The organism is Paraburkholderia fungorum, from assembly GCF_046026025.1.
Classification (GTDB): Bacteria; Pseudomonadota; Gammaproteobacteria; order Burkholderiales; family Burkholderiaceae; genus Paraburkholderia; species Paraburkholderia fungorum_E.
Genome location: NZ_JAQQFL010000009.1, coordinates 115,344 through 171,812 on the forward strand (window position 1 = coordinate 115,344; position 56,469 = coordinate 171,812).

Annotated in this window: 54 protein-coding genes (2 of these 54 running past the window's edge); 34 read left to right on the forward strand and 20 right to left on the reverse strand. The window is 62.4% G+C overall.

Annotated features, from left to right (window positions below):
- The 3 genes in view from PQR67_RS12630 to PQR67_RS12640 are tightly spaced (at most 8 nt apart) and all read left to right on the forward strand, a layout consistent with a single transcriptional unit that may run on beyond the window.
- Nucleotides 1–753, forward strand: partial view of a glycosyltransferase family 2 protein gene (locus PQR67_RS12630; RefSeq protein ID WP_408459049.1) — the 3' portion only. It extends 288 nt beyond the left edge of the window; 753 of the gene's 1,041 nt are visible here — the last part of the coding sequence; its start codon lies beyond the left edge, outside the window; its stop codon occupies nt 751–753.
- An 8-nt stretch (nt 754–761) separates the two neighbouring features.
- Complete coding sequence (locus PQR67_RS12635) at nt 762–2,306, forward strand: efflux transporter outer membrane subunit (RefSeq protein WP_408459051.1); 1,545 nt, start codon at nt 762–764, stop codon at nt 2,304–2,306.
- Entirely contained in the window at nt 2,307–3,554 is a 1,248-nt protein-coding gene (locus PQR67_RS12640; protein WP_408459053.1) for an HlyD family secretion protein, read from the forward strand.
- A 31-nt stretch (nt 3,555–3,585) separates the two neighbouring features.
- On the opposite strand, the gene PQR67_RS12645 is transcribed toward PQR67_RS12640, so the two are convergent.
- The 3 genes from PQR67_RS12645 to PQR67_RS12655 form a co-directional block, all read right to left on the reverse strand.
- Nucleotides 3,586–4,128 carry a hypothetical protein gene (locus tag PQR67_RS12645; protein ID WP_408459055.1) on the reverse strand — a complete coding sequence of 181 codons (543 nt, stop codon included), beginning with the start codon at nt 4,126–4,128 and terminating at the stop codon, nt 3,586–3,588.
- A 96-nt stretch (nt 4,129–4,224) separates the two neighbouring features.
- Complete coding sequence (locus tag PQR67_RS12650; protein ID WP_408459058.1) at nt 4,225–4,872, reverse strand: response regulator; 648 nt, start codon at nt 4,870–4,872, stop codon at nt 4,225–4,227.
- Between the two features lie 2 nt (nt 4,873–4,874).
- Nucleotides 4,875–6,284 (reverse strand): cache domain-containing protein, encoded by a 1,410-nt coding sequence (locus PQR67_RS12655; protein ID WP_408459059.1) that lies wholly within the window; start codon nt 6,282–6,284, stop codon nt 4,875–4,877.
- Nucleotides 6,285–6,557: 273 nt separating this feature from the next.
- On the opposite strand from PQR67_RS12655, the gene PQR67_RS12660 reads away from it, so the two are divergent.
- The 4 genes from PQR67_RS12660 (at nt 6,558) to PQR67_RS12675 (ending at nt 11,991) form a co-directional block, all read left to right on the forward strand.
- A complete protein-coding gene (locus tag PQR67_RS12660; protein WP_408459062.1) occupies nt 6,558–6,755 on the forward strand; it encodes a DUF3311 domain-containing protein in 198 nt (65 codons plus the stop codon).
- Complete coding sequence (gene mctP / locus PQR67_RS12665; RefSeq protein ID WP_408459065.1) at nt 6,752–8,239, forward strand: monocarboxylate uptake permease MctP; 1,488 nt, start codon at nt 6,752–6,754, stop codon at nt 8,237–8,239. The genes PQR67_RS12660 and mctP overlap by 4 nt, the downstream gene beginning before the upstream one ends.
- Nucleotides 8,240–9,495: 1,256 nt before the next feature.
- Nucleotides 9,496–10,509 carry a hypothetical protein gene (locus tag PQR67_RS12670; protein WP_408459067.1) on the forward strand — a complete coding sequence of 338 codons (1,014 nt, stop codon included), beginning with the start codon at nt 9,496–9,498 and terminating at the stop codon, nt 10,507–10,509.
- A 72-nt stretch (nt 10,510–10,581) separates the two neighbouring features.
- Nucleotides 10,582–11,991 carry a DUF2252 domain-containing protein gene (locus PQR67_RS12675; RefSeq protein ID WP_408459070.1) on the forward strand — a complete coding sequence of 470 codons (1,410 nt, stop codon included), beginning with the start codon at nt 10,582–10,584 and terminating at the stop codon, nt 11,989–11,991.
- Nucleotides 11,992–12,100: 109 nt separating this feature from the next.
- On the opposite strand, the gene PQR67_RS12680 is transcribed toward PQR67_RS12675, so the two are convergent.
- Both PQR67_RS12680 and PQR67_RS12685 read right to left on the reverse strand, forming a co-directional pair.
- Complete coding sequence (locus tag PQR67_RS12680) at nt 12,101–12,958, reverse strand: polysaccharide deacetylase family protein (protein WP_408459073.1); 858 nt, start codon at nt 12,956–12,958, stop codon at nt 12,101–12,103.
- The gene (locus tag PQR67_RS12685; protein ID WP_408459075.1) at nt 12,955–13,185 is read right to left on the reverse strand and encodes a hypothetical protein; all 231 of its coding nucleotides are present in this window, start codon (nt 13,183–13,185) and stop codon (nt 12,955–12,957) included. Before PQR67_RS12685 ends, PQR67_RS12680 begins: the two co-directional genes overlap by 4 nt.
- Before the next feature lie 6 nt (nt 13,186–13,191).
- Between PQR67_RS12685 and PQR67_RS12690 the strand changes: the two genes are divergently transcribed.
- The 10 genes from PQR67_RS12690 (at nt 13,192) to PQR67_RS12735 (ending at nt 22,289) form a co-directional block, all read left to right on the forward strand.
- The gene (locus PQR67_RS12690) at nt 13,192–14,067 is read left to right on the forward strand and encodes a LysR family transcriptional regulator (protein WP_408459078.1); all 876 of its coding nucleotides are present in this window, start codon (nt 13,192–13,194) and stop codon (nt 14,065–14,067) included.
- Between the two features lie 126 nt (nt 14,068–14,193).
- On the forward strand, nt 14,194–15,450 hold the full coding sequence (locus tag PQR67_RS12695; RefSeq protein ID WP_408459332.1) for a D-amino acid dehydrogenase: 1,257 nt from the start codon (nt 14,194–14,196) through the stop codon (nt 15,448–15,450).
- Nucleotides 15,451–15,580: 130 nt separating this feature from the next.
- Nucleotides 15,581–16,492, forward strand: a complete 912-nt coding sequence (locus PQR67_RS12700) for a glutamate/aspartate ABC transporter substrate-binding protein (protein ID WP_408459081.1) — start codon at nt 15,581–15,583, stop codon at nt 16,490–16,492.
- A gap of 63 nt (nt 16,493–16,555) precedes the next feature.
- Nucleotides 16,556–17,320: an SDR family oxidoreductase gene (locus PQR67_RS12705; RefSeq protein WP_408459084.1), complete on the forward strand. Its 765-nt coding sequence runs from the start codon at nt 16,556–16,558 to the stop codon at nt 17,318–17,320.
- Nucleotides 17,321–17,472: 152 nt separating this feature from the next.
- Nucleotides 17,473–17,703 carry an oxidoreductase-like domain-containing protein gene (locus tag PQR67_RS12710; protein WP_408459087.1) on the forward strand — a complete coding sequence of 77 codons (231 nt, stop codon included), beginning with the start codon at nt 17,473–17,475 and terminating at the stop codon, nt 17,701–17,703.
- Nucleotides 17,704–17,753: 50 nt separating this feature from the next.
- On the forward strand, nt 17,754–18,623 hold the full coding sequence (locus PQR67_RS12715; RefSeq protein WP_408459089.1) for an NAD-dependent protein deacetylase: 870 nt from the start codon (nt 17,754–17,756) through the stop codon (nt 18,621–18,623).
- Between the two features lie 128 nt (nt 18,624–18,751).
- Nucleotides 18,752–19,357: a pyridoxamine 5'-phosphate oxidase family protein gene (locus tag PQR67_RS12720; RefSeq protein ID WP_408459091.1), complete on the forward strand. Its 606-nt coding sequence runs from the start codon at nt 18,752–18,754 to the stop codon at nt 19,355–19,357.
- 12 nt (nt 19,358–19,369) lie between these two features.
- Entirely contained in the window at nt 19,370–20,011 is a 642-nt protein-coding gene (locus PQR67_RS12725) for a DUF938 domain-containing protein (RefSeq protein ID WP_408459093.1), read from the forward strand.
- Nucleotides 20,012–20,297: 286 nt separating this feature from the next.
- Nucleotides 20,298–21,707: an NADP-dependent phosphogluconate dehydrogenase gene (gene gnd / locus PQR67_RS12730; protein WP_408459095.1), complete on the forward strand. Its 1,410-nt coding sequence runs from the start codon at nt 20,298–20,300 to the stop codon at nt 21,705–21,707.
- A 264-nt stretch (nt 21,708–21,971) separates the two neighbouring features.
- Entirely contained in the window at nt 21,972–22,289 is a 318-nt protein-coding gene (locus PQR67_RS12735; protein WP_408459097.1) for a DUF4148 domain-containing protein, read from the forward strand.
- A gap of 157 nt (nt 22,290–22,446) precedes the next feature.
- Here PQR67_RS12735 and PQR67_RS12740 read toward each other — a convergent pair whose 3' ends face one another.
- Together PQR67_RS12740 and PQR67_RS12745 are read right to left on the reverse strand one after the other, a co-directional pair.
- Nucleotides 22,447–23,217, reverse strand: coding sequence for a DUF2968 domain-containing protein (locus PQR67_RS12740; RefSeq protein WP_408459099.1), 771 nt, complete (start codon nt 23,215–23,217; stop codon nt 22,447–22,449).
- Between the two features lie 168 nt (nt 23,218–23,385).
- Nucleotides 23,386–23,706, reverse strand: a complete 321-nt coding sequence (locus PQR67_RS12745) for a hypothetical protein (RefSeq protein ID WP_408459102.1) — start codon at nt 23,704–23,706, stop codon at nt 23,386–23,388.
- A gap of 249 nt (nt 23,707–23,955) precedes the next feature.
- Here PQR67_RS12745 and PQR67_RS12750 point away from each other — a divergent pair, with 249 nt between their 5' ends.
- From PQR67_RS12750 to ltaE, 3 genes are all read left to right on the forward strand, one after another.
- On the forward strand, nt 23,956–24,267 hold the full coding sequence (locus PQR67_RS12750; protein ID WP_408459104.1) for a cupin domain-containing protein: 312 nt from the start codon (nt 23,956–23,958) through the stop codon (nt 24,265–24,267).
- Between the two features lie 147 nt (nt 24,268–24,414).
- Nucleotides 24,415–25,194, forward strand: coding sequence for a peptidoglycan DD-metalloendopeptidase family protein (locus PQR67_RS12755; protein ID WP_408459106.1), 780 nt, complete (start codon nt 24,415–24,417; stop codon nt 25,192–25,194).
- A gap of 193 nt (nt 25,195–25,387) precedes the next feature.
- Complete coding sequence (ltaE, locus tag PQR67_RS12760; RefSeq protein ID WP_408459108.1) at nt 25,388–26,395, forward strand: low-specificity L-threonine aldolase; 1,008 nt, start codon at nt 25,388–25,390, stop codon at nt 26,393–26,395.
- A gap of 108 nt (nt 26,396–26,503) precedes the next feature.
- On the opposite strand, the gene PQR67_RS12765 is transcribed toward ltaE, so the two are convergent.
- Nucleotides 26,504–27,871, reverse strand: a complete 1,368-nt coding sequence (locus PQR67_RS12765) for an MFS transporter (protein ID WP_408459335.1) — start codon at nt 27,869–27,871, stop codon at nt 26,504–26,506.
- 737 nt (nt 27,872–28,608) lie between these two features.
- On the opposite strand from PQR67_RS12765, the gene PQR67_RS12770 reads away from it, so the two are divergent.
- A complete protein-coding gene (locus PQR67_RS12770; protein WP_408459111.1) occupies nt 28,609–31,062 on the forward strand; it encodes a glycogen/starch/alpha-glucan phosphorylase in 2,454 nt (817 codons plus the stop codon).
- A 95-nt stretch (nt 31,063–31,157) separates the two neighbouring features.
- On the opposite strand, the gene PQR67_RS12775 is transcribed toward PQR67_RS12770, so the two are convergent.
- The 4 genes from PQR67_RS12775 to PQR67_RS12790 form a co-directional block, all read right to left on the reverse strand.
- Nucleotides 31,158–32,267: a hypothetical protein gene (locus PQR67_RS12775; protein ID WP_408459113.1), complete on the reverse strand. Its 1,110-nt coding sequence runs from the start codon at nt 32,265–32,267 to the stop codon at nt 31,158–31,160.
- Between the two features lie 262 nt (nt 32,268–32,529).
- The gene (locus tag PQR67_RS12780; RefSeq protein ID WP_408459116.1) at nt 32,530–32,883 is read right to left on the reverse strand and encodes a hypothetical protein; all 354 of its coding nucleotides are present in this window, start codon (nt 32,881–32,883) and stop codon (nt 32,530–32,532) included.
- Nucleotides 32,884–33,027: 144 nt separating this feature from the next.
- Nucleotides 33,028–33,417: a DUF6232 family protein gene (locus PQR67_RS12785; protein WP_408459118.1), complete on the reverse strand. Its 390-nt coding sequence runs from the start codon at nt 33,415–33,417 to the stop codon at nt 33,028–33,030.
- 215 nt (nt 33,418–33,632) lie between these two features.
- A complete protein-coding gene (locus PQR67_RS12790) occupies nt 33,633–34,796 on the reverse strand; it encodes a porin (RefSeq protein WP_408459120.1) in 1,164 nt (387 codons plus the stop codon).
- Nucleotides 34,797–35,095: 299 nt separating this feature from the next.
- Between PQR67_RS12790 and PQR67_RS12795 the strand changes: the two genes are divergently transcribed.
- Nucleotides 35,096–35,902 (forward strand): MetQ/NlpA family ABC transporter substrate-binding protein, encoded by an 807-nt coding sequence (locus PQR67_RS12795; protein ID WP_408459122.1) that lies wholly within the window; start codon nt 35,096–35,098, stop codon nt 35,900–35,902.
- Nucleotides 35,903–35,983: 81 nt separating this feature from the next.
- On the opposite strand, the gene PQR67_RS12800 is transcribed toward PQR67_RS12795, so the two are convergent.
- Both PQR67_RS12800 and PQR67_RS12805 read right to left on the reverse strand, forming a co-directional pair.
- Entirely contained in the window at nt 35,984–37,099 is a 1,116-nt protein-coding gene (locus PQR67_RS12800; RefSeq protein WP_408459125.1) for a succinylglutamate desuccinylase/aspartoacylase family protein, read from the reverse strand.
- A gap of 284 nt (nt 37,100–37,383) precedes the next feature.
- Nucleotides 37,384–38,166 (reverse strand): ABC transporter substrate-binding protein, encoded by a 783-nt coding sequence (locus PQR67_RS12805; RefSeq protein ID WP_408459126.1) that lies wholly within the window; start codon nt 38,164–38,166, stop codon nt 37,384–37,386.
- A 747-nt stretch (nt 38,167–38,913) separates the two neighbouring features.
- On the opposite strand from PQR67_RS12805, the gene PQR67_RS12810 reads away from it, so the two are divergent.
- Both PQR67_RS12810 and PQR67_RS12815 read left to right on the forward strand, forming a co-directional pair.
- Nucleotides 38,914–40,062 carry an ABC transporter substrate-binding protein gene (locus tag PQR67_RS12810; protein WP_408459128.1) on the forward strand — a complete coding sequence of 383 codons (1,149 nt, stop codon included), beginning with the start codon at nt 38,914–38,916 and terminating at the stop codon, nt 40,060–40,062.
- The gene (locus tag PQR67_RS12815; RefSeq protein ID WP_408459131.1) at nt 40,062–41,867 is read left to right on the forward strand and encodes a diguanylate cyclase domain-containing protein; all 1,806 of its coding nucleotides are present in this window, start codon (nt 40,062–40,064) and stop codon (nt 41,865–41,867) included. Before PQR67_RS12810 ends, PQR67_RS12815 begins: the two co-directional genes overlap by 1 nt.
- A 33-nt stretch (nt 41,868–41,900) precedes the next feature.
- On the opposite strand, the gene PQR67_RS12820 is transcribed toward PQR67_RS12815, so the two are convergent.
- Nucleotides 41,901–43,391 (reverse strand): mannitol dehydrogenase family protein, encoded by a 1,491-nt coding sequence (locus PQR67_RS12820; RefSeq protein ID WP_408459134.1) that lies wholly within the window; start codon nt 43,389–43,391, stop codon nt 41,901–41,903.
- A gap of 238 nt (nt 43,392–43,629) precedes the next feature.
- Between PQR67_RS12820 and manD the strand changes: the two genes are divergently transcribed.
- From manD to PQR67_RS12865, 9 genes are all read left to right on the forward strand, one after another.
- A complete protein-coding gene (manD, locus tag PQR67_RS12825) occupies nt 43,630–44,838 on the forward strand; it encodes a D-mannonate dehydratase ManD (RefSeq protein ID WP_408459137.1) in 1,209 nt (402 codons plus the stop codon).
- Between the two features lie 46 nt (nt 44,839–44,884).
- The gene (locus tag PQR67_RS12830; RefSeq protein ID WP_408459139.1) at nt 44,885–46,288 is read left to right on the forward strand and encodes an MFS transporter; all 1,404 of its coding nucleotides are present in this window, start codon (nt 44,885–44,887) and stop codon (nt 46,286–46,288) included.
- Between the two features lie 31 nt (nt 46,289–46,319).
- A complete protein-coding gene (locus tag PQR67_RS12835) occupies nt 46,320–47,366 on the forward strand; it encodes an L-idonate 5-dehydrogenase (protein ID WP_408459141.1) in 1,047 nt (348 codons plus the stop codon).
- A gap of 108 nt (nt 47,367–47,474) precedes the next feature.
- Entirely contained in the window at nt 47,475–48,767 is a 1,293-nt protein-coding gene (locus PQR67_RS12840) for an MFS transporter (protein WP_408459143.1), read from the forward strand.
- Nucleotides 48,768–48,848: 81 nt separating this feature from the next.
- Nucleotides 48,849–49,682: a GntR family transcriptional regulator gene (locus tag PQR67_RS12845; RefSeq protein WP_408459146.1), complete on the forward strand. Its 834-nt coding sequence runs from the start codon at nt 48,849–48,851 to the stop codon at nt 49,680–49,682.
- Nucleotides 49,683–49,974: 292 nt separating this feature from the next.
- Nucleotides 49,975–50,283, forward strand: a complete 309-nt coding sequence (locus tag PQR67_RS12850) for a hypothetical protein (protein WP_408459338.1) — start codon at nt 49,975–49,977, stop codon at nt 50,281–50,283.
- Nucleotides 50,284–50,297: 14 nt separating this feature from the next.
- Nucleotides 50,298–50,648: a hypothetical protein gene (locus tag PQR67_RS12855; RefSeq protein ID WP_408459148.1), complete on the forward strand. Its 351-nt coding sequence runs from the start codon at nt 50,298–50,300 to the stop codon at nt 50,646–50,648.
- A 97-nt stretch (nt 50,649–50,745) separates the two neighbouring features.
- Nucleotides 50,746–51,213, forward strand: coding sequence for a lytic transglycosylase domain-containing protein (locus PQR67_RS12860; protein ID WP_408459151.1), 468 nt, complete (start codon nt 50,746–50,748; stop codon nt 51,211–51,213).
- A 168-nt stretch (nt 51,214–51,381) separates the two neighbouring features.
- Nucleotides 51,382–52,392, forward strand: a complete 1,011-nt coding sequence (locus PQR67_RS12865) for a lysylphosphatidylglycerol synthase transmembrane domain-containing protein (RefSeq protein ID WP_408459154.1) — start codon at nt 51,382–51,384, stop codon at nt 52,390–52,392.
- Nucleotides 52,393–52,436: 44 nt separating this feature from the next.
- Here PQR67_RS12865 and PQR67_RS12870 read toward each other — a convergent pair whose 3' ends face one another.
- A complete protein-coding gene (locus tag PQR67_RS12870; protein ID WP_408459157.1) occupies nt 52,437–53,156 on the reverse strand; it encodes a glycosyltransferase family 2 protein in 720 nt (239 codons plus the stop codon).
- 132 nt (nt 53,157–53,288) lie between these two features.
- Between PQR67_RS12870 and PQR67_RS12875 the strand changes: the two genes are divergently transcribed.
- Nucleotides 53,289–53,579, forward strand: coding sequence for a hypothetical protein (locus PQR67_RS12875; RefSeq protein WP_408459159.1), 291 nt, complete (start codon nt 53,289–53,291; stop codon nt 53,577–53,579).
- 9 nt (nt 53,580–53,588) lie between these two features.
- On the opposite strand, the gene PQR67_RS12880 is transcribed toward PQR67_RS12875, so the two are convergent.
- The 4 genes from PQR67_RS12880 to PQR67_RS12895 form a co-directional block, all read right to left on the reverse strand.
- Nucleotides 53,589–54,722, reverse strand: coding sequence for an alpha-D-ribose 1-methylphosphonate 5-triphosphate diphosphatase (locus tag PQR67_RS12880; protein ID WP_408459162.1), 1,134 nt, complete (start codon nt 54,720–54,722; stop codon nt 53,589–53,591).
- 92 nt (nt 54,723–54,814) lie between these two features.
- Nucleotides 54,815–55,579, reverse strand: coding sequence for a phosphonate C-P lyase system protein PhnL (gene phnL / locus PQR67_RS12885; protein WP_408459164.1), 765 nt, complete (start codon nt 55,577–55,579; stop codon nt 54,815–54,817).
- Nucleotides 55,580–55,587: 8 nt separating this feature from the next.
- Complete coding sequence (gene phnK, locus PQR67_RS12890; RefSeq protein WP_120344770.1) at nt 55,588–56,358, reverse strand: phosphonate C-P lyase system protein PhnK; 771 nt, start codon at nt 56,356–56,358, stop codon at nt 55,588–55,590.
- Nucleotides 56,355–56,469, reverse strand: the final stretch of a protein-coding gene (locus tag PQR67_RS12895) for an alpha-D-ribose 1-methylphosphonate 5-phosphate C-P-lyase PhnJ (RefSeq protein ID WP_408459168.1). 809 nt of this gene lie beyond the right edge of the window; the window shows 115 of its 924 coding nt (coding positions 810–924); the start codon falls outside the window, past its right edge; it ends in the stop codon at nt 56,355–56,357. Before PQR67_RS12895 ends, phnK begins: the two co-directional genes overlap by 4 nt.

The window sequence follows — 56,469 nt, forward strand, 5'->3', positions numbered from 1 at the left end:
TTCGCGGTCATGCGCGAGCGGTGCGCGTCAATGAGCGGCCGGGCGTTCCTGGCCGGCCCGCGTATCTTCGATGAAAACGACCAACGCTTCCTGCCCGAGCTCGCGACAAGCGGCCTGACGGTCGAAAGATTGTCGATCCACGCCGACGCGGTGCTGCAGCGCTGCGCCTTTCTGATTTCGTCCGGTTGTGTCGTTTCGCGCGAAGCGTTCGAGCGGCTCGGCCGCTTCGACGAGGCGCTGTTTATCGATCACGTCGACACCGAATACTGCTTGCGCGCGCTGCTGCGCAATGTGCCGGTGTATATCGTGCCGTCGCTCGTCCTGCTGCATCGGATCGGTTCGCGGCGCCGTCACAAATTGGGTTCGCTGGAATTGACGACGATGAATCACCCTGGTTTCCGCCGCTATTACAGCGCGCGAAACGCGATGCAGCTAGCGCTGCAATATGGATTGCGCTTGCCGGTAGCGATTGTGCCCAACCTGTTGACGCTCTGGCAAATGGTGCAGATCGTCCTGCTGGAAAAAGACAAGCTGGCCAAGCTCAAAGCGATCGCCCTGGGTCTGTTCGATGGATTCTTCGGGAGAATGGGGCCGCTTGAGCGAACGCGTCCGCGATTCGCGGCCAGCGTGGCTCAGACCGCAACGACCGCTCATGCGGCAATCGCTGCCAACGTGGCTGACCCGTCGACGCTCGCTGAAATCAACACGCCGGTGGCAGGCGCACGCGCAATGCCGCGTACCTGGCATTCGTGAGGCCGCCCATGCAATTACCCCTGCCGCGCGCCTGGCCGCCTCTGTTGCCGCTACTGCTGATTGCTGCGGCGCTGACGGGTTGCGTCAACGATTCCGGTCTGCACACCAACGTCAAACCGCTCAAGCCATCCGCCGATGCGCTGGTGCAGACTATCGGGCCCAATGCGAACGGCACATGGCCGGCGCCTGATTGGGTCAAGCGCTACCGCGATCCGCAACTGGACGAACTGGTTGGCGAAGCGTTGCAAAACAATCCCGATTTGCAGATCGCCAAGGCGAGGGTAGGTGCCGCACAGGCGCAACTCGAACAGTTTGCTTCGCTCACCGGTCTCACCGGCACCGCGGGCGCGACCGTGAGCAAAGCCCGTTTGCCGCAGCCGAACGACGCGGCCAACGTATCCGTCGGCGGTCAGCAGATTCCGGTGCAGTTGTTCAACGATCCGGTGGTTTCGCCTGCCGCGTTGTTCGCCGGCCTGAGCTACCAGCTCGACTTGTGGGGCAAGAATGCCGCGCTGACCGGCGGCCTGCTGTCCACGCGCGACGCAGCGCGCGTCGATGCGGAGCAGGCGCGGCTCACGTTGACGGTCGCACTCGTCACGCTTTACTGCGAGCTCGACCGCGCGTATGCCATGCAGGACGTTCTGCTGCAGAAGCAGCAGGCCGCCGATAGCGTCGACGCGGTGTTGCGCGAGCGCGGTGCACGCGGTATCGATAATGCGTACGACTCGGCCGACGCCGCACTCAAGCGAAGCCGGCTCGCTTCGCAACAGGCGCTGAACGGCGAGCGCATCCAGTTGACCGAATTGCAGATCGGCGTGCTGAGCGGGCGTGGTGCGGAGCGGGGTTTGTCGCTGCATCGTCCGCAACTGGCCGCGGCGGCCGATGCGCCGATGCCCGCGCAATTGCCGGTGGATCTGCTGGGCCGCCGGCCCGATATCGTGGCCGCGCGTTTGCGGGCCGAAGCCGCACTCGCCAACATCGACGCAACGCGCGCACAGTTCTATCCCGACGTGAACCTGGTGGCGTTTGCCGGGCTGACAGCATTGACGCCCGCCGCGCTTTTCTCGCGCGCGGCGATGACCGGCTCGGTGGGGCCGGCGATTTCCCTGCCGTTTTTCGACCGGACCCGTTTGCGTGCGCAACTCGGCGGAGACTATGCCAATGTCGACGCCGCGATCGGTCTTTACAACAAGACCGTCGATGAGGCGCTCGGCGATGTCGCGCGTCAGCTGACCTCGTTGCGCACGGTCGATACGCTCACTACCGAGCAGACTCGCGCGGTGGACGCGGCTGCGAAAATCGTCGCGATTGCCGAGGAGCGGCATCGTCGCGGTATCGGCATGCAGAAGGACGTGACGCTGGCGGACCTGTCTTTACTTGACGAACGCGCGCAGCAAGTCGATCTGCAGGGTCGCCGCAGAATGCTGCAGGTTGCGCTGGTTGGCGCCCTTGGTGGCGGCTTTGACGTACGCAAGGTGGCCGGCGCGCCGATCGCTCACTATCAGCCGACCTTTCCCTCTCACGCACGCATCACGGACACGCACTTCGATTGAATGCACAACGATAAACAGGCACAGCATGCGGCCGGCTGGACCCAGGGGCAGCCAAACCCGTCAAGCCCGGCAGACGCGGGGAGCATACCGGGCGACGCGCACGATTCGAAACGGGTCGTGCGCCGGCGCCGTTTCGCCGTTTTCTTCGGCGTGGCGGCGCTCGCCGGAGTGGCGTGGCTCACGTATTGGGGCTTGAGCGCACGCTTTTACGAAGAGACCGACGACGCCTACGTGGCGGGCAACATCGTGCAGATCGCGGCGCAGATACCCGGCACGGTCACCGATATTCTGGTGGACAACACGCGTCAGGTCCGCGCGGGCCAGCCGCTCGTCAAACTCGACGACGCCGAAGCGGCCGCCGCCTTCGCGCAGGCCAAAGCGCAACTGACGCTCGCCGTGCGCCAGGTGGCGAACGCGACGATCTCGCGCAAGCTCTATGTTCAATCGATCGACGCGCGCCGCGCTGAACTCGCATTGGCGCAGCGCGCGCTGGCGGCGCGCGATCATGCGTCGGTGGAAGTGGTGTCGCCGGAAGAATTGGCGCGCGCTCGCGAAACCGTCGCCGTCGCGCAAGCGAACCTCGCCTCGGCGCAGGTTCAGCTCGACGCCGCCCGCGCGTTGGGCGGGAAATTTCCGGTTGAAGCCAGCCCGCCGGTTCTGCAAGCCGCCGCCCAATTGCGGCTCGCCTATCGCAACCTGCAGCGCACCACGGTGATTTCTCCCGTTGACGGCACGGTCGGCCAGCGTGCGGTGCAGATCGGCCAGCAGGTTGGCCCGGGTCTCGCACTGATGTCGATCATTCCGCTCGAACGTCTGTGGGTCGAGGCGAACTTCAAGGAAGGCCAGATTCGCAGCATGCGCGTGGGGCAGCCGGTACGCATCGTGTCGGACGTGTATGGCTCGCAAGTGGTGTATCGCGGGCACGTGGAAGGCTTTTCGGCCGGCACGGGCAGTGCCTTTTCGATGCTGCCCTCGCAGAACGCCGCCGGTAACTGGATCAAGGTCGTGCAGCGTGTGCCGATTGTGATTTCGCTCGACGCGGCTGAACTCGCGGCGCATCCGCTGCGGCTTGGGCTCTCGATGCAGGTGTCGGTGGATACGCATGTGCGCAGCGGTCATCTGATCGGCAACGACACGCCGGCGGCGACGCAAAGTACCCGCGTTCACGATAACGTCTCGCGCGACGCCGACGCGCTGATCGCACAAATCATTCGTGACAACAGCGACCGTGGCGGTGCCGCTGACTAGATTCGTGCTCCGCGCTGCAGATAGATTGCGGCTAGTTGCCCGGATCGACCACGGGCTTATCCGGATCCGCCAGGGTTTTATAGGGCAACGACGCCGCGTGGGGATTGCTTGTGGTGTCGTCGATCACGCGATCGACATCCGCGGTTTTCGCGAGTTCCCTGAGGAACGTCTGTTTGTCGAAACCCGGCGTGACGCAGCCCTGTACGTAGATGAAGCGGCGTTGCAGCGTGAACCACAGTGTGGACTGCTCGCGCCAGTGGGTGGCGTAGTTGATATTGGCGAGCCGCCGTTGAACGGCGTCCGCGATTTCCGCGTCGTAGAGGTACGCGTTCGACAGACGGCAGCGGCCTTCCACCCAGCAGCTATTGCCGCGCTCGATCCGGTAGTGACTATCGTCGAGCCATTCCTGCTCGGTTTCCAGCGGGCCTAAGGGCACCGGGCATTCGCTGACCGCCTGGGATACCTGAAAGAACGGATCGTGCCCGCGATTGACGCGTTGCGCTTCGGCATGGGCGTGTGCCGCGCTTACGACGATCAGGAGACTCGCCAGGTGCGGTGGGATCAGGCGTTTCATCGTCATCGGCTCCGGGATGTTGAGCGTAGGGTAGACGGATCGACGGTTTTGATTCTCGGCTACGTAGACGAGATTATGTCGTGGGGACTCGGGATCTCACTGGTTCTTGCGACGATTTTCGACGGCGAACTTGATCAACTCGGCCTGGCCTTCGATATCGAGCTTGCGTTTCAGATTCAGCCGATGCGTCTCTACCGTGCGCACCGACAAATCATTGCGTTGCGCGATCTGCTTGCTCGAGAGACCTTCGGCGAGCGCATCGAGAATATCGCGCTCGCGCGGCGTGAGCCGTTCAACGGGCGACTGCGTCGCCGAGGCCTGAATCAATCGTGCGCCCAGCCCCGCGCTGAAAAACGTCTTGCCTTCCAGCACGGCGCCAATCGCCTGAATGATTTCGGTGGCGGGCGAGTCCTTGAGCACGTAGCCACTCGCTCCTGCGCGCACCGCCTGGGTCACGTACTCGAGGTTGTCGTGCATGGACAGCATCAGCACGCGAATCGCCGGGAAGCGCTCATGAAACATGCCGGCCAGCGCGATGCCGTTGATCCCGCTCATGCCGACATCCATCAACACCAGGTGTGGCTCGTGACTGGCGGCGAGCGCGAGCGCTTCCTGCGCATTGCCCGCTTCGCCGACGATTTCGATGTTGCGCACGGCTTCGAGCCGGGCGCGCAAGCCGTCGCGCACCAGCGGGTGGTCGTCGATGAGAAGCAAACGGGCGATGGCGAGGGACATGTCGTTCATAATCAGATTTTTTGCAAGGCTGGCGATTGATGCGCGGACGCTGCCACGGGCACACGCGCGGTCACGATCGTATGACCCGCCTGCGAGCTGAGCGTCAGCTTGCCGCCCAGTGTATCCAGCCGTTCGCGCATGTTGCGCAGACCCACACCCGCGCGTGGATTGACGAGTGCGCGCGCTACGTCGAAACCACGCCCGTTGTCCGAGATCGTCAGCGTGACGGCGTCGTTCGATACCTCTAGCGATAGCGCCGCGCTGGATGCCTGAGCATGCCGCACGATGTTCGTCAGCGCTTCCTGGGCAATGCGAAACAACACCGTATTCACCGCTTCCGGCAAGGATACGGCATGCGTGTGGGCGATCTGCGTGAAACCGATCTGGATGCCGGACTGCTCGCTCAATTCACGTGTGAGCTGTTCCAGAGCGGCCGCAACGCCGAGATCGTCGAGCATTGACGGACGCAGTGCGTGAGAAATGCGGCGCACTTCTCGCAAGGTATCGCCGATGCGCGCAACGCTCGTGGATAGCGCGGCTTCCGCTGCGGGCACACGCACTTCACTGCGCTCGAACCGCGCCAACGCCGATTCGAGCAGCAGCTTCACCGAGACCATCATCTGGCTGATGCCGTCGTGCAACTCACGCGACAGGCGTGCCCGTTCGTTTTCCTGCGAGTCGACCACCTGTTGAGCGAGCCGCTTCAGTTTCGCATCCGCGCTGCGGTATTCGGTGACGTTGAGCACCAGCGCACACAGTGCGATCACGAAGAGTCCGGCCACGGCGATGCCGTCGATCCACTGCATGGTGCGATCGATGTTGGCCGCCGCGCCCTCGTCGATATGGGCGAGTGTGGCATCGACATCGTCGAGATAGATGCCGGTGCCGATCATCCAGCCCCAGCGTTCGAGCGGCACCACGTAGCCCAGTTTCGACGCGAGCTTGCCTGTCGATGGACGATGCCAGACGTAGCGCACATAACCGCCGCCGCGCGAGGCCGCGGCGAGCAGTTGCTGGATTGTCAGCGCGCCTTGCGGATCGCGCAGCGCCCAGAGGTCACGTCCAACGAGGTCGGGTTCGCGCGGATGCATCAGCGAGCGGCCGTGCATGTCGTAGACGAAGAAGTAGCCGTCCTTGCCGAAGTCCATTTTCCCGAGGATATCGAGCGCGCGGGTGCGCAACGTCGCATCGTCGCGCGCATTATCGCGGCCCGCGTCGTAGAGCGGGGCGATCGCCGTGGTCGCGAGCTCGACGTAGTGCTTGAGCTCGATTTCCTTGCTGGCCATATACGCGGCCTGGGTGGTCGCGTGCTGCGTTTCGGCAAGCGCCGTGGCTTCCCGGCGTACGCCGGTTTCAATGCTGACGATGGCCACCAGAAAGGGCACGATCGCCAGCAGGACAATCTTTGCTTTGAGTTTCATCGTAGACAGGACCGCCAACGGGCTACGTAGTATTACGTAGCCGGCATACGTAGTTGCGCGCTTGTGAGGATGCTCACGAAGGCGAATACTACATCCCCGCAGCGTGCCGCGCCTTCCGGCGTGCGTTGTTGCGGTGCACCTGGCGGTGGCGCTCGAATGCCGTGCAAAAAAAGCAAACTCCGGTTTTGCCGCCTAATATCAGGTAACCGGTTTTCCGCGTACCCGGCCACAAGCCCTGGTGCGCGGTTTCAATAATAGACTTAGGAGATGTTCGTGGAGACCTCCCAACCTTCCGGCCGTTCATGGCTATGGATTGTCTTGCTGATTCCGTATATCGCGTTGCTGTGGTTGCCGTTCTATAACGACACGCGGCCCTCGTTTGCAGGCTTTCCGTTCTTCTACTGGTATCAGTTCTTGTGGGTTCCGTTGACCTCGCTACTGATTTACGTCGTGTACCGGGGTGTCAAATGAGCGATATCAATCCTGTGAACCCGGTTGCGATGACCGTCTTTATCGCGTTCTTTGTTCTTGTCACTGTGATTGGTTTCTTTGCCGCGCGCTGGAAGCGGGGCGATCTGACGCAATTGCACGAGTGGGGCCTTGGCGGCCGCCAGTTCGGCACGGTGATTTCGTGGTTCCTCGTGGGCGGCGACTTCTATACCGCCTATACCGTGATCGCGGTGCCCGCGCTGGTGTATTCGGTGGGTGCGTATGGTTTCTTCGCGCTGCCGTACACGATCATCGTCTATCCGTTCGTGTTCGCGGTGATGCCCAAGCTGTGGAAGATCGCCAAGGCGAAGAACCACATTACCGCTGCGGACTATGTGCAGGGCGAATACGGCGGCAAGTGGTTTCCCGCCGCGGTGGCGATCACGGGTATTGTCGCGACCATGCCGTATATCGCGCTACAACTGGTGGGTATGCAGGTGGTGATCAAGGGGCTTGGCGTGACCGGTGAAATGCCGCTGATCGTCGCCTTCGTGATTCTTGCGCTGTACACGTATGCGAGCGGTTTGCGGGCACCGGCGATGATTGCGTTCGTCAAGGACATCATGATCTATATCGTCGTGATCGCGGCGGTCTGGCTGATTCCGGCGAAGCTCGGTGGCTATGCGCATGTGTTCGACGCGGCGGATACGTATTTCAAGGCCAAGGGTGGCGCGACGGGGATTATTCTGAAGCCGACGCAGTTCACCGCTTATGCGTCGCTTGCTTTGGGCTCGGCACTGGCGGCGTTCATGTATCCGCATACGATGACGGCGGTGTTGTCGTCCTCGTCGGCTAACACGGTGCGCAAGAATGCGATTTTCCTGCCGGCGTATACGTTGTTGCTGGGGTTGATCGCGTTGCTTGGTTATATGGCGATTGCGGCCGGCGTGCATGTAAAGTCGGCGTCCGACATGGTGCCGGCGCTGTTCAATACGCTGTTCCCGTCGTGGTTCGTCGGCTTTGCGGCTGCGGCCATTGCGATTAGCGCGTTGGTGCCGGCCGCGATCATGTCGATTGGCGCGGCCAATCTGTTCACGCGGAATTTGTGGCGTCCTCTGGTTTCGCCGAATATCACGCCTGAGGCGGAGGCAACGACTGCGAAGGTTGCGTCGCTGGTCGTGAAGTTCGGGGCGCTGTTGTTTATTGTGTTTTTGCCTACGCAGTATGCGATTGATCTGCAGTTGCTGGGTGGGGTCTGGATTTTGCAGATTTTCCCGGCGATTGTGTTTTCGCTGTACACGCGGCGGTTGAATACGCCGGGGTTGTTTCTTGGATGGCTTGTCGGGATCGTGTTGGGGACCGGGTTGGCTGTTTCGCAAGGGCTCAAGCCGGTGTTTGCGTTGCATGTTGGGGATGCTGTTTATCCGCTTTATATTGGGTTGATTGCGTTGGTGGTTAATATTTTGGTGAGTTTTTTGGTGTCGGTTTTGTCGCCGCGTAGAGGTGTCGCTGTAGCTGGAAGTTGATGTTGGAGGGGCTGGCGCTTATGGGTTGTTTGCCTGTGGCGTTGGCCTTTTCCTGGTCTGGATTCTTTGGTCTCTCCTTGCTTTGTTAGTGGTCTGTTGGCGTTGCCCTCGTGGTTGATGTGGGTTCTTTGGCCTCTCCTTGATTTGTTAGCGGTCTGTTGGCGTTGCCCTCGTGGTTGATGTGGGTTCTTTGGCCTCTCCTTGATTTGTTAGCGGTCTGTTGGCGTTGCCCTCGTGGTTGATGTGGGTTCTTTGGCCTCTCCTTGATTTGTTCGTGGTCTATTAGCGTTGCCCCTGTGCGGGGCGGCACCTACTTTTCTTTGCCTGCCGCAAAGCAAAGTAGGCAAAAGAAAGCGGCTCAAACCGCTAGTTCTTAAGCGGGTCCCCCGCGCAGTCACGGTAGTGGTGCATCTGGAATCTGTGTTCTCGCACATTCAGCCCTGGTGACAAGGCAGTCATTCTTCCGGCGGCGCTGCGCGCGCCGACGCGCAGTTCGAACCCCATCGGCTGCGTTTTCGCGTTTAGACCTCATCCGGCGTGGTGGCTCGGTCGTTACCTGGTTCGTAGCCTTTGTCGAGTCTGGTGTTTCGTTCGAAGTCCGAATTTCAGACGGTGCAGGCCGCCACGACTTGCTGGTCAGCGATCGTGAAGCCGCAATATTTCTGAAAGTGGGCGTAGGCGTATTCGGGTCCCCGAGGCGAAGCCGATGGCCCTGCCGCTCAAAGCAAAGCCATGGGTTTGCGGATAAACCCTTCCGGCGAGCACGTAGTGCGAGGCGGGAGGTATGACTGCCTGGTCACTCACGTCGAATGTGCGAGAACACAGATTCCAGATGCACCACTACCCCCTCCAAGCCAGGGGACCCGCTTAAGAGTTAGCGGTTTGAGCCGCTTTCTTTTGCCTACTTTGCTTTGCGGCAGGCAAATAAAAGTAGGTGCCCCCCGCACAGGGGGAACGCTAATAGACCACTAACAAAGCAAGGAAAGGCCAAAGTCCGAATGCCACAGCATGGCGTATCAAGGCAAGGCCAAAGTCCGAATGCCACGGCATCACGTATCAAGGCAAGGCCAAAGTCCGAATGCCACGGCATCACGTATCCATTCAAAAAGCATGGCATAGCATTTTTGCCGGGTGGTCTGCTAGCATGGCAAACAATTTGTAATGACATTCGGTTCAGGCGCTCATTGCCGCCATTCGGTTTTTGCCGGGCCATGAATCCCGGCAGTCACAGCGACTCATCCGGAGATGCAACGAGCATGCGGAATCTGAATTTTGCTGTGAGCCGCAGGTTGACAATCCAGGCAGCCTCCTGCGTAGCGGGTCTCGGACTCCTGTTCGTATCCAGTGCAGCTCACGCTCAGGAGTTTTCGCTGTTCGGTGGCGGCTCTCGCGCGGGCAGCACGAATACCTACACGTGGGCATTCAACTATCAGGAAGGGCTCGGGCAATACTTCGCCGCGAGTTTCACGTGGCTCAATGAAGGTCACATCCCGGACCATCACCGCGACGGCCAGATGATCCAGTTGTGGGGCCGCATTCCTGTAGGGAGTCCGCAGTTCGTCCTGCAGGCGGGCATCGGCCCGTATCGTTACTTCGACACCACCACCGCTCAGCAAGGCGGAAGTTATTCGGACACTCACGGCTGGGGTGTCGTGTATAGCGTGCGTGCGGCGTACTACGCGTCGAGCCGGTGGATCACGCAATTGCAGTTGAATCGCGTGCATGTGCAACGCGGGCCGGATGCGACAAGCGTGATGTTCGGCGTCGGCTATCAACTCGACGCGCCTGGCACACCCGGTCCGCGCGACTGGGCGAGCGGCAGCACGCACAAGGTCACCAACAACGAAGTCGCGGTCTACCTCGGCAAGACCATCGTCAATTCAACCAGCTCGCCGAGCGCAGTGGGCGGTGCGATCGAATACCGCCGCGGCCTCGCGAAATACCTCGACGTGACGCTCGGTTATCTCCACGAAGGCAGCAGCAAGGTGGCGCGCCGCGACGGCTTGACCAGCCAGCTCTGGGCAACGCGTGCCTTCCTCAACGACAAGGTAACGCTCGGGCTCGGGCTCGGCGCTTACTACGCGGTCAACGAGAACGAAAATAGCGAATCACCGGGACCAGGCGCCGGGAAGTTCTCCGGCCTTGTCACGATCGCCGGCGCCTATCGTCTGACCGATCACTGGGAAGCGCGGATCGCGTGGAATCGCGTCGTGACGCGCTATGATCGCGATTCGGATGTGATTTTCGGCGGTGTGGGCTACCGATGGTGAATGCTCACCGTGCCAGCAGAAGCTGTCTTCTAGAACCGATAGTAAAGATTCACACAAAAACCGGAGAAGAGCATGAGAGCCAGCACCATCGCCGAGCGGGAAGCCCGTGGCCGTGCCGCCCGCGAGCATTCGAAGCGGTCGAGCCATCGTACGGTAGGCGAATTGCATCGCAACCCGATCGAGTTGCTTAAGCAAAGCAGCGAGGGGCGAGTCGAAAAACTCGTGCCGCTGCGCTATGGGCGCATGGCCGTGTCGCCGTTCACGTTCTTTCGCGGTACCGCGATCATTCAGGCGCACGACCTCAGCCGGATTCCCGACACCGGCCTCACCATGCCGATTTGCGGCGATGGCCATCTGATGAATTTCGGCGGGTTCGCGACGCCGGAGCGCCAACTCGTATTCGACCTGAACGATTTCGACGAAGTCGCAACGGGTCCTTTCGAATGGGATCTGAAGCGCCTGACCGCGAGCCTCGTGGTCGCCGCGCGTCACATGCGTTTGAGCCGCGGCACCGCCGAGCATCTGGTGATGACCGCCGCCACCGAATACCGCGATCGTATGGCGCAATACGCGCAATGCGGCGCGCTCGAACTCTGGTACGACCGCATCACCTTCGATCTGATGGCCGAGACGGCATTGACGCCGGAGCGCCGCCGCGCCGTGCGCCGCGGCATGGAAAAGGCCGCGGGCCGTACTCACGAAAGCCTGCTGGAAAAAATGGCGGAATTCGATGGCAGCCGCTGGTCGATTCGCGACGCACCGCCCGGACTCTTTCATGTGCATGGCGCCAATACGCTATTTTCAGCCGATGACGACTGGTTCACGATCGGCAATTGGAATCAACTGATCGAGCGGACATGGAGCGAATACCTGAAGACCTTGTCGCACGACCGGCGCGAGCTGCTCAGTCATTTCACCGCACAGGATCTGGTGTTCAAGGTGGTGGGCGTCGGCAGCGTGGGGACACGTTGTCTGGTGATGTTGAATGTCGATCACATGGGCAAGCCGCTGTTTATCCAGATCAAGGAGGCGCGGCCATCGGTGATCGCGCAGTACTACAAGTCGCCGTCGCTCAAGCACGAGGGCGAGCGGGTGGTTCGTGGGCAGCGCATGCTGCAGGCGGCGAGTGACATCTTCCTCGGCTGGGCGAGTGGACCGTCAGGACGTCATTTCTATTTCCGGCAACTGCGCGACATGAAACTGTCGGCGAACATCGAGTTGTTCGATACCGACCTGCTCGAAGGTTACGCAAAACTGTGCGGCTGGATCATGGCGCGCGCGCATGCCAAGGCGAGTGGCCAGGCGATCGAAGTCAGCGCGTATATCGGCCGCGGCGATCAGTTTGCGGAATCGCTTACGGCTTATGCCACCAGTTACGCGGACCAGGTGGAACACGATTACGACGTGTTCCTGAAGGCCTGTCGCGGCGGCGAACTCGAGGCGCGCACGGACGAAGACATGGCGGCGGATTTCCGCGTTTGACCGTAGCGCGTGAAAGCCGCTTAAGGGTTATTTGAGGGGGCGTTTGCATGGCTCGCCGCGCACCGGCGGGCTGGCCGTGCGTAAGAGACGCCCGTAAGGGACGCCCGGCTCAGTCGTCGATACGAGCTTCACGCAGCGTAACAAAGCGCAAATGCCGCCGACGGGCCTCGTCGATCACACGTGGCAGGACGGCCAGTATCAGCGGTTTGCCCTCCATGGTGAGCGCGGCATTGCCGTCGTGCAGCAGCAGAATGTCGCGCGGGGCAAGGCCGTCGAGCAGCCGCTGCGTGACCACTTGCGGATCGCGCTCGCGCGTGTCGTAACCGCGCCGCGTCCACGCCGCCAGTCGCAGATCGAGTTTGCTCAGCACGGGTTCGAGAAAGATGTTTCGCAACCCGGCGGGGGCGCGAAAGAACATCGGCCGCTCGCCGCTCAATGTTTCGAAGGTGCGCTGCGCCGCGTCGATTTCGCGCGTGAGTGCGGCTGGAAATGTGATCGAAAAAGTGTGCACGTGAACTTGCGAATGGTTTTCCAGCGCATGACCGCGTGCGACGATTTCACGTGCGATCTCCGGATAGCGTTGCGCTTTCTCACCGATGCAGAAGAAGGTGGCGCGAACCTTGAAGGCATCGAGCAGATCGAGCACTTGCGGCGTGACGACCGGATCGGGACCGTCGTCGATGGTCAATGCGATTGCGTCTGCGTTGCGCGCGCCGGCCGGCAGGTGGGTCCAGTTCGGGCCCAGCAGCGAGGTGCGCGGCAATAGGCCGGCCACCGTGAAAATAGCGTGGTTCGCGAAGATCGCGGCCAGCCACCAGGGCCACGCGGCGGGCGTCAGCAGGCACCCGGTCAACACGAGTACGTGCCAGGCGGCGGTGGCCGTGAGCATCGGCGGATAGCCGGTGCGCGGCCAGCGGCGCTGCAGCGCCGCCTCACCGCCTTGCGGTGGGGTGAAAAGTGGGTTCATAAAGCGTGCTTCCTGTCTTCCTTCCACCATCCTGGGAAGGCCTTGAATTGCGCATACGACGCGCAACGGCGAACGATACCATTGATGCGCCGATCGGCGCGGCCACGCACAGGAAAGGCAAATAATGAAAGCACCTTGAAAGACGTTATGCTTCGCGAGGCCCATGCTTTCAAAGCGGGCATGCTTGCCTGTTCCTCTGTGCTCACTTCGCCGGTTTTGCCGGTCATGCATCCATGCGTTTGCGTCACATCGAAATTTTCCACGCCATCATGCGTACAGGGTCGCTCTCGAAAGCGGCGGAACTGCTGTGCGTCTCCCAGCCCGCCGTCAGCAAGGCGCTCGCGCAGGCTGAGCGCAGTCTTGGTTTTGCGCTGTTCAATCGTGTGCATGGGCGCTTGCAACCGACGCGCGAAGCCGAGCTGCTGTTCTCGGAGTCGCAGAAGCTGCAGGCCAATCTGGACGGAATTCGTCATCTGGCCCGCAACCTGGCGTTGCAGCCGGAGGGGCATTTGCGCATTGGTTGCTTGCCGAGCCTTGGTTTGAGTCTGATTCCGCAGGCGGTGCAGGCATTTCGCCAGGCCCATTCACGCGTGTCGCTGAAAATCCAGACGCGTCATACGGAAGAACTGCTCAACGCGTTGCTCACCCGCGATCTCGACCTCGCGGTCGCACTGAATCCGCCGGCGCGACCGGGCATTGTTGCGGTCGAACTGGGCCGCACGGCGATCGTTTGCGTCGGTCCGCCGGATGATCCCGAAGCACAGCAGCCCATCGATCTGCCAGCCTTCCTCGCTCACGACTGGATCAGCATCGGCAATAGCGACCCGCTTGGCGAGCTGATCGGCAATGCGCTGGAAGCACAGGGACTCGACGAACGCGTGGCGGCTGTCGAAGCACAGACCTGGTATGTGGCGCGTGCTCTTGCCGCGCGCGGCATTGGCTACGTGCTGCTTGACGAACTGACTGCGCGCGACGGCGCGGAACCCGTTGCGATCCGTCCGGTGACGCCCGCGCTCTCGGTTGGGGTCTTCGCGCTCTGGCGCGACGGCGGGATGGACTCGCAAGCCGGCAAGGCGTTTCTCGACGTGTTGCGCGCGCCTTTCGCGTAAGCCTCCGTTCGAGCGCTTAACCCTGGGTTATGGAGCCGTGCTTCTGCTCATTTGATGTGCGGTTTTCGTCGCGCCACACTCATGGTGAACGATTCGGCGAACGATTCTCCTGAGGGGTGGATGGCAATGCGGGTGTGTGTACTCGGCGCAGGCGTGGTGGGATTGACGAGCGCGTACCAACTGGCGCGCGACGGCCACGACGTGACGATTCTCGAAGGCCGTGACGGCGCGGCGCTCGAAACCAGCTTCGCGAACGGCGGCCAACTGAGCTACAGCTATGTCGCGCCACTGGCCGATCCGTCGGTCTTGCCGCACTTGCCCGCGTGGCTGCTGCGAAGCGATTCGGCCTTGCGCTTTGTGCCGCGTCTCGATGTGCAGCAATGGCGCTGGTGCCTGTCGTTTTTGCTGGCGTGCCGCAGTAGCCGCGCGCGGCAAACGGCCATGGAAATGCTGCAATTGGGTGCCTTGAGCCGAACCGCCTTGCACGAGCTGGTGCAACGCGAAGCCATCGACTTCAATTATGTGCGTAACGGCAAGCTCGTTGTGTATCGCGATACGCAGGCGTTCGAGGCGGCGCGCCGCAAGATGGCGGTTCTGGCGGCCGCGGGTTCCGACCAGCGCGCGCTCGATGCCGCTGGGTGCGTGGCGCTGGAGCCCGCGCTCGAACACGCGCAGCCGCTGCTGGCCGGCGGTATTCATACGCCGTCTGAAGAGGCGGGCGATTGCTACCGCTTCGGGGTGGCGCTCGCCGGATTGCTGCAAGCGCGCTATGGCGTGGCGATTCACTATGCTGCGCCGGTTCAGTCGATGGTGATCGAAGGCGGACAGGCCGTGGCGGCGCGCACGCCGCGAGGCGACATCCGCGCGGATGCATTCGTGGTGGCGTTGGGCAATGGCAGCGCGCCCTTGCTGCGCACGCTCGGCGTGCGCTTGCCGATGTATCCCCTCACCGGTTATAGCCTGACCTTGCCCGGCACGACTGGCACGCCCGGCCACGCACCGCGCGTCAGCGTGACCGATCTGCATCGCAAGATCGTGTATGCGCCGCTTGGCGAGCGCCTGCGGATTGCCGGCATGGTGGAGATCGCAGGCATGAGCGTCGCGCAACGCGAAAGGCGCCTCGCCTTGCTCAGGCGCCAGGCTCAGGAAGTCTTCCCGGACGCCGGCGACTATGCGCTTGCCGAGACCTGGTGCGGGCATCGTCCTGCTACCCCGGACAGCAAACCGCTACTCGGCGCGACGCAGTATCGCAACCTCTGGCTCAACACCGGGCACGGCGCGCTCGGTTTCACGCTGGCCTGCGGCAGTGCGCGCGTGATCGCGGATGCGATCGCGGGCCGCACGCCGCCGCTCGACCTGAGTGCCTACGCGTGGCAGCGCTAGGCGTGGCACGCAATACAGCAGCATTCAGTTCATCCGCGGCTCATTCGCGATTCACCCGCCATTTACCCGCCGTTCACCCGCAGTACGGCATGGCAAACGCACTTAACCAGCACGCGCCACTTCGGCACATATGAAAGGAGACGTCATGAAACTCGCAACAGCACTGACTTCGATCGCAATCGCCTCGATGCTGACCGGCGCCGCACACGCGGAAGACTCGAGTGCCACGCTGAAAAAGATCCGCGAAACCGGTGTGATTTCTCTCGGCGTGCGCGAATCGTCGGTGCCGTTTTCCTACTACGACGAACAGCAGCAGGTGATCGGCTACTCGCAGGCGATCGCGTTGAAGATCGTCGAGGAAGTGAAAAAAGAATTGAATCTGCCGAACCTGAAAGTGAAAGAAATCCCGATCACGTCGCAAAACCGGATTCCGCTGGTGCAGAACGGCACCATCGACATCGAATGCGGCTCGACCACCCACACCAAAGATCGTGACAACCAGGTGGCGTTTTCGAACAGTTTCTTTCAGTACGGCGTGCGCATGATCGTGAAGAAGAGCTCGGGCGTAAAGGACTTTTCCGATCTCGCGGGCAAGACGGTGGTGACGACGGCGGGCACCTCCGAGGAGCGCCTGCTGCGGCAGATGAACAGCGAGAAGGGCATGGACATGCGCCTGATCAGCGCCAAAGATCACGCGGAATCGTTCCTCAACGTGAAGACCGGCCGTGCCGTCGCATTTGTGATGGACGACCCGCTGTTGTATGGTGCTAAAGCCAAAGAGGCGGATGCGAATGACTACCTGATCACCGGCACGTCGCCGATGTCCGAAGTGTATGGCTGCATGTTCCGCAAGGAAGATCCGGGTTTCAAGAAACTCGCCGACGGTGTGATCGCGCGGCTGCAAACCTCGGGCGACGCGGCCACGATGTATCAGAAGTGGTTCATGCAGCCGATTCCGCCGAAGGGCATCAACCTGAACTATCCGCTTTCGGCGGATATGAAGTCGCTGTTCGCGAACCCGAACGACCGCGCGCTGGATTGATCGATAGCGTGGCCCTGTCAGGCGTGTCGTGTGCAGCCAGTCGGTGAAACAAGGAGATACGTGGTGACAGGAACGGGAATCAGGAAAGTGGCGCTGGTGACGGGCGCGGGCAGCGGTATCGGCCGGGCCTGTGCGTTCAGGCTGCTGGAACATGGCTATAGCGTCGTACTTGCCGGGCGCCGCCAGGCGCCGCTCGACGCGGTGGCCGAAGAAGCGCGGCAGCGGGGCGGCGACGCGCTCGCCGTGGCCTGCGACGTGACGGACGCCGACAGCGTCACTGCGCTGTTCGACGCGATCCGCGCGTGGCGAGGGCGGCTCGATGTGCTGTTCAATAACGCGGGCCGCAACGGCTCGCCGGTGGATATCGACGAACTCGATATCGACGAATGGCGCTCGGTGGTCGACACCAATCTCACCGGCGTGTTTCTCTGCACACGCGCGGCCTTCGGTCTGATGAAAACGCAGACGCCGCGAGGCGGGCGCATCATCAACAATGGCTCTATTTCCGCGCATGCGCCGCGGCCGAACAGCATCGCCTATACCGCGACCAAACACGCAATTACCGGCATCACGAAAGCGGTTTCGCTCGACGGCCGCCAATACGACATCGTGTGCGGGCAGATCGACATCGGCAATGCCGCCACCGAGATGGCCGAGCGGATGGCGCGCGGCGTGCCGCAGGCGAACGGCGAAATCGCGGTCGAGCCGTTGATGGACGTGCAGCACGTCGCCGACGCGGTGCTGCATATGGCGGAGTTGCCGTTGTCGGCGAATGTGCAGTTCATGACCATCATGGCGAGCAAGATGCCGTTTGTCGGCAGGGGCTGAGCGGGCGGCGTGGCGTTCGTGGCGCGAGCGGCATGAAGGGCGGCTTGGGGGCGTGAATTGAAGTCATGCATTCAGGTCGAGCCGCCGCCGCGCGCGGGGTGGGAGATCAACTTATACTGAGCGCTTCCCGCCTTTCGAAAAAGCGATTCGCCGTGCCCCGAGCCACACCCAGGGACGACCCGCAGCCGGTGCCGCCCGCGCAGCCCGATCTCGACGATTGTTGTCATAGCGGCTGTAATCCGTGTGTCTTCGATCTCTACGATGAAGCCCTCGAGCGCTATCAGTCCGCGCTCGCCGAATGGCAAACGCGGCAAGCACGGCAGGCGGCGCCGACAGTGCGAAAAGCGCACGAGCGGCCGGGCAAACCGCGCACGCGCCGCTGACCGCTGTTTCAGGTTCTACACCCAGGCCGCAGCCACACCCCATCTCCGTCATGACCGATCTTCAGTCCGCGCACGTCGAACCCTTCAACGAATCGCACACGCTGGACGACCTGCATACCTTCGTGCAGCGTTATCCGCGTCTGTTCGTGCTGACCGGCGCGGGCATCAGCACCGACTCCGGTATTCCAGGCTATCGCGACGACAACGGCGCATGGAAACGTTCGCCGCCGATCACGCTGCAGGAATTTCTCGGCACGGCCGCGATGCGCCAGCGCTACTGGGCACGCAGCATGGTCGGCTGGCCGGTGGTGGCCGACGCACAGCCCAATGCCGCGCATACCGCATTGGCCCGGCTCGAGGCAGCCGGGCACGTGCCGACGCTCGTCACGCAGAACGTCGATGGCCTGCATCAGCGGGCGGGCAGCCGCGAGGTGATCGAACTCCACGGCGGCATTGGCGGTGTGACGTGCCTGGACTGCGGAATGCAGCATCCGCGCGCGTCGATCCAGCAGACGCTCGAAGCCGACAATCCCGCGCTGCTGAACGTGACCGCCGAAACCGCTGCCGACGGCGACGCCCATCTGGAGTGGCACGATATCGAATCTTTCCGCGTTCCGGCGTGCACGAACTGCGGCGGTTTGCTGAAACCCGCGGTGGTGTTCTTCGGCGAAAGCGTGCCGCGCGAACGTGTCGAAGCGGCTTCGCATGCGCTCGATGCGGCGGACGCCGTGCTGGTGGTCGGCTCGTCGCTGATGGTTTATTCGGGCTACCGCTTCTGCGTGTGGGCGCAGAAGCAAGGCAAGCCGATCGTGGCGATCAATCTGGGGCGCACGCGCGCCGATTCGCTGCTGTCGCTGAAAATCATCGCACCCTGTGCCGATACGCTGACCGCGCTCGCGGGCCGTCTGGCGCTGGATTGAATACGCGGCCCGCCCCCGGTCAGCCATGTTGACCGCCCGAATCGCACGGCTCGCGTAAATCGCCGATAATCTTCATCCCACGCAGCGCCGCTCTCACAAAAAACCACCGCCACGCAAAAGGAACGCCGATGTTGACGACGCTCGAACAACTCGAAGCAATCTACGGTCAGCCCCACGAGCGCGCAGTGAAGAAAGAGATTCCCTACGTCAACGAAGACTATCGCGCGTTCATCGAGGTCGCGCCTTTCGTCGTGCTTGCCACCGCCGGTCCCGAAGGCCTCGACTGTTCGCCGCGCGGCGACGCGCCGGGCTTCGTGCGCGTAATCGACGAACGCACGCTCGCGCTGCCGGACCGCCTCGGCAACAATCGCATCGACAGTCTGCGCAATATCATCGCCGCGCCGCATCTGGCGCTGCTGTTCATCATTCCGGGTGTCGGCGAAAGTTTGCGTGTGAACGGCCGCGGCCGGATTTCCAACGATCCGGAATTGCTGGACAGTTTCGCCGTCGAGGGTAAACTGCCGCGCACCGTTTTGCTGATCGACGTCGACGCGGTGTATTTTCATTGCTCGAAGGCGCTGGTGCGCTCGAAACTGTGGGATCCGGCGCATCATGTCGAACGTTCGCGTCTGCCGAGCGCGGGCGAGATCCATCGGCGCATCAATGGCATGCAGTTCGATGCGGTGACCTATGACCGTGAACTTGCCGAACGCGTCCGCACGACGCTGTATTGAAAGAAAGTGAACATGACTGATTCCCATCCGGCGCTGCGGCAACGCTCGCCGTCCGCCGAACGCAATCGCGAACCGATCCTTGCTGTATTGCGCGAGGTGCTGCCGGCCACGGGCCGCGTGCTGGAAATCGCGAGCGGCACGGGCCAGCACGCTGTCTGTTTCGCCGACGCGTTGCCGGGTCTCGACTGGCAACCCAGCGATCTCGATGCGGATGCGCGCGCGTCGATTGCGGCGTGGATCGCGCACGAAGGGCTGGCGAACGTGCGCGCACCGATCGCCCTCGACGTGCATCAGGCGAATTGGGGCGTGCATGCGCACGACAAGCTCGACGCCGTGGTCTGTATCAACATGATTCACATCTCGCCGTGGAGCGCGACACAAGCGCTGTTCGCCGGGGCGAGCCACCATCTTGCCGATGGCGGTGTACTGTATCTGTACGGTCCTTACAAACGCGGCGGCGCGCAGACCGCGCCGAGCAACGAGGCGTTCGATCAACAATTGCGCAGCCGTGACCCCGCATGGGGCGTGCGCGACATGGAAGCCGTGATAGCGTTGGGCGCATCGGTTGAACTTGTGTGCGACGAGCCGATCGCGATGCCGGCCAACAATTTCAGTCTGGTGTTCAGGAAACGCCTGGACGCGGCGCGGGTCTGACAGACGTTCGGTTTTAGGCACGCTGCCTGAGTGGCGTCGTGCGGTGCGTGATGCAGTGTGTCGTGCGGTGCGTCATAAACCGCATCACGTGGCGCCGCATAAAGTATCTCGTGAGGCTCGCACGCAGCGGAAAGCCCGCTCGTTGAGTGCGAATGAGTGCCGATGAGCGGCAATGAGCGCCAGCGAGCGGCAAGCCAGCATTTCTTTTATCCTTTCACCCTCGACGTCCCGCCGACGTTCTTTCCGGCGCGGCGTCTCGACATTCATTGGACTCTGGAGAATTCACATGGGCAAACAGGCAATCGGCGTGGTGGGGCTGGCGGTCATGGGCCGCAATCTGGCGCTCAACATCGAAAGCCGCGGCCACGCGGTGTCGGTGTACAACCGTAGCCGCGAAAAAACCGACGAACTCATCGCCGAATATCCGGACAAGAAGCTGGTGCCGGCCTTCACGCTGGAAGAATTCGTGGAGTCGCTGGAAAAACCGCGCCGCATTCTGCTGATGGTCAAGGCGGGCGAACCGACGGATGCCACGATCGCGTCGCTCAAGCCGCTGCTGGACAAGGGCGACATCCTGATCGACGGCGGCAATACGCACTTCACCGACACCATCCGCCGCAATCAGGAATTGGCGAAAGCCGGCCTGCATTTCATCGGCACGGGCGTGTCGGGCGGCGAAGAAGGCGCACTGAAAGGCCCGTCGATCATGCCGGGCGGCCAGCGCGACGCCTATGACCTGGTCGCCCCGATCCTCACCGAAATCGCCGCCAAGGCGCCGGACGGCGAGCCGTGCGTGGCGTACATGGGGCCGGACGGCGCGGGCCACTTCGTGAAAATGGTGCACAACGGCATCGAGTACGGCGACATGCAACTGATCGCCGAGAGCTACGCGGTGCTCAAGCAGGTCGTCGGTCTGTCGAACGAAGAGTTGGGCAAGGTCTATACCGAATGGAATCAGGGCGAACTCGACAGCTATCTGATTGAAATCACCTCGAAGATTTTCGGCAAGAAAGACGAGGAAACCGGTAAGGACCTGGTCGACGTGATCCTCGACCGCGCGGCGCAAAAGGGCACGGGCAAGTGGACCAGCCAGAACGCGCTCGACCTCGGCGCACCGCTGCCGCTGATTACGGAAGCCGTGTTCGCGCGCGTGCTGTCGTCGTTGAAGACGCAGCGCGTGGCCGCGAGCAAGGTGCTCGAAGGGCCGGTGGCGAAGCCGCTTGGCGCCGAGCGTGACGCGTTCATCGAGTCGGTGCGCCGCGCGCTGTACTTCAGCAAGGTGATTTCGTACGCGCAAGGCTTCGCGCAATTGCGGGCGGCCTCGGAAGAGTACAAGTGGGATCTGGACTACGGCACGATCGCGAAAATTTTCCGCGCCGGCTGTATCATCCGTGCCCGCTTCCTGCAGAAGATCACGGATGCCTACACGAAAGACAAGGCAATCGCCAATCTGCTGCTCGATCCGTACTTCCGCGACATCGCGAAGAACTATCAGTCGGCATTGCGCGAAGTCGTGATCGCCGCCATCAATGCGGGTGTGCCGGTACCGGCATTCGCATCGGCGGTGGCGTATTTCGATGCGTATCGCTCGGAACGCCTGCCGGCGAACCTGGTGCAGGCACAGCGCGATTTCTTCGGCGCGCATACGTTCGAGCGTATCGACAAGCCGGGCAGCTTCCACGCGAACTGGAGTTGAGCGTTTGAATGGCGGCCCGGCGCGCCCTTGCCCTAAGGCGCGCCGGGCCGTGCGAGCGATTCAAATCGAGCCAGGCAATTGTTGCTGAAAGCTATCGGGCAGATAGCGTGACGACACCCCAAGCCGTCTACTATTGCGAAATTCGGAATAGAGTTTCGTCGTTTTAGGGGTTTCCCCTAGATGTCGACGCTCCTAAACTTCTACTTAAGCGCTACGGACAACAAGCCCAAAGCGCATTAACTACAAGTTCTGGAGGTTTACATCATGAAGACCCTTATTTCTGCAGTTGTCGTCGCCGCCGCTCTGGTTGCTCCTGTTGCTTCGTTTGCTCAATCGAACCAGCCGCTGACACGCGCTGACGTCCGCGCTCAACTGGTGCAACTCGAAAAGGCCGGTTACAACCCGATTGGCGACCACGTCGACTACCCGGCTAACCTGCAAGCCGCACAAGTTCGTGTCGATGCACAGAACGGCACCGCTCAAGCTGTGAACAGCGGCTACGGCGCACCGATCGCAGGCACGTCGCAAGCCGGCCGTCCGGTGAGCGGCAACGACCGTAACTCGGTCTACTTCGGCAACTAATTCGGCAACTTAGCCACGCCGACGCCGATGGAAACGCCGCCAGGCTGACTGGCGGCGCGCAATAAAAAAACGCCGCCCGGAATTGCCGGGCGGCGTTTTGTCGTTTACGGCGCTGGTTCGCCGATAGTTCGAGCTCAGTTCACTCTCAAGGCAGGCATCAACGGTTCGGCAAATGCGGAATCCCTTCGTTGCTGGTCAGATTGAGCTGGTGAATCTGCCGATGCGCCTTGTTCAGATGCGCCTGCGCGGCCACGCGTTGCGCCTCCAGCTGCGACACCTCCTTGCGCACCTGATGTTGCCGGTTCGTCACAGTCTGTTCCTGTGCGCTGCGCCGTTGCAGATCCGAGCGCAGCCGTTCGGCCTGCGCCTCGGAGCGGGCGATCATGCGCGCAAGCTGTTCGTTTTGCGCCTCGAGTTGGGTGCGGCGCGTTTCGCCGTCCGAGAGCCGCGTCGCCTGTTCCTCGAAGTGATGGAAGGCGGCTTCCGCGGCTTCGAGGTCGGCGGCTTTGAGCGCGCGCCACAGCGAGCCGTCCTGATACAGCGCGACGTAGTACGTCAGCTCCTTCGCGTGGAACAGCAGGCTCACCGAATAGGCGAAGCTGCGGAATACGCGGAACGGCGTCAGCGCTTCTTCTTCTGCGAGCCATTCGATTTCGGCGGTGTCGGCCATCTGCACGCCGCGCGCGCTGACTTGCGAAGGCACCACCGGCACCGGTCGCAGGGTCGTTACCGGCCGCGCAGGTTCGGAGGCTGGGAGCGCCGCTGACGTTCCGCCTGCATCGACGGCCGGCGTGACGTCGGCCGCCGCGGCTAGCGCCGCTTCCTCGCTGTCGTCGGGCGATACGGAGTTGGCGGTGTTCTCTCGTGGGACCTGCACGAGATGCGATGGGCCTGCCAGTACGCTACGGCGGTTCAGGAGACTTTTCACGGCGGTTCCTCCGGTTGACTCGCCCGAAACCTTCAGATGGCGCCGACGCTCCGGCATGCCGGGCAATCTGGCGGTTCGGGCGGTGAGCGAAAAGTGGCGGACCGGCGGCGCCTCGCGATGAGCACCGGGGTGCGCGGCAGTGCGGACGTCTTGTCCGCGAGCGCAGCTTTAATGCAGGGTGCGATGCCGACGGCCGATTTCGTCGAACAACGCGCGGCTGGGTTCCAGTGCAAGCAACCAGGATTCGTCGTAACCGCTCAGATTGTCGAGCGCCTCGCGCAGCCGCTCGATCGCCAGAGCCGGAATCTCGACGCTGGCTTCGACGCCGCTCGACAATCCCGCGATGCTGGCCAGTTGGACCAGCGCGTCGGCGGCTTCGGCGACGTCTGCTGCGAAAACCAGATGTGTGTTCAGCAACTCGGCCAAACCGGGCGACGCCGCAATATCGTCGACGTTGAGTTGCACGGCCAGAAACGTGGCTTTGTTCATCCCCAAGTCCTCGCAGAAATCAGGCGTTTTGCTTACGGCGCGCGGCGGCAGCATGACTGAGTATAGGCGAGGGTTGAAAGGATTCAATAGTCACACTAATGCACCCGGCGGCCCGCGTAGCGGCGGCCGTGCCTGCCGCAACATCTATAATGGGGCCAGTCGCAGCGCTCGATCCCGATGGGGCGGGTGCTCTGATATGCGGCACGAATAACGCGCCGACAGCGTCCGCTTCTCAACCCGCTATCCACCATGAAGATCATTCGCAGCAGGAGCTTTACCGCGACGCGTCCTTGGGGCGCGCTCGATATCGCCAATATGCGCGGCATCACGACGCGCCTGCATTGGACCGATCAGCCCTACAAGTGGCATGTCAACGACGGCGAGGAGGTGTTCGCCGTACTCGACGGCCGTGTGGAGATGCGCTATCGCGAGGGCGGTATCGAACAGTCGGCGATTCTGGAAACGGGCGATGTGTTCTACGCGTCGGTGGGCACCGAGCATGTCGCGCATCCCATCGGCGTGGCGCGCATTCTGGTGGTCGAGGCCGAGGGCAGCGTCTGAACGGTGCCTTGCCCATGCCGGTGCTGGAGCCTTTGCCGACGCACACGGCGGCATAATGGATAGGCGCTGTGGCGCTCGCACCGCGCGGTACGGCAAATGCTTGAGGCTGATCGAATCCGATTGAATCGAAATATCGAGGGAAATCACATGACAAGACAATGGCAATCCACGGCGACCCGGTTGCTGATCGCGGCGGCACTCGGCGTGATGATTAGCGGCTGTACGAGCATGCCGTGGGAAAGCACGCCGTTCTACAGCAGCGCGCCGTCCCGGCCAACCACGCTTGCCACGGTTCCGGTACCGGCCGGTTACTACCGCGTCAATCCGGGTGATTCGCTGGCGGCGATTGCGTCGGCATACGGCCGTAAGCCGCAGGAAATCGCGTCATGGAACGGCCTCGCCTGGAATTCGCCCGTCAATCCGGGACAGGTGCTGCGAGTGGCTCCGCCGATGGCCTCGGGTAGTGTGGTGACACCGCCGGTCAACGTTGCCGGTCAGAATGGTTCGGCCGCGACGTCCGGTGCGCCCGGCGCCGGCGAGCCCGGCGTTGCGCAGCAAGGTGTGCTGCTGTGGCCCTTGCGCGGCCCCGTGCTGAAGACTTTTGCGCCGGGCAAGTCGAACGGCATTGTGATCGGCGGCCATCCGGGCGATCCGGTCAAGGCGGCCGCGACTGGCCGGGTGGTGTACGCGGGCACGGGGATCGAAGCGTACGGTCCGCTCATCATCATCAAGCACGACGACTCGCTGATTACCGCCTACGGACAGAACAGCACGCTGCTGGTCAAGGAAGGCGACGCGGTTGCGCAAGGGCAAACCATCGGCGAAGTCGGCGTGGATAGCCGGGGCGTGGCGTCGATCCAGTTTGAAGTGCGCCACAACGGCCAGCCGGTCGATCCCCTCGCGTGGTTGCCGAAATCCGGCGGGTGAGGCGTTTTTAGCGCGGTTCTCAGCGCCGCGTTAATTGAATAAACTGTGTGGCTCAACGCTCGGAGCCGCGCTCGCCGTTCATCGAAGCAATTAAAGCAGTTCACAAGCAGATGAGGCGGCGCGGGCCGGCTATCGCAGGCTTTGACAGACATGTCATGCATTGCACCAACCAGGGACACCCAAGGCTCTCACCATGATCGATTTGCGCAGCGACACCGTAACCCGCCCGACCCCGGCCATGCTCGCGGCGATGTCGGCCGCCGAAGTGGGCGACGACGTCTGGGGCGACGACCCAACCGTGCTGCGTTTGCAAGCAACGCTCGCCGAGCGCACCGGCAAGGAAGCCGGCCTGTTCTTCCCGAGCGGCACGCAAAGCAATCTGGCGGCGTTGATGGCGCATTGCGCGCGCGGCGACGAGTACATCGTCGGCCAGTTGGCGCACACCTATAAGTACGAAGGCGGCGGCGCGGCGGTGCTGGGCAGCATCCAGCCGCAGCCGCTCGAGAATGCCGCCGACGGCTCGATCCCGCTCGAGAAAATCGCCGCCGCGATCAAGCCGATCGACAACCACTTCGCGCGCACGCGGCTGCTGGCGCTGGAAAACACCATCGGCGGCAAGGTGTTGCCGGCCGCTTATGTCGTCGAAGCGGTGCAGTTGGCGCGGCAGCGCGGGTTGTCGGCTCACCTCGACGGCGCACGGGTCTATAACGCGGCGGTGGCCTCCGGCAAGCCGGTCGCGGCGCTGTGCGAACCGTTCGATTCGGTCTCGATCTGTTTCTCCAAGGGCCTGGGTGCGCCGGTCGGCTCGGTATTGGTCGGCAGCCACGCGCTGATCGAGGTGGCGCATCGCTGGCGCAAGGTGCTGGGCGGCGGGATGCGCCAGGCCGGTGTGCTGGCGGCGGCTTGCCTGTACGCGCTGGATCACAACGTCGAGCGTCTTGCCGACGACCACGCGAACGCCGCGCATCTGGCGGCCGGTCTGGAGGCAATCGACCACGTGAAGGTGCAGTCGATCGCGACCAACATGGTGTTCGCGCAGTTTCCGCAGCAGGATTGCGCGCCGCTCGAAGCGTGGCTCAAGGAGCGCGGCATCCTCACGCAGATGCTCTATGCGTCGCGCTTCGTCACGCATAAGGACGTGTCGCGCGCGGATATCGATACGTTTGTCGCCGCGGTGAAGGGATATTTCGCGGCGCGTTGATCGATCGGTCAGGCGGATGCAAAAACGGGCGCACTTGCTACAGCACTGCGCCCGTTCTGTTTTTTTCACCAGTTATTTCACCGATTGTTTCGCCGATTATTTCAGCAATTATTTCGCCGATGCCGTCGCATGCGCGCCGGAGCGATGTGACGGCGCGAACAGCCGCAGTCCGCTCGCCAGGCTCGCCGCGCCGGCGAAGAACGCGCCGGTGCTGAGCGCGAGTGTCGGTCCGTGCCGTCCGGCGATGCCGAAGCTCAGCGCAACCAGTGCGGCGCCGGTAGTTTGTCCGAGCAGCCGGGCGGTTGCGACGATGCCGCTCGCACCGCCGCTGCGCTCCGGCGGCGCGCTCGCCATCAATGCCTTCAGGTTAGGCGACTGAAAGAAGCCGAAGCCCGCGCCGCAAATCGCCATGCGGATGCCGATGTCGAGCACATGCGGATGCACCGGCAGCAACGCCAGCGAGGCCATTCCCGCCGACATCACCGCAAGGCCGATTGCGCCGAGCAAGCCGGGCGGATAGCGGTCGGACAGACTGCCCGCCAGCGGCGCGGCCAACGCAACCACCACGGGCCACGGTGTCATCAGAAAGCCGGTCTCGACCTGGCTGCGATGCAGTACATCCTCGAAATAGAAGGGCAGCGACACGAATGCCAGCCCCTGCGCGGCGAACGAGCACACCGCAGTCACCGCCGACAACGCAAACACCGGCCGCTTGAACAGATCGACCGGCAACATCGGCGCGGGGTGACCGGCTTCGCGGCGTATCAGCAGTACGCCGAACACCACGGCGATCGCGGCCGCGCTCAGGACCAGTTGCGTCGAGGCGCGCTGGGCCGCTTCGCCGAGCGCGAAGATCAGCGCGGCGAAGGTGATCACGTTGAGGAGCGCCGCTATCGGATCGAAATTGTGTTTGCCGCGCTCGGTGTGCGGCAGCGCGGGCCACGCGAAGGCGAGCGCCAGCAGGCCGAGCGGCACGTTGACCGCGAACAGCCACGGCCATGCGGCAACCGACAGGATCAGCGACGCCACCGTCGGCCCGACCGCGAACGACACGCCGACGATCAGGGCATTGGTGCCGAGACCTCGCCCGAGCCGATGCGGGGGATATAAATAGCGGATCAACGCCGTGTTCACGCTCATGATCGCGCTTGCGCCGAGACCTTGCAGCACGCGCGCGGCGGCCAGCATCGGCAGCGTCGAGGCGAGCGAGCACGCTAGCGACGCCAGCGTGAACAACGCAATGCCGCCGATATAAATCCTGCGATGCCCGACGATGTCGCCGAGCGCGGCGAGCGGCAGCAGTGTCGCGACCATCGCGAGCTGATAGGCGTTGATGATCCACACGGAGGCAGCGGGCGCGGCGTGCAGATCCGCGGCGATGGCGGGCAGGGCGGTGTTGGCGATCGCGGTATCGAGTGTGGCGAGCGCGACCGCGAGCATGATCGCGGCCATCGCGCGGCGGTTGGCGGCGCTCATCGGGCCATCCGCGGGAAGGGTCTGGTCGAGTGTCGCGCTATGGGCGGTGCTGGGTTTGTCGGACAAGGCGTGGCTCGTCGGGTTAGGCATGCCGCAGCGCCGGGCGAGTCAGCGGGACAGCGCGGCGTGTAAGCGGCAGGGTTGCGTGGCGTGAAGTGCGGAGGGGCCGAGTCCAGCGGTCCGGGCGGCTCGCGCGGCGAATGGAGTGATTGTTACAGAGACTCGGAAATCGTGCTGGGAGCTGATCCGGGCGGGACGCTGTATCGAGTGTTGATAACGCAACTAACGGTCAATTTCGCATCGCGCCGTTGAACCGGCGCGGCGCTCACGCTGTCGCACGACACTTCATGCAACCGTTCAGCAGATGGGGCGCGCCGATTTGATCACGCATCGAACCCGTCGACGCATTCATCGGCCAGTCACACGTGAGAAAAATAATCGTGTATGGCCTTCCCATGCAGAGGGCTTTTACCGTCGCCATCGTTTGCCTGTTTTGCGCGCCGATGCACGTGCGCAGTGCCGCGCACAAGCCGTTTGCACCGTGCGCGTGCGCAAAATCCGTGAAGCGCCGCGTTCCGGTGGGCATGGCATGTGCGTGAGCACCCGCTCGCGCTCGCCGATGTCCGCGGGCCGTAAAATGTCGTACTCTGTTTGTTAACCCGCCTGACCGGCACGCGCCTCCCGTCTGTCATCTATGCGGTTCGCGTATGTCGCGTCGTTTTTTCCCGGAGGCTTCGATGACAGCCGTCGATCTGGAATTCGACCAGCTCAACAGTACCGTCGACGCGCTACGGCGCTCAATTTCCAATCGCATGATGTACGGCGTCGGCAAGGACGCCGTCACCGCTCACCCGCATGACTGGCTGCACGCCGCCGCACTCGCCGTGCGCGACCGGCTGGTCGCGCGCTGGATGAAGACCACGCGCCTGCAGTACGAACAGGACGTCAAGCGGGTCTACTACCTGTCGATGGAATTCCTGATTGGCCGCACGTTTACGAACGCGTTGCTCGCGCTCGGCATCCACGATCAGATGAAGGAAGCGCTCGCGGGTCTCGGCGTCGATATGGAGATGCTGGTCAATATCGAGCCGGACGCGGCTCTCGGCAACGGCGGCCTCGGGCGGCTCGCGGCCTGTTTTCTCGATTCGATGGCCACGCTCGGCATTCCGGGTTTCGGTTACGGTATCCGCTACGAATACGGCATGTTCCGTCAGGAGATCGTCAACGGCGAGCAGGTGGAGGCGCCGGACTACTGGCTGCGCGCGGGCAATCCGTGGGAGTTTCCGCGGCCCGAGATCAAATACATGGTGCACTTCGGCGGGCGCACGGTGCAGCGTGGCGAGCACGTCGAGTGGATCGACACCCAGCATGTGAACGCCACAGCCTACGACACGGTGATTCCCGGTTACGCGACCAGTGCGACGAACACGCTGCGCCTGTGGTCCGCGCGCGCCACCGAAGAGCTCGACCTGGGCGCATTCAATCGCGGCGACTACCGTAACGCGGTCGATACCAAGAACATGTCCGAGAACGTGTCGCGGCTGCTCTATCCGGACGATTCGACGCCGGCTGGCCGCGAGCTTCGGCTTCGTCAGGAATACTTCTTTGTTTCAGCGACGATGCAGGATCTGATTCGCCGCTATCAGCGTACGCACAGCACCTTTGGGCGCTTCTCCGAAAAGGTCGCGGTGCATCTGAACGACACGCACCCGGTGCTGGCGATTCCGGAGTTGATGCGTTTGCTGGTGGATGTACATCACCAGCCGTGGGACAAGGCCTGGCAGCATGTCACCAGAATCTTCTCGTACACGAACCACACCTTGATGCCTGAGGCGCTCGAAACGTGGGACGTCGAACTGCTCGCGCGGCTTTTGCCGCGGCATCTGGAGATCATCTTCGAGATCAATGCGGGGTTTCTCAAACATGTCAGCGAGCAATCGGGACATGACGGCGAAATGATCCGCCGTATCTCGCTGGTCGACGAATATGGCCAGCGGCGTGTGCGCATGGCGTATCTGGCGATCGTCGCGAGCCACAAGGTGAATGGCGTATCCAAGCTGCATTCGCAACTGATGACGCGCGATATTTTCGCCGACTTCGCGCGCATCTATCCCGAGCGGTTTACCAACGTCACCAACGGCATCACGCCGCGGCGCTGGCTGGCGCAGGCGAGTCCCGCGCTGTCGTCGCTGATCGATCAGCAGATCGGCAGGCATTGGCGCAGCGACCTGTTCGAGCTGGAAAAACTGCGCGCGTTGCGCAGCGACAGCGCGTTCGTCGACGCCTTTCATGAAGCGAAGCGGCAGAATAAACTGCGGCTCGTTCAGCGGCTCGCGCAACACACGAAACTGCACTTCGATCCCGACGCGTTGTTCGACCTTCAGGTCAAACGCATTCACGAATATAAGCGGCAGTTGCTCAACGTGCTGCACGTGATCGTGCGCTATAACCAGATTCGCGCGAATCCTGAGCGAGATTGGGTGCCCCGTGTGGTGATGTTCGCCGGCAAGGCCGCGTCCGCGTATCGCATGGCGAAGACGATCATCAAGCTGATCGGCGACGTCAGCGAGAAGGTCAATCACGATCCGTTGATTGGCGATCGCCTCAAAGTGGTATTCGTGCCGAACTACGGCGTGAGTGTGGCTGAGTTGATCATTCCAGCAGCCGATCTGTCGGAGCAGATTTCGACGGCCGGCACCGAAGCATCGGGCACCGGCAACATGAAACTCGCGCTGAACGGCGCATTGACGATCGGCACGATGGACGGCGCCAACATCGAGATCTGCGATGCGGTGGGGCGCGAGAATATCTTTATCTTCGGCCATACCGCGGACGAAGTGGACAGCCTGCGCGCGGCGGGCTACCGGCCACGGCAACTGTACGAGGAGAATCCGGAACTACGCATGGCCCTCGACCAGATTCGCACGGGCTTCTTCTCGCCGGACGATCCGCTGCGCTTCCTGGACATCTTCCACACATTGGTGGATTGGGGCGATCACTATATGGTGCTCGCCGATTTTGCCGCGTTTGCGAAAGCGCAGGACGAGGTGGATGCGCGTTTCGTCGACAAACGCGCGTGGACCGAGAGCGCGATCGAGAACGTTGCGGGCATGGGGCAGTTTTCGTCGGATCGTACTATTGGCGAATATGCGCGCAACATCTGGCACGTGAATTCGCTCAATATGGAGTGACACGGGTGCGGTATTGGCGCCTGCTCAAATGCGTACTTAAATAAGAAAAGGCCGTGCGATTTTTTCGCACGGCCTTTTTTATCGATCGATGACTATCACGGGGCGAATCGTTCGGTCTCCTGTGCGGCATGCAAACCGAACTGCGCGTGTGGGAAATCGAACAGCACGTCGATGTTCTGCATCGCCATCAAGCCGACCACGATGCGATTCGCTTCCGGCTTCACCTTGACGATCGTGACTTGCGCTTTCTCGTAACGGTGCACCCATGAACCCGCGCCGATGGCCGTCTCATAGTTGCCCTGGTCGAGCACGTTGCCCACGTCGCCGTCACCGGTCCAGTTAGGCGCCTTGTCGGTTTCGATGCGGATCATGCCGGTGCTGCCGGTGGCGAACACCAGCGGCGCGCAGAAGGTCATCTTGCGATCCACATTCACGCAGCCTCGCGGCCATTGCGCCGTGCCTTCTTTCGATACTGTCATCGGCACCATCGTGTAGTCCTTCGTTATGGCGTTCGAGGGACTCAATACCATGTACGGCTTCGCGAAGTTCGAGTGCACCAGATATTTTTGACCAATGTTACCGGGTAATGCGCGCAACGGTTGCGTGTAACCGTTGTCGTCCGGTTGCGCGGCGCCGACACCGACGATGCCGGAAAACGCCCAGCCGAATTCGCCGCTGTAGCCGTCCATCCCGACACACTTCCTGGCGTTCGGCAGGCAGCGCACGACGTCGACCGCTTGTGCGGCGATCGGCGTTGGCGTGGTGCCGGCCACGCTAAACGGTACCTTGACCGCCGAACCGAGAATTTCCACGCCATTCGGGAATGACAACGACGTCACACCGCCGGCGCTTGGGTAGTTCGAACCGGGCAGCACCGATTTCAACACCCGCGTGCCTTGTGTTCCGGTATCGAGCGCCATGTAGACCGGCTTGCCGTCGAGCTGGACCGGCAGACCGAGGCGTGCGTGATCTTCATCCGCACGCTCCACGTGCAGCGGAATCAGCAGACCGTCGTTGCCGCCGTTGATCAGCGTGGCCTGGGGGGCAGGCGGTGCGGGAGTGGGGAAGGTGACGGCGCAGCCGGTCAGTGCGGCGAGCGCACCGGCCGCGAGCAGCGCCGCTGCGGCTGAGCGACCAGATTGAAGACAAAGACGAAAACGAGGACCGGCATGCCGGCGGGCGGCATCGAGAGACGACAGGAACATAGGATCACGCTTTGCAAAAAGGCGGGTCCCTGGCGAAGGCGATGCATGGTGAGCTGCAGGTTGGACAACTCGAACAGCACTGGCGGCAATCTCACTGGATTGCCGCGGCGTGGGCGGGGAAACCGGGACGCTTGGGGGGCCTGCGGGAGGGAACACGCGATAAGAGGAGCGGCGACTCTACACGGCCACTCGCTGGCAATTGCAAAGATGTGTAAAGGTCTGAGGGCGGCTAGCAAGTCGCCCGTGCAAGCATTGATCTATGTCAATAGACGCGTGGGCGGCGGATCACGGTGGCTTGCGCGCGACCGAGCGTGGCGCGATCGAGGGTGGCTGTCAGCAGGCTGATCACGTCGTCGAGTGAGCGCGAGGTGACTTCGACACGAAAAGTCACGCGCTCATGCTGCTGATCGACGGTAACGACGTAGAGACGCAGATCGTCGCCGAGCGCGGTATGCAACGCGCGCCGTCCCTCTGCCGACGACGTGCCGGGCACGATGACGTCGATGATAACGAGCGGGACGACGATATGCGTACGGCGGGGAGTGTGTGATTCGCGCGGTACACGGGATGCACGAGGTGCGGAGATTTCAGACGTTGCTACGGACGTGAGCATCATGATTGCGCCGATTCGGCGAGGCGGCGCGCGTTGTTGACACCCAACCACTCTAGCGGCGCGCGCCTCAACGGGGCGCAAAAGCTGCCGCGTCGAGAATCAAAATTGTGTTAACGCGGCGCGTGGCGTTTTGCGCACCGCCGCCACTCAGGCCTTTGGCGCCGCAGCGGCTGCCTTTGCCTCATGTACGGCCCCGGCGACGCGCTCGACGAACTCGCGGTCGGTGCTCATGAGCGCTTCACGCAAGCCATTCCCGGTCTGCACCATCAACCGGTGCGTGATGTCCTGAGTCGCCCACGTGAGCCAGCCGACCACGATCAGCATCGTGCCGCAGACCATGCCGACGGGGGAGCGCAATATCCCGCCGACAATAGCGCCCACGAGTCCGAGCACTGAGATCGTGTACGGCAGGACTTTGTTCTTCTGCACGGTGATGACCTGCACGTCGACGATGTCGCGCAGCGGAAAGACCTGGCCGGCCGACGAGAGTGCGTTACGCGTGACCGACACGCCGCGGTCATTGAAAGGGGTATCCATCGGGTCCAATGCAAGCGATAGCAAAGGGCGCAGCGTACCAGATGCGGCGGCAGCGCTGGAAGTGGCCGGGCAGCGCCAGACAGCGCTACATCAACACGGGTGCCGGAAAGTGGCCCAAAAACCGGCCCCCCAAAAGAAAAACGCCCCGCAGGGCGTTTTCCGGAACCTCAGGACGGCAAGGAACGTGGGCTCCTCGCCGATAAGGCAAGACTCGTTTAGAACTTGTGACGGATACCGACGCGGAATGCCAGCTGGTTGTCCGAACCCGTGCCCGATGAGTTGAAGTAGCTCGTGCTCGAACCGATCTGCGCTTGCAGATTCGTCTTGCCGACCTGGCCGGCAGCGATCTGGTAGATACCCAGTGCATACACGTCCGTACGCTTGCTCAGCGCGTAGTCGACGCTCAGGTCCGCCTGGTTCCAGTGACCCGTGTTGGCGCCGCTCAGGTGCATGTACGTGTAGCCTGCACCCGCCGTCAGCGCCGGCGTGAAGGCGTACTTCGCGCCGGCTTCGTACGCGGCGAACGTGGTCGAGCCGCCCGTGATCGGAGCGAAGCGCGTGTTCGTGTACAAGGCCCACAGCGTAGCCGCGCCGATCGAGTAACGGCCGCCGACACCGACCGTGCGCAGATCACGGATGGTGCCCGTGGTCACGTTGGCGAGACCGGTCGAGAACGCCGGGGTTGCCTGGCTCGGGAAACGGATGTCCGTGTACGCTGCGCCGACGCCGAACGGGCCGTTTGCGTAGTTCACACCGAGGCTGTATGCGCGCGACGAACCTGCGACCGGTGCTGCGGTCGTGCCGGTTGTCGGTGCGCCTGCGAATGCGCCAGCCTGGTTCGAGAAGCCGTACATTGCGCCGAAGGTCAGGCCCGCGAAATTCGCGCTGCTGAACTTGACTGCGTTGTTGATGCGGCTCGAGGTCAGCTGGTCGACGTCGTTGATGTGGTAAGCGTAGTTACCCGCGACGGTTTGGCCACCCGTCGAGTAGTTGCCGCCCAGATAGTCCGTCGAGAACGAATACTGGCGACCAAACGTCAGCGAACCGACGTTGTTCTGCGACAGGCCGACATAGGCCTGACGGCCGAACAGCGCGCCGCCCTGGCCGAGCGTGCCGTTGCCGCTGTTAAAGCCGCTTTCCAATACGAACAGTGCCTTCAGGCCGCCACCGAGGTCTTCGGTGCCGCGCAGGCCCCAACGGCTACCCGATGCCACGCCGTCGTCGTACTTGAAGAGGTTGTCGTGACCGGTGGCGGTCTTCGAGTTGTTCACGTAGCTGATACCGGCATCGATCAAGCCATACAGCGTGACGCTGCTTTGCGCGTGAGCGGCGCTGGCGAAGACGGCGAGAGTAGCGGCGGTCAATACTTTCTTGTTCAAGACTTTCTCCGATTAAAAAATTAAGCGATCGCGGCGCCATGCTCTTTGGTTAGGTCGTGCGATGGGCCGAAATTTAAGCGAAGGCAGAGTAAGGTATGTGACAGGTTCGGTAATTTTCAAAACTGTCGCGCCGGCGCGACACTCATCTATCTTTGCGAGTTGGAATCACGCGAGGCCCCTGGTTCATAAGCATTTCCCCGATCGCACATATAAGCGTGTGAAAAACGATTGGTTTTCGGGGGCGTCGGCGGCGTGCGACGATCCGCGTCTACTAATCAGAATTGCTCGAGGGCACACGCATGCAACGCCGCAAAATCATCCAGAATCTGCTCGCTATCGCCGCCGTTTCACTCACGGCAACGTTTGCGCATGCCGACGACAAACAACTCAAGATCGGCACGATGAGCGGCCCGGACGCGCAGATCTGGTCGGTCGTGACCAAGGTCGCGGCGCGCGAGGGGCTGAATGTGAAGGTGATCGAATTTAACGATTACGTGCAGCCGAACGCGGCACTCGATGCCGGTGACCTCGACGCCAACGGTTTTCAGCACCAGCCGTTTCTCGACAGCCAGATCAGGCAGCGCGGCTACAAGATCGTCAACGTCGGCCTGACCTACGTTTCGCCGATGGGCTTCTATTCGAACAAGCTCAAATCGCTGAAGGACTTGCCGGAAGGCGCGAAGGTCGGCATCCAGAACGATCCGTCGAATGGCAACCGCGCGCTGCTGCTGTTGCAAAAGTACGGCGTGATCAAACTGAAGCCGGGCGCCGGCACGAACGGCGTCAATGCAACGCCGCTCGACGTCGCCGAGAATCCGAAGAAGATCAGGCTGGTGGAACTCGACGCCGCGCAATTGCCGCGCGCGCTCGGCGACCTCGACGCCGCGTCGATCAACACGGACTATGCGGTGAAGGCCGGCTTGCAACCAACCAGAGACGCGATTGCAATCGAAGATCTCAAGGGTCCGTACGCGAATCTGATCGCCGTGCGCGCGCAGGATCGCGACAAACCGTGGGTCAAGAAACTGGTCGCGGCCTACGAATCGGATGAAGTGCGCAAGTACATCGACACGCAATTCAAAGGCGCGATCATTCCGGCCTTCTGAGTAATCAGGTCTCTCGTCACGGACGCGTAAACGCAAATCGCCCGCTGCAATAGCGGGCGATCTGTTTGGCGGACAGAGCCCTCAGTTGCTCAACAACGAACCGCTTCTGAATGCCTTCGCACCGGCAATACGCGCGAATTCCAGCCCGGCTGTCGCGAAGCGCGTCAGATGCCGCGCGTACAGCACGCCGGCCACGCTGCTCTTCAGTGTAACGACGCGATCGGTCAACGGATCGACGATATCGGCGATCTCATGGCCGACATCGACCCAGGTGCCGACTTCGCAGCGGTAAACCAGCACGCCGCTAATCGGCGCGACGATCGGCTCGGTGCCGGCCAACGGCGTTGCGGCGAATTCGAGCGCCGGCAGCGGTGCCGGGGTGCCCTCGATCACGCCGCGCGAGGTCAGATACTCGATGATCGCCTGGGCGTCGCGCTCGGCGTAGTCGTACGACACTTCGCGTTGACCGCGCAGTTCGATCGTGACCGAGACCGAGCCGTTCGGAATCGGGAAACGCTCGCCATAACGGCCGCGCAGATCCGACCAGCAGAAGCTGTGGATTTCGTCGAACGGATTGCCCACCGAATTCAGCGCCAGCAGCGACGCCTTGGCGTCCAGATAGCGGGCGAGCGGCTCGACTTCGGGCCACAGGTCAGGATTCGTGTACAGGTGCATCGCGGCTTCCCAGTCGCAGTGCAGGTCGAGTACCACGTCGGCGTCGCAGGAGAGTTTTTGCAGTGCCAGCCGTTGCGATTCGAGTTCGGTTGCCGGCTTTTGCCCGGCGAGTGCTTCACGCATCGCTGCGCGGATTGCCGTGCGATTGGCGTCGACGTTGTCGGTGAGGCGCGCTTCGATGCCGGGCTGAATGAGCGCCGCCAGTTCGTAGAAATTGCGGTTGAAGTTCTGCGCGGTGTTGGTCTCGAAGCGGCCCGTCAGATGGCCGAGAAAGTGCTGATTCAGACCGATCGGATTGGCCACCGGCACGATCACGACTTCGCCGCGCACCTTGCCTGCGGCCTCCAGCGCGGCGAGCTTGCGGCGCAACGCCCACGAGACCAGCATGCCAGGCAACTCGTCGGCATGCAGCGACGACTGGATGTAAATCTTCTGCCCGCCGCCAGGACCATAGTGAAAACTCGTCAGATTACGGGCGGTGCCGAGCGTCGGGGCAATCAGCGGATGGGTTTGGGTTTGCATGGTTTTCAAATCCGCGCGCAAGTAAGGCGTGCCGCGCTATGTCGTTGATTACAGGAGGAACAGGGTGCTTCATGGCCGGTCATTGGCGGCCCGGTTCGCGGCGCCGCCGTCGCACGATCTTAGCCGATCTGACGCGAAGCGTGGTCTTCTGCGGCGCCGTGCGTGTTTTTGCGCGGTGCGGCAATCAACCTGCAAAGCGCGCCGCCAAACAAAACGGGCTCCGTATGATACGGAGCCCGTTTCCTGCAAGCCGGCAAGCGCGCCGTCAGACGCGCGTGGCTGGCTTAGCTGCCGTACACGTCGAAGTCGAAGTACTTCTTCTCGAGCTTCTTGTACGTACCGTCCTTGATGATGTCGGCGATCGCCTTGTCGACCTTCGCCTTCAGATCGGTGTCTTCCTTGCGCATGCCGATGCCTGCGCCGTTGCCAAGGATCTTCTCGTCGACGATATCCTTGCCTGCGAACTCATAGCCCGCACCGCGCGGCGTCTTCAGGAAGCCGATTTCAGCTTCAACCGCGTCCTGCAGCGACGCGTCAAGACGACCCGACAGCAAGTCCGCGTAGACCTGGTCCTGGTTCTGATACGGCACAACCTTCGCGCCCTTCGGTTCCCAGTAAGTCTTCGCGTAGGTTTCCTGGATCGTGCCTTGCTCGACGCCAACCGCTTTGCCCTTCAGCGATTCAGCCGTCGGCAGGACGCCCGAACCCTTCTTCGTGACGAGGCGCGTCGGCGTGTTGAACAGCTTCGACGAGAAGGCGATCTGTTCAGCGCGTTGCGGCGTCATGGACATCGACGACAGCACGCCGTCGAACTTCTTCGCCTTCAGGGCCGGGATCATGCCGTCGAAGTCGTTTTCGACCCACACGCATTTGGCCTTCAGGCGCGCGCAGATTTCAGTGCCGAGGTCGATGTCGAAGCCCGCGAGCTTGCCATCCGAGCCCTTGGACTCAAACGGGGGATAGCTGGCGTCAACGCCGAAACGGATCGTCGTCCAATCTTTAGCGTGTGCGCCAATCGAGACGGTTGCAAGCAGAGCAACCGTCAAAGCCGCTAGCAGTTTTTTCACTGTTTAACTCCTCGGTGGTAGTTCAAATACTCCCGTATGCGGTTGTACCGCTGCGGGACGCCTGGTGCGACTTACGACCAGGCTTGGGTTGAAGCTGCCGGCCGGGGCGGCCAGCAGCGCGCGCCAAGCTTATCAGTTCAAAAAGATTGGGTAGCTAGTGAAACACCGGATGGCGGATGGCAATAGCTTTTGGGGCTTGAATGTGGTGGCGATTCGACAGTGTCGCCATGCGTATTGCATTGCCTCAGCGTGCCGCTACGCGCCTTGTAACGATGTCGTAAAGAAGTTGGCTAAGGGGCTAACGGTGGTTAAGGGCGGTAAAGGATGGCAAAGGGTGACCAGCGGTGAAACTTTGCAGATAGTTCGCAGGATGCGTGGTGCGGGCAGAATCGGTATTGAATAGCGTTTATTTTCCGCCGCATATTGCCGATTATTACAATGTTCGCGATTGTTTCAATTGACTGTCAATGAGTTAAAGATTTCGCCTGAACTACCGTTAAATGCAGTTGAGCGCATATGTTAAATTTGTCAAATCGCGTCTGACCGATTGTTTTTCTCGATTGGGCTAGGGCCGGAACCAAAAATGCATTGCTTGGCGCTATTATCAACGCTTTGCACGCCTGCCTTCGCGGTGTGCGAATATATCGGTATCTGTCTGAACAAAGTCATCGAACACAACGTCCGCGGTTAAACGCCGTGCGCCTGTTTGCGTTCGCCTTAATGACATTCTGCTAAGCGGTGTTGTATATGCGAACGATTTCGATGGCAGATGAAATGCGCTGTTTCAAACTATCGCGCGGGCGTCGAATTGCAGTGACGGCGGCGCGCGTGAATTCGCTGCGCTGCCGCGGGTTTTACGCCTTTTTGACGCTGCTGATAAATGCCGCTATCTGCGCCAGCCTTTTGTCGTCAGCACCCGTCGCGGCCGCCGGCAAAGTTTTGCGTGTACTGGCATGGCCCGGTTATGCGGACGCCGACGTCGTCAAGACGTTCGAAGCGCGCTACAACGCGAAGGTCGAAGTCACCTGGGTCGATTCCGATGAGGCGCTATGGACGCAGATGCATGCCCAGGATACGCCGCCGTTCGACGTGCTGGCGGCCAACACTGCCGAAATCGAGCGCTATACCCACGCGAATCTGCTGGCGCCGCTCGATCTGGCCAGTTTGCCGAATACCAGAAAGCAGTTGCCGCGCTTTCAGGCGCTGTCGTCGATTGAAGGGCTGACCTCGGCAGGCAAGGTGTACGCCATTCCATTCACGTATTCGTCGATGGGGCTGATCTATGACCGTAAGCAGATCGCCGTTGCGCCGCGCTCGATGCGCGAATTGTGGAACCCGCGCTACCGCGGCAAGGTTCTGGACTTCAATAGCGCCCAGCATAATTTCTCGTTTACCGCGCTGGCGCTGGGATATCCCCATCCCTTCCAGCTCGATGCCACGCAGATGCGCGTGATCGCTCGCAAACTGGTCGATCTGCGCCGCAACCTGCTGACCTATTACACGCTGCCGGAAGAAGCGACGGCGTACTTCATCCACCATAACGTCGCCTTGATGTTCGGTAACTACGGTACCCAGCAGGTTGAATCGTTGCGCCGCGCCGGCGCCGACGTGGGCTATGTGATCCCCGACGAAGGGGCGCTCGCCTGGCTCGACTGCTGGTCGATGACGCGATCGGCCACGGATCGCCCGCTCGCGCTTGCGTGGATCAACTACATGATCGAACCGGACGTCAGTACGTTATTGACGCAACGTCAGGGGCTCGCCAACACGTTGACGGCGCCGGCGGAAGGCAGCGACCAGGCGCATATCGTCTGGATCGGCCCGGTGGAAGATATTCAGCGCCGCGAGGAACTGTGGAACAGAATCGTGTCTGGCGACAGGTCGGAGCGTTTTTGATGATACGTCCCGGCTTGACGTTCAAGTTATCGATTCTGCTCGCTTGCATTGGCGTGCTCGCCTCCGGCGCGACCGGCTATTACACGTATCGGGCCAACCGTACGATGTTGGTGAACGAGGCCGAACGCAGCCTGCTGACTTCAACGGAGTTGCTGGGTCAGCGCTTTTCCATGGCGATCGACGACGTCGGCGCAGACGCGCTGGTGCTCGCGAGCTTGCCGACTTCAGCGGACGTCGTGCGGACCGACAACGGCATTGGCGCGAATGCGCCGCGCGAACAGTTGGCGAAGGTGTATGCCAGCTTCATGGTTCATCACCCCGAGTATCTGCAAATCCGTCTGATTACCCGCAAGCACTACGGTCTCGAACTGATCCGTTTCGACCGCGATGGGGATGGCCTCGTACGCGTCGCGGGCGACAGCTTGCAGGAAAAAGGCCAGTTCGCGTATGTGTTCGACACGCTGGCGTTCTCGCCCGGGCGTATTTACACCTCGCCGATTTCCGTGAATCACGAGTACGGCACGCATGCCGCCGAGGGCAAACCCACATTGCGGCTTGGCACGCCGGTAGCGGACGCGGGTGGAGCGGTGGTGGGCGTGGTGATTATCGACATTGATCTGAGCCGGCTGCTCAATCGTTTGCAGAGCGATTTGCCGAGCGATTATCAGGTTTATCTCGCCAACGAATGGGGCGATTTCCTGGTCCATCCGGATGCCTCGAAAACATTCGGTTTCGACCGGGGGCGCCGGGTTCTGATGCAGGACAGTTTCTCGGCTACCAAGCCGCTCTTCGATCAGGCCGAAAGCGAAGTTCTGCTGAACGGTCTCGTGCGGCCGCGGCAGGCGGCCGGTCAGGTGCTGGCGTTCGTGCGCAGGCCGTTCGGCGCCTCCGAGGGCAACCGCTTTATCGTGCTCGGCCTCGGCAAGCCGCTCGATCACGTATTGTCCGGCGCGACCCAACTGGGTAACAGAATCATTCGCATGGTGTTGATCTTCAGCGTGCTGGCGCTGTTCCTGGCGATTCTGTTTGCGCGTGCGCTGACCAAACCGTTGCACCTTCTCGCGTATGCAGCGACGCATCTGTTCGCCGAGCACGCAATGGAAACCCTGCCGCTCAAACGTACCGACGAGATCGGCATACTGGCGCGCTGCTTCGATCGTCTGCGCCGGGAAATCAGGTCGCAACTGGATGTACTGCATGCCAAGCAACGCGAACTCGTGCATCTCGCCACGCACGACGGTTTGACCGGCCTGCCAAACCGCATGTTGTTCATGCAGAAACTCGAGATGGCGATCGCGGAAGCGACGCGGCGCGAGGAAGGGGTCGCCGTGCTGTTCGTCGACCTCGACCGCTTCAAGCAGATCAACGACCAGTTCGGCCATTCGGTCGGGGACAAAGTGCTGGCGGCGGTGGCGCACCGGCTCAAGCAGGTGCTCTGCACGGCGGACGTTGCCGCGCGTCTCGGCGGCGATGAGTTCATCGTGCTGATCGAGGGGCCGCGTTCCGCCGAGGTTGCTCCGGGGATTGCTGCGCGGATCATGGGCGCGCTGAACGAAGCATTGATGATCGACGGACAAAGCATGACGGTGGGCGCGAGCATCGGCATCAGCCAGTTTCCCGATGACAGCGCCACGGCGGAGGAACTGCTGCTCAATGCCGACGCGGCGATGTACGCGGCTAAATCGGGCGGACGCTGTGGATATCTGCGCTATCAGGATGTGATCGAGGCGCGCAAGCTGAAACAGGCACAGGAGCAGGCGAGCGAAGGGGCGACGGAAGGCCGTGAAGCGGAGCCGACGGCCTGAAGCGCTGGATGAGGCGCCGATGAAAACCGGCAGTCATTGCGAGGCGGAAATGGCTCCCCGTGCGCCGTTGTCGTGAAGCAACTGCAATGCGTGCCGAAGCGCTTTTCTGAACTCGGGACGGGCCGCCAGATCGGCCGGAAACACCTCGCGCACCGACAACAACGCGTCCATCAACGCCTGCGGCTCGCCATGCGCGGATGCCGCGAGCGCCTTCAATCGACTGGCCAGCGGGTCGCTGATTTCATAGCGCGTGCCGTCGTCGGCGTGGCCGCGTAAAAACATCATCCAGGCCGCTATGGCCAGCGCCAGACGCGCGAACGATCGACCCGCGTCGATCCGCGCCGCAATCGTGGCGAGCAGACGCGGTGGAATCTTCTGGCTGCCGTCCATGGCGATCTGCGCACAACGATGTTTCAGTGCCGGATTCGTATAACGCTCGAGCAATGCGTCCCGATAGGCGGGCAGGTCAAATGACGCAGGCAGGGTCAGCGTCGGCGCGATTTCTTGCGTCATCATCGCGTGAATGAGGTTGCGCATGGCGGGGTGGGCGATCGCTGCGTCGATGGTGTCGAAGCCGCCGAGCATCGACAGATAGGCCAGTGTCGAATGCGTGCCGTTCAGCATGCGCAGCTTCGCCAGTTCGAACGGCGTGACGTCGTCGACGAGTTGCGCGCCGACTGCGTCCCATGCGGGACGTCCCCCCGGAAAATGATCCTCGATCACCCATTGGCGGAACGGCTCGCACGGCACCGGTACGGCATCCTCATAAACGATCGCGTGAGCCACGGCGACGCGTTCCGCGCTGGTGCTGGCCGGCACGATACGGTCGACCATCGTCGATGGAAATGCAACGTGAGCGGCGATCCAGTCGGCCAGCGCAGGATCGACTTGCCGCGCGTATGAACAGACCACCTGGCGTACCGCGGCGCCGTTATGGGAAAGGTTGTCGCACGAAAGAACCGTGAACGGCTGGCCGTTCGCACCGTCGCGCCGCTCGCGCAAGGCCGCGACGAGAATGCCCGGCACCGTGCGCGGCTCGAGCGGATGAGCCAGATCGTGCGCGACGGCGGGATGGTCCAGCGCGACTTCACCCGTTTTCGGGTCCCGGCAATAGCCTTTTTCCGTCACGGTCAGCGAGACGATCCGCACCAGCGGATCCGCGAGGCGCGCAAACAGCGCCGCGCGATCGTGCGGCATGGCCAGCACTTCGCGCAGCGCTCGCACCACGGTCACTTTGGCGCCCTGTGGTCCGCGTTCAACCACGCTATACAGACACTGCTGTTCCATCAGCGCATCGCGCTTGCCGACATCGCCTTGCAGCGTGACGCCGCAAATGCCCCAGTCGCCACCCGCGGCAAGCATGGCCTCTTCTGTATAGAGGGCCTGATGCGCGCGATGAAAGTTGCCAATCCCCAGATGAACGATGCCGATGCGCGGCTCCTGCCATTGCGGCGACAGCAGATGCGTTTTCAGCGTGGGCAGTGCGTGGCGAACGAGGCGAGGCAAGGTGGCTGCAGAAATCATGTCATGAAGTCCATGGTGCGGAACTGGGCAAAAAAAGCCGTGGAACAACGCCGTTCAGCGGGAAAACCCTGATTTGACGTGTCGCTATACTTGTATGGTAGCATCGTTCAAACGGCTTGAGACAGCTTGATGAAGGTGATTTTCCGCTTCAGTTTGTGCTCCAGGCCGACATGAAAAACAGCCGGTCGCATGCCGCCGTTTCACGCGGTTGGCGACTCGCTTCTGCAAGGAAAATGTCATGAAAATCGTTCGCGCCGACGTGATCGTCACGTGCCCGGGCCGCAATTTCGTCACGTTGAAAATCGTCACGGACGAAGGCGTGCACGGCATCGGCGACGCCACGCTGAACGGCCGCGAACTGGCGGTTGCTTCGTACCTGAGAGACCACGTCTGTCCTTTGCTGATCGGGCGCGATCCCGGTCGTATCGAAGACACCTGGCAGTACCTCTACAAAGGCGCGTACTGGCGCCGCGGCCCGGTCACGATGACGGCGATCGCCGCGGTGGACATGGCGTTGTGGGACATTCTCGGCAAGGTCACCGGCATGCCGCTGTACAAGCTGCTCGGCGGCGCCTCGCGAGACGGCGTGATGGTGTACGGCCACGCCACCGGCCGCGACATTCCCGAAGCGCTCGATCGTTACGCGGAACACATCGAAGCCGGCTATCAGGCCATCCGGATTCAATGCGGCGTGCCGAACATGCGCTCGGTGTACGGCGTATCGAAAGGCAGCGGCATGTACGAGCCGGCCACCAAGGGGGCGGTCGAGGAACAGAGCTGGTCGTCGGAGAAGTATCTCGACTTCGTGCCGAAGCTGTTCGAAGCGGTGCGCGACAAGTTCGGCTTCGAGACGCATTTGCTGCATGACGTCCATCACCGTTTGACGCCGATCGAAGCCGCGCGTCTGGGCAAAGCGGTCGAACCGTATCGTCTGTTCTGGATGGAAGACCCAACGCCCGCGGAAAACCAGGCGGGCTTCCGGCTGATTCGCGAACATACGGTCACGCCGATCGCGGTCGGCGAGGTCTTCAACAGCATCTGGGATTGCAAGCAGTTGATCGAAGAGCAGTTGATCGACTATATCCGCGCGACCTTGACCCACGCGGGCGGTATTACGCATCTGCGGCGCATTGCGGATTTTGCTTCGCTCTACCAGGTGCGGACCGGCTGCCACGGGCCGTCGGATCTGTCGCCGGTGTGTATGGGCGCCGCGCTTCACTTCGACTTGTGGGTACCGAATTTCGGCGTTCAGGAGTACATGGGTTTTCCGCAGGAAGCGCTCGATGTATTCCCGCATGCATGGCGCTTCGAGCGCGGCATGATGCATCCCGGCGAAGCGCCGGGCCACGGCGTCGATATCGACGAAGCCGCGGCCGCGCGGTATCCCTACGACCCCGCGTACCTGCCGGTCGCGCGTCTCGAAGACGGAACGCTGTGGAACTGGTGAGCGGATAACGCCTCGCCACCCGAACTAAATAATCATGGAGACACGCGTGAACCCAGCACGTCCGCAAGCCGCCGCGCCGGCCAGCACCGCCATGCTGCGCCGCGTAGCCTTCGCCTCGACCATTGGCACCGCGGCCGAGTACTACGACTTCTTCGTCTACGGCACGGCCGCCGTGCTGGTGTTCGGCCAGAAATTCTTTCCCTCCGCCGACCCGCTGATCGGCACGCTCGCCGCCTTCGCCACCTACGCGGTCGGTTTTCTGGCGCGGCCGCTGGGCGGCATCGTGTTCGGTCATTTCGGCGATCGCGTCGGGCGCAAGAAGGCCTTGATCGTGACGATCCTGATCGTCGGTTTGGGAACGTTCGTGATCGGCCTGCTGCCTGATTATCAGTCGATCGGAATCTGGGCGCCGATTGCGCTGATCGTGATTCGCGTGCTGCAAGGTTTCGGCGTGGGGGGCGAGCAGGCGGGTGCTGTGTTGCTGACGGCGGAATATGCACCGCCTTCACGGCGCGGCTTCTTTGCAAGCCTCGTGCAACTCGGCGCGCCGGCCGGCTTCCTGATTCCGTCGGGTCTGTTCGCGCTGCTCAGCGCGACGTTGACGCCGGCGCAACTGCTCGACTGGGGCTGGCGCATTCCGTTTCTCGCCAGCGCGCTGCTGGTCGCCGTGGGCCTCTATATCCGCTTGCGCACCGAGGAGTCGCCGGTCTTTGCAACGATCCAGCAGACCAAGGCAGTCGCTTCGCGCCCGGTGGTGGAAGTGGTGCGGCAGTTCGGCCCGACGATCGTCAAAGGTGTCGGGGCCAAACTGATCGAGGCCTGCGCCTTTGCGATGTACACGATGATCGTGCTCGCCTACGGCAAGGCACACGGCATCGCCCAAAGCATGCTGCTTGAAACGGTGATCGTCGCGGTCGCGCTCGAGCTCGTGACGATTCCGCTCGCCGGAGCATTGTCCGATCGCATTGGGCGGCGGCCGACCTTTATTGCCGGTGCGTTACTGCACGTGGCGCTGGTGGTGCCGTTCTTCATGGCAATCGACAGCGGCAACCGCGCAGCGATTCAACTCGTGATGATTCTCGCCATTAGCGTGGGCCACAGTCTCTGTTATGCACCGCAAGCGGCGCTGTTCCCCGAACTGTTCCCGGCGCGCGTGCGCTGCAGCGGTATTGCGCTCATCTGGCAGATCGGGTCGTTGCTCGGCAGTGGGGTGCTCGGCCTGCTGGCCGTCAAACTGATTCAGGCCACGCATGGCAACTCGCTCGCATTGATCATTTACGTGGCGGTGCTCGGCATCGTCTCGGCTGTATCGCTCTTTGCGTTGCCGGAAACGGCGCCCTTGCGGCGCGGCGGTGATCTCCACGATTGGAGCGGCGGCGAGCAGTTAGAGACGCAGACGGCAGCGCAAGCATTCCCGTCCCCATCATCTTCTTCTGTCGCGCAGCACTGAGCGCGCGATCTTTGCCACACCGGAGTCCTTCATGCTTGCAGCCGTGCTTCACGAACCCAAACTGATCCGCATCGACGAAGTCGAGCCGCCCGTGCCTGGTCCGGGCCAGGTGCGGGTGCGCGTGCGTGCCGGCGGTATTTGCGGTTCGGATCTGTCGTACTACTTCAAGGGAAAGAGCGGGGACTTCGCCGTGCGCGAGCCGTTCGTGCTCGGACACGAGGTGGCCGGCGAGATCGATTCGCTTGGCGAGGGCATGAGTGCGGAGAGTCGCCTGATGCCAGGACAGCGGGTCGCCGTCAATCCAGGGCTCGCGTGTGGGACGTGCCGTTTCTGCGTCGGCGGGATGCCGAATCATTGTCTGAACATGCGCTTCATGGGCAGTGCATCGACGTTCCCGCACACGCAGGGCATGTTCCGCCAGTACATCGTCGTCGCCGCGCGGCAGTGCGTGCCCGTGCCGGATGGCGTCGATTTTGCGCAGGCGTCGATGGCCGAGCCGCTCGCCGTCGCGTTGCATGCGGTGAAGCAGGCCGGCTCGCTTGTCGGCGCGAGTGTGTTGCTGGTGGGATGCGGGCCGATCGGCTGCATTCTGCTGAGCGTGGCGCGCCGCGCCGGTGCTCATCGCGTGGTCGCACTGGATCTTTCGGATCGCGCGTTGCAGGTCGCGCGGCAACTCGGCGCGGATCAGACCGTCAACGCCACGGATACTGCGACGATCGATCAATGGTCCGCACAACGCGGCACCTTCGACATCGTCATCGAGGCCTCGGGCAGTCCCGCCGGCCTCGATACGGCGCTGCGCGCCGCGCGCGCGGGCGGCACGGTGATTCAGGTAGGTAATCTGCCGGCCGGCCAATCGCCGGTAGCGGCGAACCTCGTGATGTCGAAAGAACTCCGCTATCAAGGCTCGTTTCGCTTCACCAGTGAATACGCCATTGCCGCCGAAGAAATCGCCGCCGGCAAGGTCGACCTGAAACCGCTGATGACGCATGCGTTCGCGATGAGCGAAGCCAACCGTGCGTTCGAGGTGGCACTCGACCGTTCGCAGTCGATGAAGGTGCATCTGAACTTCGACTGAACCTCGACCGAGGGTAAGGCGTTGCGCCTCGCCGCAATGCCTTGCCATCCCAATCAAGCGACTTAAGCTACAAACGCCCACCAAGAGGCGACCCGAAGGAGACACCTGATGATCAAGAGTCAACGCTGGTTCGTTGTCGCGCTACTGTTTCTGGCCGGCGTCATCAATTACCTCGACCGCGCGGCGCTATCGATTGCCGCGCCGCTGATCCAGAAAGACCTGAACTTCTCGCATGCGCAGATGGGCATCGTGTTCAGCAGTTTTTTTATCGGCTATGCGCTGTTCAATTTTGTCGGCGGCGTGCTGTCGGACAAGGTCGGCGCGAAACGCGTATTCGGCACCGCGATGGGCATGTGGTCGATTTTCTGCGGCGCGACCGCGCTGGCAAGCGGCATTGGTTCGCTGATCGTGCTGCGCGTGTTGTTCGGCATGGGCGAAGGTCCGTTCAGTTCGTCCAACAGCAAGATGGTCAACAACTGGTTTCCGCGCAAGGAAGTCGCGAGCGCGATTGGCGTGATCAGTTCGGGCACACCGCTTGGCGGCGCGCTGGCGGGCCCGGTGGTCGGCTTCATGGCGGTGCAGTTCGGCTGGCGCTGGGCTTTTGTTGCGATCATGCTGCTGGGACTCCTGTGGCTCGTCTTCTGGACAGCAACGACGACCGAACACCCGCACGAAAACGCGCGCGTCACGCCTGATGAGATCGAACTCATCCGCGCCGGCCAGACGGATGAACATGCGATCGCGCATTCGGCCGACGGCGAGCGGTTCGGCCTGCGGCACTTCCTGAAGAAGCCGATCATTCTGGCGACGGCCTTCGCATTTTTCTCCTATAACTACGTGCTGTTTTTCTTCCTGTCGTGGTTCCCGACCTATCTGACCGAAGCCCATCACCTGAGTCTGCGCGATATGAGTTTCGCCACCGTGATTCCGTGGCTGCTCGGCAGTATTGGCCTCGCGGCGGGGGGCTTCATCTCGGACTTCATCTTGCGCCTGACGGGCAAGCCGCTGTTGTCGCGCAAGATCGTGCTGGGGAGTTGTCTGAGCGCGGCGGCGGTGTGCGTGGCGCTGGCCGGGCGCGTTGCCAGCACTGAGGGTGCGGTTGCACTGATGTCGGTATCGATCTTCTTCCTGTACGTGACCGGCGCGGTGTACTGGGCCGTGATTCAGGATACCGTGCCGCGCGAACACGTTGGCGGCGTGGGGGGCTTTGTGCACTTGCTGGCTAATCTCGCGGGCGTGATCGGACCGGCGGTGACCGGCTTCATCGTCGAAGCGACGCACGGCAATTACACCAGCGCGTTCGTGCTGGCGGGGGCGATTGCCGTGCTCGGCGCGGTGTGTTCGCTGGTGTGGATTCGCGAGCCGCGCGTGGGGAAGCTGGAGATGAAACGTGCATGGTAGTATGGTGCGGCGCATCTGAGCGGATATTCGTGGTGCGCGGTCTCCCTGCTATTCATTTGCTGCTATTCGTTGTTCCGCCCGATGCCGACCAAGAACCTCCACGCCAGCGCGTCATCTTTCTCCTCCGACGCCACCCCCACGGCGCCCCGCATGCGGCGGCGCGCGAGCGTTCAGTCCGGCGCGCGCGTCGAACTGCCGGACCTGACCGCCAGCGTCTCGTTCGACTCGCATGAGCCGATCGGCAAGCAGATTTTCCGCGCGCTGCGCGAGGCGATTTTCGCCGGTCAGATGGTGCCGGGCACGCCGCTCTCGGAGAAGGAAGTGTCCGACATGTTTCAGGTGTCGCGGCAACCGGTGCGCGAAGCGTTCATCAAGCTGGTCGAAGCGGGCGTGCTTCAGGTATTGCCGCAGCGTGGCACCTTCGTGAAGCGCATTTCGCCGCGCCAGGTGCGGGAAGGGCGTTTCATTCGCGAGGCGATCGAGACGGCGGTGGTGAAGAAGGCTGCCGTGTCGATCACCGACGAGCAGTTGCAGGCCCTTGCCGACAATCTTCGCGACCAGCGGCTCGCGGCGAAATCGAACGACACCGCTGCTTTCCTCGCGCTCGACGAGGCGTTTCATTACGCGATTGCCCGGTCGATCGATTGCACGGCGGCATGGGAAACGATTCAGGACATCAAGGCGCAGATGGATCGCGTGCGCTATCTGAGCATGCCTGACGTGTCGCCGTTCGATCTGCTGATCAGGCAGCACGCGAAGATTCTGGCCGGCCTGCGCGCGCATGACCCGAGCGCCGCGGAAGAGGCGATGCGCAGTCACCTGCGCGAGATTCTGATGTCGCTCGGTCCCATTGCCGAGCGCAATCCAGCATGGTTCGACGCGGACGAACCGGAGCGCGTGCCGCTCTCGACCTGAGCGGACGAACGGTCGTCCGTTCGCTCTCCGGTTTCACAATCCTCAGATGAATAACGTGCCCAAAACACGAGGCAACTTCGCTTCGTTCGGCGCTTCGTCGAGCGCCGAAGCAATCGTTTGCGCCGATCTTGAGGCAACTCTTTTTGATTTGCGCGCGCACGTTTTTGGCCTATCAACTTTTCCTGCGGGCCTGCCGAAAACATCTCTATAGCAACGGGACTGACTGGAGATGGCTGTGAAGCGACAGGTGTGGTTTTTGATTGCCGTTCTAGCCCTGGGCGGATGCGCGCAGATGCCGGCGCAGAATGCCGCGCGCGCAGACAAGGCGCCCAACGAAGTCATCAGCTTCGATATTCCACCGGATGCGCTCGGCGCGCATGACCCGCAACTCACGGCCGTGCTGGCCAAGGCAGGGGCATTGGCCGCCGCGCAACAACAATCCACGGTCGTGCTGGTCACCGCGCTGGGTCAGGATTTCGCATACGTGAACCAGGCGGTGTGGAAGGGCGTGCCGGCGCAACGCATGTCGAAGGTGAGCTTCGAAAATCGAACCGCGGGTCTTGGTCAGCCCTATAGCGTGTCGATCAGGACGGTGCAATGAAGGAGGCCATCGCGATGCTTCGAATCAGCTTACTGATGGCGGCCACATTGCTCGCCGCGCCGGCTTTTGCGGGGCAGCCGGGAACGGACCTGCAGTCGGCCAGTCCGCTTTCCGCGGCGCTTCCCGCGGCGGCGGACAAGGTGTATCCGCCGTTGCCATCGCTGGCGATGCTGCCGCCGTCGAGCGGCAGCGATGATGACTTGCCGGTGAAGCCCGCGCCGCATCGAAAGAAGTCGCGCGCGCCGATGCCGGTGCAGGACCACAGAGGGCCGCCGATGCCGGCTGTGCGGCTCGTCGTGTCCGATGCTTCACATGCTTACCTCGACTCCGTGCAACGGCAGATCGATCAGGCGCTCGTCAAGTAATCCGGCCGGCGCTCGGCCGCCCCCAATTTTCATCGCGATTAATCGTGATCCATCGTGATCCATCGTGATTTATCGCGATCAAGCTGAAGGATGAACCGTGTCCTTGAAAATCTTCTGTTTTGCGCTGGCGTGGCTGTCGATCTCCGGTGCGGCGCACGCCGCCGACGACTGCTTCAACGAGGCCGCTGCTTACCAGGGCGTCAATCCGTGGGTATTGCGCGCCGTCGCGTGGTACGAATCAAAAGGGGACGCGGGCGCGATACATCAGAACGCGAACGGTTCGATCGATGTGGGCCAGTTGCAGATCAATTCGATTCATTTCGGCGATCTCGCGCGGGAGGGGGTGCCGCATCGCGCGTTGACCGATCCGTGTGTGAACGTCTATGTGGCCGCCTGGTTGCTCAAGCAGAAGATGGTCAAGTACGGCAACACCTGGCGCGCGATCGGCGCTTACCATTCGGAAACACCGAAACAACGTGACGCCTACGCTCGTAGCATCCAGCGAGTGCTGGTCGACTGGGGGCAATTGCCATCCGCCGGCCAGCCGCTCATGGCGAGCCGCTAGTCTTTAGTCTTTAGCCGTCAGATAGCCGTTAGCTGCTCGTCAGTCACGAAACCGCAGCGTCGAGTGGTTATCATGAGGCCTCGGACGGCCCCGATTTCACCCGCGAAGCAGCGCTCGCTTGCGTCGCGCGCAGAAGGCAGGGCCTGGCTGGACTTGCTGGGGCTCCCGTTGATCAGATCTCATACGCGTAAAGCGGCAGTGCTGGTGGCGCTTGCCGGTATCGGCCTTGCCGTCGGCGCGCCATTCGCGCTCAATTCGCATGCGGCCCTCGCGGGGCTGGGCGGCGTTTCTCTCTATGTGTTTCTCGCGCTTGCCGCGAGCGCCGCGCTCAGTGGGCTGGCCAAGGCTGGCAAGCTGCATCTGATACAAACCACGCTCGGGTTGCGCGTGAGTTTCCTGCGCACGGTCGGCATTACGTTGCTGGCGGATTTCGCTTTTCTGGTTTCCCCGTTGGGCGCGGCAGGCTATGGCGTCAATATCGGCTTGCTTCAGCGCGCCGGAGCGTCATGGTCGCTGGCGACAACTGTCGTCAGCGCGGATCAGGCGCTCGATCTCGCGTTCTTCGCGACCGCCGTACCCGTCTCCTTGCTGTTTGCTTTCGGACCGCTGATGCAATTGATGCCGCACGCGAGTGCGCCGGTCGTGTGGGCTGTTCTGGCAGGCGGTGTGTGTCTGGCGGGCGTCTGCTGGTTGAATCGTCAGCGTGTGGCGGCGACGCTGGACGCCACGGGTCGGCGGGTCCGATGGGTGAACGAGCGCCGGGCGAGGTTGTCGCGCTTTGTTCGCAGCGTCGGCAGGCAATGGCGGGAACTGGTCGGCGGCCCCAAGTGGCGGCTTGCCGCGCTGCTTGTGCTGACCACCCAGCAGTGGCTGCTTCGCTATGGCGCGCTCTGGTTTATTTTGCGTGAGCTGGGATACCGTCTGCCTTTGGGTTTTATCCTGGCCGTGCAGGCGGTCGCCTTGCATGCCGCGCTGTGGACCGGCGTGCCCGCGGGTGGCGGCACCGGCGATATCGCGCTCGCTGCCGCGTTCGCCAGTTGGGTGCCGCGGGCGAGCATCGCCACGGCGCTGGTACTGTGGCGCTTCGCGACGCTCTACTGTCCGTTGGTGCTCGGCGCGGCGAGTTTCGCCGCGCTTGCAACGAGGGGGCGCAGCGCATTGCCGGCGGCAACGGAATAAGACGTCGAGGCCGGGCGGCTGGAACGTGAGCGCTTCAGCGTGGACTAGTCCGGCACCTTTTTCATACGTGCCGCAAAACTTGCCCGTGGATGATCGTCGACGCGCAGGCAGAGTAATTGAAAGGTCTGTGAAATCAGCGCAAGCGGATAAACCGCTTTGAAGAGGTCCGCGATCATGCGCCATTCCGCCCGCAGGCCTTTCCAATAGCCGAGCTTCTCGGTTTTACGAGCCTGCGTGACGCGCGGCCAGTGCGTGACCGCGATAGGCAGTCGGCGTTCGATGATGCGGCGGTTCATGAACACTTCGACCCCGAAACGCGGCATGCCGTGAACTTCCTGCAGGACTTCGCTTAGCAGCGTTTTTCTGACGACCCGTTCGCCGGAGACAAAATCGAGGCCGATGGCGCGAAACGCCAGCAGGCTGTTCTGGCGCAGGCTCAAGCTGACTTGCGCCTTGCCTTGTAGGACGGGAAGGGCAAGTGCGCTGATGCACTCGGCGGTCAACCCTTTCAGATCGGCGTCGAGCAGCATGAGCCACTCGCCTGTCGCCGCGGCGATTCCGCTTGCCATGGCGGCACTTTTACCGCGGTTTTCCACGCCTCGAATGAGCCGCACGGACGGGAAGCGTTCGACTATTTCAGCGGTGCCATCGGTCGAACCGTCGTCCACCACGATGATCTCCCCGAGCAGAGGGTGGGCGGTGGCCACGGCAAGCACGGTGCCGATGCGGGGTGCTTCGTTGTAGGCGCAGATGACGCAAGACATGCGCGGAGAATGACGGTTTGAAGCGCGAGCTGTCATAGATAGAGGCGTAGTGAGCGGGCGATGTTGCGGTGCAGCACAATACTGGTTTTTCAGCTATAGTCGGGCTACGGCTTATGCCCAGAGAGGTACAGAATGTACGACGCCGAAATCGCCGCCACCCTCCTGAATCGTTGGGCCACACGTTCATCAACAACTGACTTCGACACCTACCTCGAGCTGTTGCGCGAAGGCAACCTCAGTTTCACCTACCAATCCGGTCACGTGCGCGAAGCCGGCGTTGCAGAGGGGGGCGCATTCAATATCGAATCCCTCGTTTTCGACGACGGCTCGCGCACGCTGCGCGTCGAAGCACCTGACCGGACGCCCCGCTGGACCCGCTGGGCCGCGGTGGAACCGCTGCTGCCCGCATCCAGCGAGGCCTGAGCACCCGCGTCAGACGATCCGCGTGCCGCAACGATAGGTCGCGCGCGGCACCGGCAGCGTGTCGAGCATCGTGACGCGCACGAAGTCCGCGCGCAAACCCGCTTCGATCGCCCCGCGGTCATGCAGACCCGCCGTGCGGGCCGGTTCGGCGGAGACCGTCGCCATGGCGCGCGGCAGGGTCCAGCCGGCCTTGCTGACAAGTTCGAACACTGCCGTCATCAGGCTGGACGGCACGTAGTCCGAGGACAGGATATCGAGCAGGTCGGCCTTCGCCAGTTCGAGCGCCGACACATTGCCCGAATGCGAGCCGCCTCGCACGATATTCGGCGCCCCCATGATGGTCGAAATACCATGCTCGCGTGCCGTCTCGGCGGCGATGCGGGTGGTCGGAAATTCCGCCAGCACGATGCCTTCGGCCTTGGCCTGTTCGACGTGCTCGATCAGCGTGTCGTCATGGCTGGCCACCGGAATACCGAGCCGGTTGCAGCGCGCGACAATCTCGCGACGGTGCGTGTCGGCGTAACGTTCCTGTTCGACGGACAGTTCGGCCAACGCGGTCGCCACGTGCTCGTCAGTCAGTTTGCCGTTGCGCTCCTGAAAGCGGCGCCATTGTTCGCGGTCATGCCACTGACGTTGGCCGGGCGTGTGATCCATCACCGAGGCGAGCCGCAGCAACGGGTGCTCGCACAACGAATCGAACACCTCGACCACGTCGGCGGTGGCGATTTCGCAGCGCAGATGCAGAAAGTGTTCGGCGCGCAACAGCTTGCGCCCGGAGAACCGGGTGAGGGATTCGGCGCATTGTGTTTGCAGATCGCGGCCGCGCAACCCGACGTTCGAGCGCGATCCGATCGCGAGGGCATCGAACACCGTGGTGATGCCGGCCGCTGCCACTTGTGCGTCGTGGATCACGAAGGCGGCATCGGTATTCCATTGCACGCCCGGACGCGGCGCCAGATGCTTCTCGAGATTGTCCGTGTGCAGTTCGATCAGGCCTGGCAACAGATAGTCGCCGTCCCAATCTTCCGCTTCGCGCGCCGAGGTCGTGCCGCGCTCGACGTCGCGAATCACGCCGTCTTCGATGCGTATCACACCGGTAAATTCTTCGTCTCGCGTCACGATGCGAGCGTTCCTGATCAACATCGACTTGCTCCGTAGTCTGTCTTGAGTGTTGCCGCAGTGCTTCGGCTCTGTGCTTCGACCCAGTGGTTCAGTTTAGTGGCGTTTCGTGTCAATTAGTGCCGCAGCGGCGGCTGGAGTTCGAGGCGCCGCGTGGCAACCTTGTTGCGGGTATCTTCGTCATGAAAGATACCGACAATCGCCGCGCCGCGCTCGCGTGCTTCGACGATCAGATCGGCGACCACGTCGCGGTTTTCCGCGTCGAGCGAGGCCGTGGGTTCGTCGAGCAGCAGCACCGGATGCCCGGCGATCAAGCCGCGGGCGATGTTCACGCGCTGCTGTTCGCCGCCGGAGAAGGTGGCGGGCGCGAGCGACCACAGCCGCCTGGGCACGTTCAACCTAGCCAGCAGGGCCGCGGCGCGCGCCTCGGCTCCGTCTTCCGCCACGCCGCGCGACAGCAGCGGTTCGGCGACCAGCGTGAGCGTCGGCACGCGCGGAATGACGCGCAGAAACTGGCTGACGTAGCCGACCACGCCACGGCGCAGATGCAGCACATCGTGCGGCTCGGCGCCGGTAATCGATACCGGCTGTCCGTCGTCCGCCGCGTCGCGAATCGCAATGTCGCCCGTGCTCGCCAGATAGTTGCCGTACAGGCAGCGCAGCAGCGTGCTCTTGCCCGCGCCTGAAGGCCCGACCAGCACGACACACTCGCCGCGCTCGACATTGAGCGACACCCCCGCGAGCGCTTCGATCTGCACGCCGCCCTGACCGTGCAACGTGAAAGTTTTGCCGATGCCGACCGCGCGCAGCATCAGCGCGTTGTTCTCGCTGAATGCGCGTTCAGCGGCCTGTGATTCCTTGTTTGTTTCAATGGATCGCATTGTGAGCCTCAAACCGGCAGAACCGAGGAAACCAGCGTTTGCGTGTAAGGGTGCTGCGGATCGTCGAGCACCTGGTCCGTCAGACCGGCCTCCACCACTTCACCGCCTTGCATCACCATCAGGCGATGCGCGAGCAGACGCGCCACACCGATATCGTGCGTCACGATCAGCACCGACAGATGCAGCGTGGAGGTCAGCGTGCGCAGCAAATCGAGCAGGCGCGCCTGCACCGATACGTCGAGACCGGCGGTCGGCTCGTCCATGAAGACGAGACGCGGACCGGTGACGAGATTGCGCGCGATCTGCAAACGCTGCTGCATGCCGCCGGAAAACGCCGCCGGAAGTTCGTCGATGCGGGTGGCGTCGAGTTCGACGCGCTCCATCCACCGCGTTGCCGTGTGACGGATGTCGCCATAGTGGCGCGCACCAACCGCCATCAACGGTTCACCGATATTCGCGCCTGCGGAGACGCCGTTGCGCAGGCCGTCACGCGGATTCTGCTGCACGAAGCCCCACTCGGTGCGCATCAACAAGCGCCGGCGCGGCTCGGACAAGGCGCGCAGATCGAGCTTTTCGCCATGCGTGGCGGTGTAGTGGAGCGAACCGTTATCGGCTTCAGTTTTCAGCGCGAGCGTATTGAGCAGCGTGGTCTTGCCCGAACCGGATTCGCCGACGATGCACAGCACTTCGCCCGGATACAGATCGAAGCTGACGTTCCTGCAGCCGTTGCGGCCGCCAAATTGTTTGGTGAGCGAGCGGGCGCTCAACAGCGGCGTCATGCGGTTTCTCCTTTGCGCGCTTCGTATGAGGGCAGTTCGAGGTCCTGATCGCCGCGGCGTTCGTGGCAGTAGTCGCTATCCGAGCAAACGAACATGCGCTTGCCGGCGTCG

What these genes read in the sequence shown, in the direction of transcription:
- PQR67_RS12635 (WP_408459051.1), top strand. Translation starts at nt 762, where the DNA reads ATGCAATTACCCCTGCCGCGCGCCTGGCCGCCTCTGTTGCCGCTACTG.
- PQR67_RS12640 (WP_408459053.1), top strand. Translation starts at nt 2,307, where the DNA reads ATGCACAACGATAAACAGGCACAGCATGCGGCCGGCTGGACCCAGGGG.
- PQR67_RS12645 (WP_408459055.1), bottom strand. Translation starts at nt 4,128, where the DNA reads ATGAAACGCCTGATCCCACCGCACCTGGCGAGTCTCCTGATCGTCGTA.
- PQR67_RS12650 (WP_408459058.1), bottom strand. Translation starts at nt 4,872, where the DNA reads ATGAACGACATGTCCCTCGCCATCGCCCGTTTGCTTCTCATCGACGAC.
- PQR67_RS12655 (WP_408459059.1), bottom strand. Translation starts at nt 6,284, where the DNA reads ATGAAACTCAAAGCAAAGATTGTCCTGCTGGCGATCGTGCCCTTTCTG.
- mctP (WP_408459065.1), top strand. Translation starts at nt 6,752, where the DNA reads ATGAGCGATATCAATCCTGTGAACCCGGTTGCGATGACCGTCTTTATC.
- PQR67_RS12670 (WP_408459067.1), top strand. Translation starts at nt 9,496, where the DNA reads ATGCGGAATCTGAATTTTGCTGTGAGCCGCAGGTTGACAATCCAGGCA.
- PQR67_RS12675 (WP_408459070.1), top strand. Translation starts at nt 10,582, where the DNA reads ATGAGAGCCAGCACCATCGCCGAGCGGGAAGCCCGTGGCCGTGCCGCC.
- PQR67_RS12680 (WP_408459073.1), bottom strand. Translation starts at nt 12,958, where the DNA reads ATGAACCCACTTTTCACCCCACCGCAAGGCGGTGAGGCGGCGCTGCAG.
- PQR67_RS12685 (WP_408459075.1), bottom strand. Translation starts at nt 13,185, where the DNA reads ATGACCGGCAAAACCGGCGAAGTGAGCACAGAGGAACAGGCAAGCATG.
- PQR67_RS12690 (WP_408459078.1), top strand. Translation starts at nt 13,192, where the DNA reads ATGCGTTTGCGTCACATCGAAATTTTCCACGCCATCATGCGTACAGGG.
- PQR67_RS12695 (WP_408459332.1), top strand. Translation starts at nt 14,194, where the DNA reads ATGCGGGTGTGTGTACTCGGCGCAGGCGTGGTGGGATTGACGAGCGCG.
- PQR67_RS12700 (WP_408459081.1), top strand. Translation starts at nt 15,581, where the DNA reads ATGAAAGGAGACGTCATGAAACTCGCAACAGCACTGACTTCGATCGCA.
- PQR67_RS12715 (WP_408459089.1), top strand. Translation starts at nt 17,754, where the DNA reads ATGACCGATCTTCAGTCCGCGCACGTCGAACCCTTCAACGAATCGCAC.
- PQR67_RS12720 (WP_408459091.1), top strand. Translation starts at nt 18,752, where the DNA reads ATGTTGACGACGCTCGAACAACTCGAAGCAATCTACGGTCAGCCCCAC.
- PQR67_RS12725 (WP_408459093.1), top strand. Translation starts at nt 19,370, where the DNA reads ATGACTGATTCCCATCCGGCGCTGCGGCAACGCTCGCCGTCCGCCGAA.
- gnd (WP_408459095.1), top strand. Translation starts at nt 20,298, where the DNA reads ATGGGCAAACAGGCAATCGGCGTGGTGGGGCTGGCGGTCATGGGCCGC.
- PQR67_RS12735 (WP_408459097.1), top strand. Translation starts at nt 21,972, where the DNA reads ATGAAGACCCTTATTTCTGCAGTTGTCGTCGCCGCCGCTCTGGTTGCT.
- PQR67_RS12745 (WP_408459102.1), bottom strand. Translation starts at nt 23,706, where the DNA reads ATGAACAAAGCCACGTTTCTGGCCGTGCAACTCAACGTCGACGATATT.
- PQR67_RS12750 (WP_408459104.1), top strand. Translation starts at nt 23,956, where the DNA reads ATGAAGATCATTCGCAGCAGGAGCTTTACCGCGACGCGTCCTTGGGGC.
- PQR67_RS12755 (WP_408459106.1), top strand. Translation starts at nt 24,415, where the DNA reads ATGACAAGACAATGGCAATCCACGGCGACCCGGTTGCTGATCGCGGCG.
- ltaE (WP_408459108.1), top strand. Translation starts at nt 25,388, where the DNA reads ATGATCGATTTGCGCAGCGACACCGTAACCCGCCCGACCCCGGCCATG.
- PQR67_RS12765 (WP_408459335.1), bottom strand. Translation starts at nt 27,871, where the DNA reads ATGAGCGCCGCCAACCGCCGCGCGATGGCCGCGATCATGCTCGCGGTC.
- PQR67_RS12770 (WP_408459111.1), top strand. Translation starts at nt 28,609, where the DNA reads ATGACAGCCGTCGATCTGGAATTCGACCAGCTCAACAGTACCGTCGAC.
- PQR67_RS12775 (WP_408459113.1), bottom strand. Translation starts at nt 32,267, where the DNA reads ATGTTCCTGTCGTCTCTCGATGCCGCCCGCCGGCATGCCGGTCCTCGT.
- PQR67_RS12780 (WP_408459116.1), bottom strand. Translation starts at nt 32,883, where the DNA reads ATGATGCTCACGTCCGTAGCAACGTCTGAAATCTCCGCACCTCGTGCA.
- PQR67_RS12785 (WP_408459118.1), bottom strand. Translation starts at nt 33,417, where the DNA reads ATGGATACCCCTTTCAATGACCGCGGCGTGTCGGTCACGCGTAACGCA.
- PQR67_RS12795 (WP_408459122.1), top strand. Translation starts at nt 35,096, where the DNA reads ATGCAACGCCGCAAAATCATCCAGAATCTGCTCGCTATCGCCGCCGTT.
- PQR67_RS12800 (WP_408459125.1), bottom strand. Translation starts at nt 37,099, where the DNA reads ATGCAAACCCAAACCCATCCGCTGATTGCCCCGACGCTCGGCACCGCC.
- PQR67_RS12810 (WP_408459128.1), top strand. Translation starts at nt 38,914, where the DNA reads ATGCGAACGATTTCGATGGCAGATGAAATGCGCTGTTTCAAACTATCG.
- PQR67_RS12815 (WP_408459131.1), top strand. Translation starts at nt 40,062, where the DNA reads ATGATACGTCCCGGCTTGACGTTCAAGTTATCGATTCTGCTCGCTTGC.
- PQR67_RS12820 (WP_408459134.1), bottom strand. Translation starts at nt 43,391, where the DNA reads ATGATTTCTGCAGCCACCTTGCCTCGCCTCGTTCGCCACGCACTGCCC.
- manD (WP_408459137.1), top strand. Translation starts at nt 43,630, where the DNA reads ATGAAAATCGTTCGCGCCGACGTGATCGTCACGTGCCCGGGCCGCAAT.
- PQR67_RS12835 (WP_408459141.1), top strand. Translation starts at nt 46,320, where the DNA reads ATGCTTGCAGCCGTGCTTCACGAACCCAAACTGATCCGCATCGACGAA.
- PQR67_RS12840 (WP_408459143.1), top strand. Translation starts at nt 47,475, where the DNA reads ATGATCAAGAGTCAACGCTGGTTCGTTGTCGCGCTACTGTTTCTGGCC.
- PQR67_RS12845 (WP_408459146.1), top strand. Translation starts at nt 48,849, where the DNA reads ATGCCGACCAAGAACCTCCACGCCAGCGCGTCATCTTTCTCCTCCGAC.
- PQR67_RS12850 (WP_408459338.1), top strand. Translation starts at nt 49,975, where the DNA reads ATGCCGGCGCAGAATGCCGCGCGCGCAGACAAGGCGCCCAACGAAGTC.
- PQR67_RS12855 (WP_408459148.1), top strand. Translation starts at nt 50,298, where the DNA reads ATGCTTCGAATCAGCTTACTGATGGCGGCCACATTGCTCGCCGCGCCG.
- PQR67_RS12870 (WP_408459157.1), bottom strand. Translation starts at nt 53,156, where the DNA reads ATGTCTTGCGTCATCTGCGCCTACAACGAAGCACCCCGCATCGGCACC.
- PQR67_RS12875 (WP_408459159.1), top strand. Translation starts at nt 53,289, where the DNA reads ATGTACGACGCCGAAATCGCCGCCACCCTCCTGAATCGTTGGGCCACA.
- PQR67_RS12880 (WP_408459162.1), bottom strand. Translation starts at nt 54,722, where the DNA reads ATGTTGATCAGGAACGCTCGCATCGTGACGCGAGACGAAGAATTTACC.
- phnL (WP_408459164.1), bottom strand. Translation starts at nt 55,579, where the DNA reads ATGCGATCCATTGAAACAAACAAGGAATCACAGGCCGCTGAACGCGCA.
- phnK (WP_120344770.1), bottom strand. Translation starts at nt 56,358, where the DNA reads ATGACGCCGCTGTTGAGCGCCCGCTCGCTCACCAAACAATTTGGCGGC.